This is a genomic window from Micromonospora sp. NPDC004704 (assembly GCF_053601675.1).
This window is the reverse complement of the sequence record NZ_JBSGCD010000044.1, coordinates 1-53,373: the sequence shown is the minus strand read 5'-3', so window position 1 is coordinate 53,373 and position 53,373 is coordinate 1. Positions and strand designations below refer to the sequence as shown.

41 protein-coding genes are annotated in these 53,373 nt (G+C 70.5%); 18 read left to right on the top strand and 23 right to left on the bottom strand.

What is annotated here, in order from left to right:
* Positions 1 to 126: 126 nt before the first annotated feature.
* Complete coding sequence (locus tag ACWEFB_RS34270; protein WP_452292153.1) at positions 127 to 3,522, bottom strand: S8 family serine peptidase; 3,396 nt, start codon at positions 3,520 to 3,522, stop codon at positions 127 to 129.
* 214 nt (positions 3,523 to 3,736) lie between these two features.
* Here ACWEFB_RS34270 and ACWEFB_RS34265 point away from each other — a divergent pair, with 214 nt between their 5' ends.
* A complete protein-coding gene (locus ACWEFB_RS34265) occupies positions 3,737 to 4,294 on the top strand; it encodes a sugar O-acetyltransferase (RefSeq protein WP_452292151.1) in 558 nt (185 codons plus the stop codon).
* A gap of 90 nt (positions 4,295 to 4,384) precedes the next feature.
* Here the strand turns inward: ACWEFB_RS34265 and ACWEFB_RS34260 are convergent, their stop codons facing one another.
* From ACWEFB_RS34260 to fdxA, 8 genes are all read right to left on the bottom strand, one after another.
* Positions 4,385 to 5,302 (bottom strand): DUF559 domain-containing protein, encoded by a 918-nt coding sequence (locus tag ACWEFB_RS34260; protein ID WP_452292149.1) that lies wholly within the window; start codon positions 5,300 to 5,302, stop codon positions 4,385 to 4,387.
* Between the two features lie 118 nt (positions 5,303 to 5,420).
* The gene (locus tag ACWEFB_RS34255; protein WP_452292147.1) at positions 5,421 to 8,519 is read right to left on the bottom strand and encodes a putative bifunctional diguanylate cyclase/phosphodiesterase; all 3,099 of its coding nucleotides are present in this window, start codon (positions 8,517 to 8,519) and stop codon (positions 5,421 to 5,423) included.
* 203 nt (positions 8,520 to 8,722) lie between these two features.
* The gene (locus ACWEFB_RS34250) at positions 8,723 to 9,361 is read right to left on the bottom strand and encodes a nucleoside/nucleotide kinase family protein (protein WP_452292145.1); all 639 of its coding nucleotides are present in this window, start codon (positions 9,359 to 9,361) and stop codon (positions 8,723 to 8,725) included.
* 10 nt (positions 9,362 to 9,371) lie between these two features.
* Positions 9,372 to 10,043, bottom strand: coding sequence for an SIMPL domain-containing protein (locus ACWEFB_RS34245; protein WP_452292143.1), 672 nt, complete (start codon positions 10,041 to 10,043; stop codon positions 9,372 to 9,374).
* A gap of 53 nt (positions 10,044 to 10,096) precedes the next feature.
* Entirely contained in the window at positions 10,097 to 11,248 is a 1,152-nt protein-coding gene (locus tag ACWEFB_RS34240; RefSeq protein WP_452292140.1) for an acyl-CoA dehydrogenase family protein, read from the bottom strand.
* A 144-nt stretch (positions 11,249 to 11,392) separates the two neighbouring features.
* Positions 11,393 to 15,340: a ThuA domain-containing protein gene (locus ACWEFB_RS34235; protein WP_452292138.1), complete on the bottom strand. Its 3,948-nt coding sequence runs from the start codon at positions 15,338 to 15,340 to the stop codon at positions 11,393 to 11,395.
* A gap of 297 nt (positions 15,341 to 15,637) precedes the next feature.
* Entirely contained in the window at positions 15,638 to 16,723 is a 1,086-nt protein-coding gene (dapC, locus tag ACWEFB_RS34230; protein WP_452292157.1) for a succinyldiaminopimelate transaminase, read from the bottom strand.
* Between the two features lie 77 nt (positions 16,724 to 16,800).
* Positions 16,801 to 17,127, bottom strand: a complete 327-nt coding sequence (fdxA, locus tag ACWEFB_RS34225) for a ferredoxin (protein ID WP_326562642.1) — start codon at positions 17,125 to 17,127, stop codon at positions 16,801 to 16,803.
* 79 nt (positions 17,128 to 17,206) lie between these two features.
* On the opposite strand from fdxA, the gene ACWEFB_RS34220 reads away from it, so the two are divergent.
* Positions 17,207 to 18,211: a GNAT family N-acetyltransferase gene (locus ACWEFB_RS34220; protein ID WP_452292136.1), complete on the top strand. Its 1,005-nt coding sequence runs from the start codon at positions 17,207 to 17,209 to the stop codon at positions 18,209 to 18,211.
* A 16-nt stretch (positions 18,212 to 18,227) separates the two neighbouring features.
* On the opposite strand, the gene ACWEFB_RS34215 is transcribed toward ACWEFB_RS34220, so the two are convergent.
* From ACWEFB_RS34215 to mshB, 3 genes are all read right to left on the bottom strand, one after another.
* A complete protein-coding gene (locus ACWEFB_RS34215; RefSeq protein WP_452292134.1) occupies positions 18,228 to 18,692 on the bottom strand; it encodes a hypothetical protein in 465 nt (154 codons plus the stop codon).
* Positions 18,693 to 18,763: 71 nt separating this feature from the next.
* The gene (locus ACWEFB_RS34210; protein WP_452292132.1) at positions 18,764 to 19,228 is read right to left on the bottom strand and encodes a hypothetical protein; all 465 of its coding nucleotides are present in this window, start codon (positions 19,226 to 19,228) and stop codon (positions 18,764 to 18,766) included.
* 17 nt (positions 19,229 to 19,245) lie between these two features.
* A complete protein-coding gene (gene mshB / locus ACWEFB_RS34205; RefSeq protein ID WP_452292130.1) occupies positions 19,246 to 20,193 on the bottom strand; it encodes an N-acetyl-1-D-myo-inositol-2-amino-2-deoxy-alpha-D-glucopyranoside deacetylase in 948 nt (315 codons plus the stop codon).
* Between the two features lie 96 nt (positions 20,194 to 20,289).
* Here mshB and ACWEFB_RS34200 point away from each other — a divergent pair, with 96 nt between their 5' ends.
* Positions 20,290 to 22,488 (top strand): prolyl oligopeptidase family serine peptidase, encoded by a 2,199-nt coding sequence (locus ACWEFB_RS34200; RefSeq protein ID WP_452292128.1) that lies wholly within the window; start codon positions 20,290 to 20,292, stop codon positions 22,486 to 22,488.
* A gap of 42 nt (positions 22,489 to 22,530) precedes the next feature.
* Here ACWEFB_RS34200 and ACWEFB_RS34195 read toward each other — a convergent pair whose 3' ends face one another.
* The 5 genes from ACWEFB_RS34195 to ACWEFB_RS34175 all read right to left on the bottom strand — a co-directional run bounded on the left by ACWEFB_RS34195 (position 22,531) and on the right by ACWEFB_RS34175 (position 28,460).
* Positions 22,531 to 24,288, bottom strand: a complete 1,758-nt coding sequence (locus ACWEFB_RS34195) for an ABC transporter substrate-binding protein (RefSeq protein WP_452292126.1) — start codon at positions 24,286 to 24,288, stop codon at positions 22,531 to 22,533.
* A 112-nt stretch (positions 24,289 to 24,400) separates the two neighbouring features.
* Positions 24,401 to 25,396 carry an ABC transporter permease gene (locus ACWEFB_RS34190; RefSeq protein WP_452292124.1) on the bottom strand — a complete coding sequence of 332 codons (996 nt, stop codon included), beginning with the start codon at positions 25,394 to 25,396 and terminating at the stop codon, positions 24,401 to 24,403.
* Between the two features lie 12 nt (positions 25,397 to 25,408).
* Positions 25,409 to 26,422 (bottom strand): ABC transporter permease, encoded by a 1,014-nt coding sequence (locus ACWEFB_RS34185; RefSeq protein ID WP_452292122.1) that lies wholly within the window; start codon positions 26,420 to 26,422, stop codon positions 25,409 to 25,411.
* Positions 26,419 to 27,399, bottom strand: coding sequence for an ABC transporter ATP-binding protein (locus ACWEFB_RS34180; RefSeq protein WP_452292120.1), 981 nt, complete (start codon positions 27,397 to 27,399; stop codon positions 26,419 to 26,421). Before ACWEFB_RS34180 ends, ACWEFB_RS34185 begins: the two co-directional genes overlap by 4 nt.
* The gene (locus ACWEFB_RS34175; RefSeq protein ID WP_452292118.1) at positions 27,396 to 28,460 is read right to left on the bottom strand and encodes an ABC transporter ATP-binding protein; all 1,065 of its coding nucleotides are present in this window, start codon (positions 28,458 to 28,460) and stop codon (positions 27,396 to 27,398) included. The genes ACWEFB_RS34180 and ACWEFB_RS34175 overlap by 4 nt, the downstream gene beginning before the upstream one ends.
* 464 nt (positions 28,461 to 28,924) lie before the next feature.
* Between ACWEFB_RS34175 and ACWEFB_RS34170 the strand changes: the two genes are divergently transcribed.
* From ACWEFB_RS34170 to ACWEFB_RS34145, 6 genes are all read left to right on the top strand, one after another.
* Positions 28,925 to 29,479: a Uma2 family endonuclease gene (locus ACWEFB_RS34170; protein ID WP_452292116.1), complete on the top strand. Its 555-nt coding sequence runs from the start codon at positions 28,925 to 28,927 to the stop codon at positions 29,477 to 29,479.
* Positions 29,480 to 29,505: 26 nt separating this feature from the next.
* Entirely contained in the window at positions 29,506 to 30,942 is a 1,437-nt protein-coding gene (locus ACWEFB_RS34165; protein ID WP_452292114.1) for a TldD/PmbA family protein, read from the top strand.
* Between the two features lie 49 nt (positions 30,943 to 30,991).
* The gene (locus tag ACWEFB_RS34160) at positions 30,992 to 32,380 is read left to right on the top strand and encodes a TldD/PmbA family protein (RefSeq protein ID WP_452292112.1); all 1,389 of its coding nucleotides are present in this window, start codon (positions 30,992 to 30,994) and stop codon (positions 32,378 to 32,380) included.
* Between the two features lie 288 nt (positions 32,381 to 32,668).
* Complete coding sequence (locus tag ACWEFB_RS34155) at positions 32,669 to 33,475, top strand: hypothetical protein (RefSeq protein WP_452292110.1); 807 nt, start codon at positions 32,669 to 32,671, stop codon at positions 33,473 to 33,475.
* 9 nt (positions 33,476 to 33,484) lie between these two features.
* On the top strand, positions 33,485 to 35,440 hold the full coding sequence (locus ACWEFB_RS34150; protein WP_363603155.1) for a fumarate reductase/succinate dehydrogenase flavoprotein subunit: 1,956 nt from the start codon (positions 33,485 to 33,487) through the stop codon (positions 35,438 to 35,440).
* On the top strand, positions 35,440 to 36,480 hold the full coding sequence (locus ACWEFB_RS34145; protein WP_452292107.1) for a succinate dehydrogenase/fumarate reductase iron-sulfur subunit: 1,041 nt from the start codon (positions 35,440 to 35,442) through the stop codon (positions 36,478 to 36,480). Before ACWEFB_RS34150 ends, ACWEFB_RS34145 begins: the two co-directional genes overlap by 1 nt.
* A 231-nt stretch (positions 36,481 to 36,711) precedes the next feature.
* On the opposite strand, the gene ACWEFB_RS34140 is transcribed toward ACWEFB_RS34145, so the two are convergent.
* Positions 36,712 to 37,107 carry a (deoxy)nucleoside triphosphate pyrophosphohydrolase gene (locus tag ACWEFB_RS34140; RefSeq protein WP_452292105.1) on the bottom strand — a complete coding sequence of 132 codons (396 nt, stop codon included), beginning with the start codon at positions 37,105 to 37,107 and terminating at the stop codon, positions 36,712 to 36,714.
* A 256-nt stretch (positions 37,108 to 37,363) separates the two neighbouring features.
* Between ACWEFB_RS34140 and ACWEFB_RS34135 the strand changes: the two genes are divergently transcribed.
* Positions 37,364 to 37,678 carry a 4a-hydroxytetrahydrobiopterin dehydratase gene (locus ACWEFB_RS34135; protein ID WP_326562625.1) on the top strand — a complete coding sequence of 105 codons (315 nt, stop codon included), beginning with the start codon at positions 37,364 to 37,366 and terminating at the stop codon, positions 37,676 to 37,678.
* 17 nt (positions 37,679 to 37,695) lie between these two features.
* Here ACWEFB_RS34135 and ACWEFB_RS34130 read toward each other — a convergent pair whose 3' ends face one another.
* Positions 37,696 to 38,889, bottom strand: coding sequence for an FUSC family protein (locus ACWEFB_RS34130; protein WP_452292103.1), 1,194 nt, complete (start codon positions 38,887 to 38,889; stop codon positions 37,696 to 37,698).
* Between the two features lie 93 nt (positions 38,890 to 38,982).
* Between ACWEFB_RS34130 and ACWEFB_RS34125 the strand changes: the two genes are divergently transcribed.
* Positions 38,983 to 39,348, top strand: coding sequence for a PH domain-containing protein (locus tag ACWEFB_RS34125; RefSeq protein ID WP_363603163.1), 366 nt, complete (start codon positions 38,983 to 38,985; stop codon positions 39,346 to 39,348).
* 20 nt (positions 39,349 to 39,368) lie between these two features.
* Here the strand turns inward: ACWEFB_RS34125 and ACWEFB_RS34120 are convergent, their stop codons facing one another.
* Together ACWEFB_RS34120 and ACWEFB_RS34115 are read right to left on the bottom strand one after the other, a co-directional pair.
* Positions 39,369 to 40,412, bottom strand: a complete 1,044-nt coding sequence (locus ACWEFB_RS34120; protein ID WP_452292101.1) for a peptidoglycan-binding protein — start codon at positions 40,410 to 40,412, stop codon at positions 39,369 to 39,371.
* A 365-nt stretch (positions 40,413 to 40,777) separates the two neighbouring features.
* Positions 40,778 to 41,614: a class I SAM-dependent methyltransferase gene (locus ACWEFB_RS34115; RefSeq protein WP_452292099.1), complete on the bottom strand. Its 837-nt coding sequence runs from the start codon at positions 41,612 to 41,614 to the stop codon at positions 40,778 to 40,780.
* A gap of 103 nt (positions 41,615 to 41,717) precedes the next feature.
* Between ACWEFB_RS34115 and ACWEFB_RS34110 the strand changes: the two genes are divergently transcribed.
* Both ACWEFB_RS34110 and ACWEFB_RS34105 read left to right on the top strand, forming a co-directional pair.
* Positions 41,718 to 42,299, top strand: coding sequence for a Uma2 family endonuclease (locus tag ACWEFB_RS34110; RefSeq protein ID WP_452292097.1), 582 nt, complete (start codon positions 41,718 to 41,720; stop codon positions 42,297 to 42,299).
* Positions 42,300 to 42,422: 123 nt separating this feature from the next.
* The gene (locus tag ACWEFB_RS34105) at positions 42,423 to 42,809 is read left to right on the top strand and encodes a squamosa promoter-binding protein 15 (protein ID WP_452292095.1); all 387 of its coding nucleotides are present in this window, start codon (positions 42,423 to 42,425) and stop codon (positions 42,807 to 42,809) included.
* A 28-nt stretch (positions 42,810 to 42,837) separates the two neighbouring features.
* Here ACWEFB_RS34105 and ychF read toward each other — a convergent pair whose 3' ends face one another.
* The gene (ychF, locus tag ACWEFB_RS34100) at positions 42,838 to 43,923 is read right to left on the bottom strand and encodes a redox-regulated ATPase YchF (RefSeq protein WP_326562619.1); all 1,086 of its coding nucleotides are present in this window, start codon (positions 43,921 to 43,923) and stop codon (positions 42,838 to 42,840) included.
* Positions 43,924 to 44,029: 106 nt separating this feature from the next.
* On the opposite strand from ychF, the gene ACWEFB_RS34095 reads away from it, so the two are divergent.
* The 5 genes from ACWEFB_RS34095 (at position 44,030) to valS (ending at position 52,495) form a co-directional block, all read left to right on the top strand.
* A complete protein-coding gene (locus ACWEFB_RS34095; protein WP_452292093.1) occupies positions 44,030 to 45,535 on the top strand; it encodes a DNA-3-methyladenine glycosylase 2 family protein in 1,506 nt (501 codons plus the stop codon).
* The gene (locus ACWEFB_RS34090) at positions 45,532 to 46,044 is read left to right on the top strand and encodes a methylated-DNA--[protein]-cysteine S-methyltransferase (RefSeq protein ID WP_452292091.1); all 513 of its coding nucleotides are present in this window, start codon (positions 45,532 to 45,534) and stop codon (positions 46,042 to 46,044) included. The genes ACWEFB_RS34095 and ACWEFB_RS34090 overlap by 4 nt, the downstream gene beginning before the upstream one ends.
* A gap of 37 nt (positions 46,045 to 46,081) precedes the next feature.
* A complete protein-coding gene (locus ACWEFB_RS34085; protein WP_452292089.1) occupies positions 46,082 to 47,890 on the top strand; it encodes an ABC transporter ATP-binding protein in 1,809 nt (602 codons plus the stop codon).
* 53 nt (positions 47,891 to 47,943) lie between these two features.
* Positions 47,944 to 49,794, top strand: coding sequence for an ABC transporter ATP-binding protein (locus tag ACWEFB_RS34080; protein ID WP_452292155.1), 1,851 nt, complete (start codon positions 47,944 to 47,946; stop codon positions 49,792 to 49,794).
* A gap of 121 nt (positions 49,795 to 49,915) precedes the next feature.
* Positions 49,916 to 52,495 carry a valine--tRNA ligase gene (gene valS / locus ACWEFB_RS34075; protein ID WP_452292087.1) on the top strand — a complete coding sequence of 860 codons (2,580 nt, stop codon included), beginning with the start codon at positions 49,916 to 49,918 and terminating at the stop codon, positions 52,493 to 52,495.
* Between the two features lie 76 nt (positions 52,496 to 52,571).
* Here valS and ACWEFB_RS34070 read toward each other — a convergent pair whose 3' ends face one another.
* Positions 52,572 to 53,222: a hypothetical protein gene (locus ACWEFB_RS34070; RefSeq protein WP_452292085.1), complete on the bottom strand. Its 651-nt coding sequence runs from the start codon at positions 53,220 to 53,222 to the stop codon at positions 52,572 to 52,574.
* Between the last annotated feature and the right edge of the window lie 151 nt (positions 53,223 to 53,373).

Here is a 53,373-nt window from a genome sequence, read left to right as displayed (position 1 = left end):
GCCGTGTAGGCCGCGCCCCGCTGCGGACTCGGAATGTTGTTAACCCCCGCCTTGCTGGCTACGTTTGCCCCGTTTCTATTCGGGGGTGCCGGCTCGACCGAGCCGGCACCCCGTTTCCCGTTCCTGCTACTTCAGCCTGTACGCGCGGATCACCTGCTGGGTGACGGTGTCACCGGCCGAGTCGGTCGCCTTGGCGCGCAGCGAGACGTACTTCGCCCCGCCGGGGTGCCGTACGCTCGCCACCCAACCGGACTTCGTCGACCGGACCTCCGCGTCCCGCCAGGTACGCCCGTCGTCGTACGAGACCTCCACGGTCAGCCGCCGCACCTGGGCACCGGGCGCGCCGGGCTGCCGCTGCACGTTGACCGGGATGTCGAACGCCCTGCCCGCCGGGGCGGCGTTGGTCACGTCGAGCTTCGGCGTGTACCTGATCGCCGTCGCCGGCAGCTTGGCGAACTCGTCGCCCGGCACGTGCCCGGACCGGAACGTCCACGCCGCCTCCGTCGAGGTCGCCAGATCCGAGACGTCCCGGGTCGCCGACACCACCACCCGGTAGTCGGCCCGACCGGCCGGCACCTCGAACACGCCGAAACCGGGTTCCGGGGTCTCACCCACCAGCTTGCCGTTGCGGTAGAGAGCGGTACGGGCGGTCGTTGTGAGCGAGCCACCCCCGTGCCCGGCCGCGTCGCTGTAGATCGGCAGGGCGACCACGATCGTGTTCCCCTGCCGGGTGATGCCCGACTCCGGCCAACGCGACTCGGGGAAGGACGGACCGTACGGCGCCTCGTTCCAGACGTCCTGGTACTCCCGCCCGGCCTTGTACGCCGTCGGCGGCGTCTCCAGGACGGCCTGGAGCACCGGCCAGCCGTCGTCGCCCGGCACGCTCAACTCCAGCGCGGACTCCCAGCGCACCCCGCCGTTGGTGCCGAGGTGTTCGACCCGCTGCCCCGGCAGCGTCACCGGCAGGACGACCGCCCAGCCACCCATGTCCTCGGGGAAGACCGGGAACAGCAGCCGGTGCGCGTCCTGACCGGCCGCGGCGCCCCGGAATTCGTTGCTGACCGTGGCGAGGTCCCGGTCCCGGTAGTGGCGCACGTACCCGTTCGGGAACCGGCCGGGGAACTGTTCGGCGACGGCGTAGAAGTAGGGGCTGTTGGCGAAGCCGCCCTCGGAATCCCGCTCGGCCCACTGGCTGCCGATCTGGCCGACGAAGCCTTCCATCGCCCCGCCGGTACCGAGCTGGCCGGCGTACAGGCCCTCGAACGTGTCGGCCAGCACGCTGGTGCCGTACCCGAACTCGTCCGTCGACCAGTTGGCCGTGACGTCGATCAGCGCCGGAGTGGCGGAACGGTGGGGCACCGTCACCTCGACCGGCCGGGCCTTGCGTGCGTCGACCGTGATGCTGGTGTTCCTGTCGATGATCAGCTCGGGCTGGACCAGCATGGTGGAGTCGTACTCCTCCTCGGCCCGCTCGCGGAAGATCATGGTGCTCAGGCCGTAGGTGCCCTTGGGTAGCCGTACGGTCGCGGTCCCGTCCTCGTCGTACACGCTGGCGAAGAGGAACCGGTCGAGCCCGACCAGCAGGCTGCTGTACTCGACGGGCACCGCGCCGGTCTGGTCGAGGTGGGTGAGCGTGAGGTCGTAGCTCTCGACCTCCTTGTTCACCCCGACCGGGGTGGTCACCACGGTTGTCCCGGCGGTGGCGGTGAGCCGGCCGGACCAGTAGCCGTCGGCGCTGGCCACGCTGGTGTCGGCGGTCACGGTGACCGCCGCCTGACCACCGGCCGGCACGGTCACCCGGGCCGCGCTGGTGGTGAACAGACCGGCCGGTGCGGCCACGCCCTCGGGGCCGGTCACCTGGAGGGCCAGGTCCAGGGTCAGCTCGGTGGTGCCGGGGTTGCGGTAGGTGACGGTCCGGGTGACGACCGCATCGTCCGCGTGCGGCCAGATGGTGCGACCGAACGAGAGACTGGCCGGGTCGGTGGTCACCGGTTGGGTGATGGCGCGGGCCACGTCGACCCGGCCGGCTCCCTGCTGGTACGCGGTGAGCGTCGAGTCGGGCTTCGCCGAGGCCATCAGGGTCGCCTTGAACTGTGCCGCGGTCCAGTCGGGGTGCTGCTGTCCGAGCAGTGCGACCGCGCCGACCACGTGCGGGGTTGCCATCGAGGTGCCGGAGAGGGTCACGTAGTGCTCGCCGACCGGCGCGCCGAGTTCGGTGCCGGCGCCCTTGGCCGCGACGATCTCGACACCGGGCGCGGTGATGTCGGGCTTCACGGCGTCGTCGCCGGTCCGGGGGCCGCGGCTGGAGAAGTCGGCCAGCTTGTCGTCGCGGTCCACCGCACCGACGGTCAGGGCGGCATCCGCGCTGCCCGGCGAGCCGACCGAGGCGTCCGAGCCGTCGTTGCCGGCGGCGATGACAAAAAGCGTGCCGGTCTGCGCGGTGAGGGTGTTGACGGCTTCCTCGATCGGGTCGATCTCCGGGCCGTCGTAGCCGCCGAGGCTGATGTTGACAACGTCCGCCTGCTTGTCCACGGCCGCCCACTGGAGCCCGGCGAGGATCGCCGACTCGGTGCAGCCGTACTCCTCGCAGACCTTGCCGGAGACCAGGGTGGCGTCGGGCGCGACGCCCCGGTACTTGCCGCCGGAGGCGGCGCCACTGCCGGCGATGATCGAGGCGACGTGGGTACCGTGTCCGACGATGTCGCCGGGTTCGGCCTCCTCGCTGAAGTTCTGCGCGTCGGCGACCTTGCCGACCAGGTCGGGATGGTTCACGTCGACCCCGGAGTCGAGGACCGCGACGATGACTCCACTGCCGGTGAATCCGGCCTGGTACGCGGCCGGCGCACCGATCTGGGGAACGCTGTGGTCCAGGGTCAGTTGCCGCTTGCCGTCCAGCCAGATCTTCTCGATCCCGGCGGCGGTGGCGGTACGGGCACCGCCCTGGCCCGTGGTGACACCGGCCCAGAAGGCACCGGCACCGGCCTTGGTGGCCGCGACCGCGGCCCCGCCGATGGCCGGTAGTTCCCGGGTGACCTGCGCACCCGCGACCCGCAGCGTGCCTGCGGCCGAGGCCCGGGCTCCGGCGCCGTACGTCACGATCAGCGGCAGGTTGTCGCGCGCGGAATCGTGGTATCCGGCCTGCACCAGCCCGGTGACGTTGAACAGTCGCCGGTCGAGTTGGCCCGACCGGATCAGCGCGGACGCATCCCGTGGGATCACGTACAGGCCGTCGGGCTCCCGGTTGACGATGAACTGGATCTTCTCGCGTCCCTTGCCCGGCTGGACCGCGCCGGCCCGGGCGTCGGGCGAGGCGAGCGTGATCCGGTCACCGGTCAGCAGGGTCACCGTCACCGGCTGGGCCTTGGCCCCTGCGGTCGGTGCCGCGGTCGACGGCTTCGCCGCCGTCGGTACGGGTGCGGCCAGGCCGGCCGAGCCGGTGCCCAGCACCAACCCGACCCCTAGTACGACTGCGGTCAATCTCCTGGGCAACTGCAACGCAAACCTCCCCGGTCGACATCTCATGGATGCCAGGTCCTGCATGGACACCGGTCAGCATTGCATACTGGGTATGCATCGGATAGCCCCAAGGCTATCTAGAATTAGACCATTCAATCGCTTGTGATCATTTCCGACGCTCCCCCCCACATTCGACGCAATGATCATCGCGGGGACGGATCGCGGCAGGCAGGGCCAGCTCCGGCGCGCCTACGGTGGTCGCACAATCCGGAGGAAAGCGATGGCCTCGCACAAGGAACGAATGCTCGCGGGCGAGCTGTACCTCGCCGACGATCCGGAGATCATCGCCGACGCCCAACGGGCGGCACTGCTGATGGAACGCTTCAACGCAAGCAGTGTCGGCACTCCGGAACTGCGTCGACAACTCCTCGTCGAACTGCTCGGATCGGTCGGCGACGGGGTCGGCGTACGCCCACCGTTCTACTGCGATTTCGGTTACCGGATCAGCATCGGCTCCGGCACCTTCGTCAACTACGGTGCGGTCATGCTCGACGTGGCACCGATCACGATCGGCGCGGACGTACAGATCGGTCCGAACGTCCAACTGCTGACGCCCACCCACCCGACCGAGCCCGAGCCACGCCGGGCCAAGTGGGAGGCTGCCAAACCGATCGTCATCGGCGACAACGTCTGGCTCGGCGGCGGCGCCATCGTCCTCGCCGGTGTCACCGTCGGCGAGAACACGGTGGTGGGCGCCGGCGCCGTCGTCCCCCGAGACCTACCCCCCAACGTCATCGCCCTGGGCAACCCCGCCCGAATCCACCGCCACCTCCCCTAGCCTGCCGCCCGCCGGGTCGCACTGGATTCATGATCATTGCGCTCTGAGCTGTTGGCCGGGGGCATTCAGGAACAGCTGAGAGCGCGTGGATCAACAGAGACGCGAGTTGCGGGCGGCGAGGATGGCCAGGATCTCGCGGCGGATTTCGGACGGCTCGTGGGTCAGTCGGCGGTGGGTGAAGCGGACCACCAGGATGCCGAGCGTGGCGAGCAGCGCGTCCCGGCGTACGTCAGCCTCCCGCTGCCGTCGGTCGCCGTGCCAGGCCGCCCCGTCCAACTCGAAGTCGACCCGTTCCCGTTCGGCGTAGACGTCCAGGTCGAAGGCCCGCCCGGCAACCCGTACCCGCTCCTGACGGAGGAAGGTCGGCATGCCCGGCCCGCTGAAGACCCGCTCGTGACCCCAGATCTCCAGCGGGCTGCGGCAGCCGATCGCCAGCCGCTCCAGCAGTACCCGGAACTCCCGGCGACCAGCCAACCTGGGTGCGCCCGCGAGGGCATCGCCCAGACGCGCCACAGTGGTCATCCGCCCGTTGACCGCCTCGATGACCACTGCCCTGCGCTCGTCCACCGGCAGCAGCGGCCACGAGTCGACCAGGGACCGCTCCAGCCGCGTCACCGGCCGGCCCTGCCGACGCACCGCGTACGGCGGCTCCGGCTCGAACCCGTCGACCCGGTGCAGTACGAGGCCGGGAAAGGAACGCAGCCGTACCGCCGCGGGCACGGTCACGTGCACCTCGGCGTCGGGCACCCACTCGCGACATCCCCAGAGCGAGAGCGCGGTGGTGTGGCTCAGCGCACCCCGGTCACCGACGTACGCGAGCGCCGCCCGGCACCGGAGGTCCGGCTCGCTCTCCCGATCCGGGTCCAGGTACACCCCGGGCAGCACCCGCCGCAGCGCCCCGGACCGGTGGGCGTTGTCGATCGCCCATCCCGGCACCGCCCGCTTGCTGGCCGCTCGGGTGACCAGGCCGCCGCCCGCCACCAGCAGCGTACGCAGTTCCGGGTCCACCCGGCCGAGGGTGCCCGAGCCCTGCTACGCCGGCAATCGGCGCGAAGCTGCCCTGTGGACAACCTCGACGGCTGTGGAAAACAACCCGATCAAGCGCCGCTGTGGTAAGCGGGATGCGTCAGCCGCGCTGGATCGGGGCGGGGGTACGGCGTTGCGGGCCCCACCGGCTGGCGTCCTCCTCGCCGAGCGGGCGGGAGAAGAGGTAGCCCTGGCCGGAGGCGCAGCCCATGTCCATCAGCAGCATCCGTACCTCCTCGGTCTCCACCCCCTCGGCGACGATGTCCAGGCTCAGGGTTCCGGCCAGCCGGATGATGCCCTCCAGGAGCAGCAGTTGCCGGCGGGACGAGGCGACGGTAGCGGTGAACGACCGATCGATCTTGATCACGTCGGCCGGCATCTGCTGGAGGTAGCTCAGCGACGAGAACCCGGTCCCGAAATCGTCGATCGCCACCCGTACGCCGAGGGTCCGCAGTTCGGTCAGCTCGGCCCACACCCGGTCGTCGTCGCGGAGCAGGAGGCTCTCGGTGATCTCCAGCATGAGCAGGGTCGGCGGTACGTCGGCCGTGGACAGCGCGTCGCGTACCCGGTCGACGAAACCACCGGCGCGCAGTTGCCGGGCCGAGACGTTGACGCTGACGTACGGCGTGGCGGTCGGTGGCCGGTCCTGCCGCCACCGGCCGGCGGCGGCGACCGCCTGGCGCAGCACCCAGTCGCCGATCTGCTCGATCAGGCCGGTCTCCTCGGCCAACGCGATGAACTGGTCCGGCGGGACCAGCCCACGTCCGGGGTGGTGCCAGCGGACCAGTGCCTCGAATCCGGCGGCGGCACCGCTGCGGAGTTCGACGATCGGCTGGTACTCGACCACGAAGCTGCGCCGCTCGACCGCCTCCGCCAGGGCGGTACGCAGTTCGAGCCGCTGCACGATCGCGGTGTGCAGCTCCGACTGGTAGCGGCACCACCGGCCCTTGCCGGCACCCTTCGCCACGTACAGGGCCAGGTCGCCGTGTTTGAGCAGTTCGCCCGCGTCGGTGGCGTCGGCGCTGGTCGCCACGCCGACGCTGACCGAACCGTTGACCAGGGTGTCGCCGACGGCGAGCGGCTCGGCGAGGGCACGGATGATCTCGTCGGCGAGCTGCTCGGCCTGCTCCGGGTTCTCCGCGTCCGGCACCAGGACGGCGAACTCGTCACCGCCGAGCCGGGCCACCAGACCGGTGACGCCCACCAGCTCCCGCAGCCGCTGCCCGACCGCGATCAGCAGTCCGTCGCCGACGGCGTGACCGTGGGCGTCGTTGACCGAGCTGAACTCGTCCAGGTCGACGCAGAGCACCCCGACCGTACGGCCGCTGCGCCGGGAGTGGCCGACGGCGGCGTACACCTGGTCCTGGAAGGACGCGCGGTTGGCCAGTCCGGTCAGTACGTCGTGCATCGACCGGTGGGTCAGCTCCTGTTCGAGCCGGCGCCGCTCGGTGATGTCCCGCATCGTCACCACCAGCCCCCGGACGGTCCGGTCCCGGCGCAGGTCCCGGCAGCTCACCTCCAGGTGGATCCGTTCCCCGTCGGGGCGCCGTACGGTCCAGTCGGCCCACTCCCCGGCCGCGTGCACCGGTTCCAGCAGATCGTCCAGCATCTCCTGGTCGTCGGGGTGCACCACCGAGGTCAGTTCGGTGCAGTCGGTCGGCTCGATGCCGATCACGGTCCGGACCGACGGGCTCGCGTACCGGATCGACCGGTCGTCGTCGACGACCAGGATGACGTCGGTGGCGTTCTGCACCACGCTGCGGAAGTACGCCTCGCTGTCCCGGCGGCTGATCTCCTGGCTCAGCCCGATCCGTTCCAGGGCCAGCGCCACCTGTGCGGCCAGCACCTCCAGCGAGTCGCGCAGCCCGGCGAGCACCTCGGGATCGGCGGCGACGAGCAGCGCGCCGACGCGGGGCAGTCCGGTGGCCCGTTCGTCGAGCACCAGCGGGCAGAGCACGGCGGTCCTGAACTGTCCCAACTGCTCGGCCAGCGCCGGCTGGAGCGCGCCCACCCGGAGCACCCGGGTCCGGCGGGCGGTCGCCACGCTCGGCGCCGGGTAGTACGCGGACGGTTCGTTGACGGTGGGGCCCCAGATGCTGGTCGCCACCGCCGGCACCCCGTCGGCCCGGTTGACGGTGAACACCACCCGGTGCGCGGCGTGCTTGGGCACCAGCCGGGCGATCGCGGCGCGTACCGCCCGGTCGACCTCGCGGGCGGCGGTCGCCGAGACCAGGTCGGCGGCGGCCTTGCGGAGGCTGCGCTCCCGGGTCACGGCGAGCCGGTGCGCGTCGGCGGCGTCGGCGAGCCGGCTGAGGACCAGCACGAACATCACCCCGGAGACCACCGCGATCACGGTGCCGTCGCGTACGTCACCGGTCACGGCCTGCAGGAGCAGAACCGCCGGGGCGAGTACGGCGGCCATCCCGAGCAGCACGAGTCGCAGCCGGCCGACCTCGATCTGCCGTGGTTGCGCCGGTTCGGTGAGCCGGGTCATGTCCGGGTACAGGGCGGCGGCGCCCCAGCAGACGGAGAAGGCGAACCAGCCCAGCTCGAACGGCCCACCCGGCTGCCAGCCGTCGTCGAGCAGGGCGATGCCGTAGCCCAGGTCGGCGGCGAGCATGCCGGCGGCACCGATCACCAGCAGTACGGCGGCAGGGTTGATCCGAGTGCTGGTCAGCAGCCGGACGGTGGTCGCCAGCACCAGCAGGTCGGCCAGGGCGAACGCGGCCAGGGTCGACCTGCTGAACGGGCTCACTCCGGGCTCGGTCAGGTAGGGAGCGAGGACGAAGATCCATAGCAGGAATCCGGCGGCGGTGCTGAAGATCAGAAAGTCGAAGAACTGGGAGCGGTCACGGGTGACAATGTTTGATCTCGTGAGTCCGAGTAGTCCCGCGCCGATCAGCGGAAACATCAACAGGTAGGAAACGTCCGCCGCCGAGGCCGGCGCATCGCTCGGCAACCCGGCGTCGAAGCTGTAGAGCAGGTCGCCGACGGCCAGCAGCGCCATGCCGGCGGAAAGCAGCCACCAGGTGTATCCGCGGCGGGGGCGGTGCCACCGTACGCCGGCCACGACGGCTGCCGCGCCACCCAGGCCCACCAGCCCGGACAGGACGGTACGCAGCGCCGGCACGGCGAAGAAACAGCCGACCAGTACGCCCATTCCAACGGCGTACCAGGTCAATACCTTCCGTGCGGACACGGGCCTCCTGTCGATGTTCGAAAGTCAACGTCCCGATCCCACCGAAACGACGTTGTCCGCCCGGTTTACCAGTCCTCGATGCGCTTCGCTATCACCCCGCCGGGTAGTGGTTCACTCCGATGGGCGCCCGCGTCGGGTACACGACTCTCGGCGAGGGATATTCACCTGGTTGGCACCGGTTGCCGGCAACCCCGGCCGATGTGTCATTCGGAAAGTCGTACGACCACATCGGAGCGGATCGCGGTGGTCTCGATCAGGTCGGCGTTGACCTGGTCGGTGCCACGGGCCCGGGCCGCCGCCTCGACCGCCGCCCGACCGAAGCCGATGTGCCGTTCGGTGAGCCGCCGCAACCGCTCGGGCGCGTCGAGGTCGAGGAACCACACCTCGTCGAGCAGCCCGCGCAGCTCACCCCAGGGCAGGGTCGGCACCAGCAGGTAGTTGCCCTCGGTGACCACCAGCCGTACCTGCGGCGGCACGGCGATCGCCCCGGCGATCGACTCCTCCAGGTCCCGGCGGAACTCCGGCGCGTACACGGTGGTGTCGACGACCGTACGCAGCCGGTGCATCAGGGCGACGAAACCGGCGCCGTCGAAGGTGTCGACGGCACCCTTGCGGGCGTGCCGGCCGAGCCGGTGCAGTTCCATTTCGGCGAGGTGGAAACCGTCCATCGGGACCAGTGCCGCCGTCGGACCGAGGGCGTCGACCAACCGACCGGCCAGGGTGGACTTGCCGGCGCCGGGTGCGCCGGTGATGCCGAGCATTCGACGGGGGCCGGCTCCGGCGAGGGCGCGGGCCCGCGCGACAAGCTGGTCGAAGGTGTACGGCTGCGCCGGTACGGGCACGACTGCCGGCTCAGTCGCGTGGCTCGGCGAGCACCGTCGGCTCGCTGATGGTGAACCGCGCCTCGACGCTCGCCTGGATGCTCTGCGGCTGTGGATCGAGGTCGAGTTCGGGCACGCTGTCCATCGCGCCCTTGGCCCGGTAGCTCTGCGCCGAGCCGACCATCATCATCGGCCGGGGCTGGTCGGTGCCGGCGTCGGCGAGCTGGACCAGGGCGGTCACCCGGGCGCCGAGCGCGTCGGCGTACTCCCGGGCCCGGTCGACGGCCTCGCCGATAGCGGCCCGGCGCGCCTCCCGGTGGACCGGGCTGCCCGGCCGAAGTTCCCACCACGGGCCGGCGATCTGCGTCTGGTCCCGGTCGGCCAGTCGCAGCATCAGTTCACCGAGCACGGTGAAGTCGGTGACGGTCACCGTCGTGCTCACACTGCCGTGGTACGCGACCACCCGTTCGGAGGCGCGTTTGACCTCGGGGTACACCTGCAACTGGCCGCTCTCCCGGCGCTCGATCGCGGCGCCGTACGAGTCGATCAGTGTGCGTACGGCCTCGGCCCGTTCGGCGAGCCGGGCCAGGGTGGCCTGCCGATCCTTGTCCCGCGCGGTCGCGGTGACCTGGAAACGCGCCAGTTCGGGCGGCACCTCACGAAACGCCTCGCCCCGTACCACCACCACCGGACCATCGACCATGTCCCCAACCCTAGGGGTCGGCGGTCGATCGGGCGAGCGATCCGGTCGCGGGATCACAGCCGTACGGTGGACACCGGTTGGTCGAGGAGCACCCCGCCGACCGTTTCGAGTACGTCCAGGTTGACCATGGCGTGCTGGGTCGCCACGTGTACGTCCCGGAAGCAGCGTTGCAGCGGGCTCGCCAGCCGGACCGAGTTCCCACCACCGGCGTGGTAGACGAGGGCGACGGCCCGGGCGGCGCTCCCGGCCGCGTGGGCGACGGCCAGTCGCAGCCGTGCCCGGCGGTCGACCGGCACCACCTCGCCGGCCGACACCAGCCGCCAGCACTCGGCGATCTCGCTGACCAGGTACGCCCGGCCGGAGCCGAGGATCCCCTCGGCCTCGGCGAGCACGACCCGGCTCATCGGCTTGCCCGCCATCGGTTGCCCGGTCAACGCGTCGCGCTTCTCCCCCATCAACCGCGCGAACTCGTCGAGCGCGGCACGGCCGATGCCGAGTGCCACCGCGCCGATCCCGAACGAGAGCAGGCCGAACACCGGGAACCGGTAGAGCGGCCGGTCCTCCCGCGCCGGCCCGAAGATCGAGAACGTGTACGCCGACGGGACGAACACGTCGAGCGCCTCGATGTCGTGGCTGCCGGTGCCGGAGAGGCCGACGACGTCCCAGTTGTCGTGGACGGTCACCTCGGCGGCTGGCATGATCACGTGCCGGATCTGCGGCACCCCGCCCGGCCCGGTGACGAGTTCGTCCCCGTCGTACACGAGACAACCACCGACGAGGTGGGTGGCCTGGCTGCTGCCGCTGGCGAACGACCAGCGGCCACGTACCCGGTATCCGTCGGGCACGGTGGTCGCCCGGCCCGACGGCGCCGCGACGCCGGTGACCAGGAACCGCGGGTCGGTGAGCAGCTCCGTCGCGGTCGACTCGTCCAGGTGGCCGAGGGTGAACCCGGTCGCGCCGGCGATCATGGTGCACCAGCCGACCGAGCCGTCTGCCCGGCCCAACTCCTCGAAGATCTCGAACATGGTCAGCGGGTCTGCCTCGATGCCGCCCACGTTCTGCGGCGCGGCGAGCCGGAACAGTCCCAGCCCGGCCAGCTCGGAGACGAGTTCCTCCGGCATCGCCCGGTCGTGTTCGATCTGCGGCGCGAGCGCCGCGATCCGGGCGGAGAGAGCACGAACCTCGTCGATCAACGCCTGCGCCATGGCCGCCAGCGTAGGACGTAACACCCCGGAGGCATCGAAGAGGGTCAAGATCCGGACAGCTCACTCCGCGGGATCAGCCGAGCGGCGCACGTAGCGATGTGGCCGGTACGGGAGATCCCGTACCGGCCACATCTGTGGTGGTGGTTAGCTGGCGTACGCCTCGAACTCCCAGAGGGAGTGGCCGTAGGCCGTACCCCGGGCGGTGCCGTTGACCCGGATGTAGCGGCCGTTGGCGCCGAGGCCGGTCAGTTCGTCCACCCCGCCGTTGGCACCGGTCACCGAGCGCACGGTGGTCCAGGTGGTGCCGTCGTTCGAGGTCTGGATCTGGTACGCGCTGCTGTAGGCCGCCTCCCAGGTCAGCTTGACCCGGCCGATCGCGGTCGGCGTGCCGAGGTCGACACGGAGCGACTGCGGGTCGGCGAAGAGAGACGACCAGCGGGTGGTGAGGCTGCCGTCGACCGCCTGGGCACCGGACATGCCGGCCCCCTCACTGCTGGAGACGAGGGTCGGCTTGTTCAGCAGCAGGTTGGCGCCGGGCTGCGGGTTGTTCGGACCGCTGCCGCCGTACACCTCGAACTCGAACAGCGAGTAGCCCCAGGCGGTGCCTCGGGTGGTGCCGTTGAGGCGTACGTACCGGCCGGTGCCGGTCAGGCCGGTGAGGTCGTCGACCCCGCCGTCGCCGCCGGTCACGCTCCGGATGGTGGTCCAGGTGACCCCGTCCGGCGAGGTCTGGATCTGGTACGCGCTGCCGTACGCCGCCTCCCAGGTCAGCTTGACCCGGTTGATCGCGTACGAGGCGCCGAGGTCGACGTCGATCCACTGCGGATCGCTGAACGCACTGGCCCAGCGGGTGCCGATCGCCCCGTCGAAGGCGTTCCCGGCGACGAACGCGCCCTCGATGCTGGAGGTGCGGGCGGGCTTGTTCAGGGCCAGGTTGCCGGTTGGTTCGGGATCCGGATCGGGATCCGGTCCGGGGCCGCCGCCGGGCTGGGTGGAGAGGGTGAACTCGTCCACGTCGAAGTACGGGCCGGTGCCCTTGAACACCAGGTAGAGCGTGCGGGTGCCGGTCGGTGCGGTGACCGCGCCGGTGACGGTGGCCCAGGTGTTGTATCCGCCGGTCGGCACCACCGTGGCCGAGCCGACCAGTTGTCCGGTGGGTGAGTCGACCCGCAGTTCGAGGGTGCCGCCACCGCCGGCCGGTGCGCCGACCCGGGCACTGAACGACTGGATGCCGGTCAGGTTGTACGGGGTGTACGAGATCCAGTCGTTGTTGTCGACGTACCCGATCGCTCCGCCGCCCGCGGCGTTGCCGGGGGCGGTGACCTGGATGCCGCTGGAGTCGCCGAAGTGCTCGGCCTGGCGGGTACGCGGTTGCAGCACGGCCTGGGTGTGCGTGGTCAGTGGCGCCTGGCCGCCGCCGCCCAGGTCGGTGTATTCGGCGTCGATGATGCCGAAGATGTTCGCCGCGGTGTCGTGCTCGCCGTCGGCCGAGGTCTGGATGACCCCGGTGCAGCCCTGCACGCTGCCGAGCTGGTGACCGTGCGAGTCGTGGCCGAGTACGTAGTTGACCTTGACTCGGGCACAGTTGATCGCCCCGTCCTGGGCGTCGGTGACGGTCACGGTGAACGGGACCGCGTCGCCGAAGTTGAACGTCGACCCGTTGAGCGGGGTGTTCACGGTGACCACCGGCGCACTGTTGCCGACGGTCACCACCACGCTCGCGGTGGCCGTCTTGCCGGTGCTGTCCCGTACCGTCAGCGTCGGGCTGCGTACGCCGTTGGTGGTGTACGTGAAGCTCGGGTTCGCGGCGGTGGAGTCGGTGGTGCCGTTGTTGTCGAAGTCCCAGGCGTACGTGAACGGGTCGCCGTCCGGGTCGAGGGTGCCGGCCGAGGAGAACGCCACGGTCAGCGGTGCCACCCCGCTGGTCGGGGTCGCGGTGACCTTCGGCAGCGGCGCCCGGCCCTCGCGGGCGTACTCGATCCGGTAGAGGGCGGAGTTCGCGTCGCCGTTGAACCACCCGGTGCCGTAGTCGAGCACGTAGAGGGCTCCGTCGGGGCCGAACTCCATGTCCATGATCTGGGTGCCGGTCCACGGGAACGAGTTGATCTTCAGCGGCTCACCGGCCGAGTCGATCTTCACGTTCTTGATCCAGCGGCGGCCGAACTCACCGGCGAAGAAGGTGCCGTCGTAGTACTGCGGGAACGCCACGTCCGAGGTGGAGGCCGCGTTGTACCGGTAGACCGGGCCACCCATCGGCGACAGGCCGCCACCGGTGAACTCCGGCGGGCTGCCCGAGCCACCGTACGGCAGCCAGGCCGGGACGGCCGGCGGGAGCTGGGTGAGGCCGGTGTTGTTCGGCGAGTTGTTGATCGCACCGCCGGCACAGTTGTACTTCGCACCCGACGGGCCGCTCGGGAACGTGTACTCGTTGTACGCGTCGTTGCGCGCCGTGCAGTACGGCCAGCCGTAGAAGCCGGGCTGGGCGATCCGGGCGAACTCCACGTTGCCCGCCGGTCCCCGGTTCGGGTCGGCGGTGCCCGCGTCCGGCCCGTAGTCACCGAGGTAGACCACGCCGGTGGCCTTGTCGACGCTCATCCGGAACGGGTTGCGGAAGCCCATCGCGTAGATCTCGGGACGGGTCCGGGCGGTGCCAGGCGCGAACATGTTGCCGGTCGGGATGGTGTAACCGCCGGCCGCGCTCGGCTTGATCCGCAGCACCTTGCCACGCAGGTCGTTCGTGTTCGCCGAGGTCCGCTGGGCGTCGAAGGCCGGGTTGCGGTCGGCCCGCTCGTCGATCGGGCTGAAGCCGGCCGAGTCGAACGGGTTGGTGTCGTCGCCGGTGGACAGGTAGAGGTTGCCGGCCGCGTCGAAGTCCATGTCACCACCGACGTGGCAGCACATGCCCCGGCTGGTCGGCACCTCCAGGACCAGCACCTCGCTGGCCAGGTTCAGGGTGTTGTCGGCGTTCAGGGTGACCCGGGTGAGCCGGTTGACGCCGTTCCACGGGGCGAACTGGGCCGGCGTGCCGGTGGCCGGCGCACCGCCGCCGGGGGTGCTCAGCGGTGGGGCGTAGTAGAGGTAGACCCAGCGGTTGGTGGCGAAGTTGGGGTCGGCCTTGATCCCCTGCAGCCCCTCCTCGTCACCGGTGTAGACGGCCAGCGTGCCGGCGACCTTGGTGTTGCCGGCGGCGTCGGTGTGCCGGACCACGCCGTTGCGCGAGGTATGCAGTACGCCCCGGTCGGGGAGCACGGTGAGGGTCATCGGCTCACCGGTCTCGGCCACCCCCTTGGCCAGCTCGACCTGCTGGAAGTTGCTGTTGACGGTGCCGCCGCAGTCGGTGGCCACGGTGCCGGAGGCGCCGAGGATGCCGCCGAGCAGGTGCTTGCGGAAGTTCGCGTCGGCGTACGACGCGTCGGTGTGTCCCATCCCGGTGTACCAGGACCGGCCGCCGCCGTAGTTCTGGCACCAGCTGATCGGGTGGTCGGCGCCGTTGCTGCCGCCGGTGTACGTGGTCTCGTCCAGGGTGGCGAGCACGTGCACGGTGCCCCGGGGGTTGGTCCGGTAGTTGTACCACTCGTCGAACCGGGACCAGCGCTGCGGCAGGCCGACGGTTGACGTGTGCACCTGGTCGGCCACCTTGACCGTCGCGGTCTGCTCGGCCGGGTGCGAGGCGAAGTACGCCCCGACGAGCCCGCCGTACCAGGGCCAGTCGTACTCGGTGTCGGAGGCGGCGTGTACGCCCACGTAACCGCCGCCGGCCGCGATGTACCGCTCGAACGAGGCCTGCTGCGCCGCGTTGAGTACGTCCCCGGTGGTGGAGAGCCAGATGACCGCCTTGAACCGGGCCAGGTTCGCGTCGGTGAACTGGGCGGCGTCCTCGGTGGCCTCGACGGTGAAGTCGTTGGCCGAGCCGAGCGCCTGGATGGCGGCGATGCCGGGGGTGATCGAGCCGTGCCGGAAGCCGGCGGTCTTGGAGAAGACGAGAACACTGAACGCGGCGGCACTGGCCGCCGGTGGTATGGCGACGATGCCGCCCACCACGAGGACCGCACTCAGCACAGCGCCGAGCCACGATCGCAGTGATCTACGCACGGGGAGTCCTTTCCTGGTGCGATGGAGGACGGCGTGCGCCGATCACGCCCTTGCGGTGTGTGGTGACGAGAGCGCTCTCCCGCCCATGACCGACACGCCGACGGTCGATGGCTGAGCGAGGTATGCGCATACATCGTTACGGCTGGATTGCAGGCGCGTCAAGGATTGTTTCGGCAATCCTGAGAGCGCTCTCCCAAAAGCCCGAGTGGACCGGAAAGCCCTTGATCGATTACAGAATTTCCGCGCTGGGATTACCGGGCCCCGCCGGCGGGTGATCAGCCGGCGAGGCGCAGCCGATCAGCCCGCGAGGCGCTCCGCCGCGGCGGCGATCCGCTCGTCGGTCGCGGTGACCGCGAACCGGACGTGTCGTTGACCGGCCGGACCGTAGAAGGTGCCCGGAGCGACCAGGATGCCGCGCTCGGCCAGCCAGTCGACCGTGGTCCAGCAGTCCTCGTCCCGGCTGGCCCAGAAGTAGAGCCCGGCCACCGAGTGGCTGAGCGTGAAGCCCGCCTTCAGCAGCGCCGGCCGCAGCACCTCGCGCCGGGCCGCGTATCGGTCGCGCTGCACCGCCACGTGCTCCTCGTCGCCGAGCGCGGCGACCATGGCCGCCTGCACCGGCTCCGGCACGATCATGCCGGCGTGCTTGCGTACCGCCAGCAGGTTGCTCACCAGCGCCGGGTCACCGGCCACGAACCCGGCCCGGTAGCCGGCGAGGTTGGACCGCTTGGAGAGCGAGTGCACCGCCAGCAGCCCGTCGTACGAGCCACCGGAGACCTCCGGGGAGAGCACCGAGACCGGCTCGGACTCCCAGCCCAGGGTCAGGTAACACTCGTCGCTGGCCACCACCGCACCGCGCTCACGGGCCCAGTCGACCACCTTGCGCAGGTGCGCCTGCGGCAGCACCTGGCCGGTCGGGTTGGACGGGGAGTTGACCCAGACCAGGCGTACCCGGGAGGTCGGACCGACCGCGGTCATCGAGTCGGCCCGGACCACGGTGGCCCCGGCGAGCCGGGCGCCGACCTCGTAGGTCGGGTAGCAGACCTGGGGAATGACCACCACGTCACCCGGCCCGATGCCGAGCAGGGTGGGCAGCCAGGCGACCAGCTCCTTGGAGCCGAGCGTGGGCAGTACGCCGATCCCGGCCGGATCGGCGCCGCAGTTACGCCCGGCCCAGGCGGCGATCGCCGCCCGCAGCGCGGGTGTGCCCGCCGTGAGCGGGTAGCCCGGCGCGTCCGAACCGGCCGCCAGCGCGTCCCGGATCAGCTCCGGTACGGGGTCGACCGGCGTGCCGATGGAGAGGTCGACGATCCCGTCGGGGTGCCCGCCGGCGACGACCTTCGCCGGCGCCAGCAGGTCCCAGGGAAAGTCCGGCAGGCCGTCGATCCGGCTCCGCGCCGGACCCGACGACCCACTCCCGTTCCCACCACCGGGGGCGACGCCCCCACCGGTCGGTACGCCGCTCAGTGTCCCTCTCCGCGCCGCTCCTGTGCCGCGACGAAGGTGGCGTCCTTCTCCACCTTGCCGACCTTGGACGCGCCCCCGGGCGAGCCGAGGTCCTCGAAGAACTCGTAGTTCGCCGAGGTGTAGTCCTTCCACTGCTCCGGCACGTCGTCCTCGTAGAAGATGGCCTCCACCGGACAGACCGGCTCACAGGCCCCACAGTCGACGCACTCATCGGGGTGGATGTAGAGCATCCGGTTGCCCTCGTAGATGCAGTCGACCGGGCACTCCTCGATACATGCCTTGTCGAGCACATCGACGCACGGCTCGGCGATGATGTAGGTCACCGATCTCTCCTCCGCAAGCTACGCCGCGATCAACCGCGACGGGTAAGAGCCTAGTATCTCGCCGAGGAGGGGGGCGATCGTGCTCCGACGGCAGGATGTGGGACACCGGGTGGTAGTCCGTCGAATTGTAGGGGTTCGTGACGACCGGCAGGTCTTCACCGATGCTCTGGGTGAGCTGGTCGACCTCACCGAGACCCATCTCACCCTCGCCACCGACCGGGGGAAGCTACAGGTGCCGCTGGCCGAGGTGCACCGGGCCAAACGGGTGCCGCCGGCCCGACGCCCGAACGCGACGGCGGTCGTCGACCTCGAACTCGCCGCCAACGAGGCCTGGCCGGCGCCCGTACAGGACCGACTCGGCGGCTGGCTGCTGCGCTCCGCCGACGGGTGGACCGGGCGGGGCAACTCCGCCCTGCCGATCGGCGACCCGGACCGGCCCCTGGAGGCCGCGCTCGACGCCGTCGAACGCTGGTACGCCGACCGCGGCCAACCCGCGATCATCAACACGCCGCTACCGCTCGCCGCACCGGTCGGCGTGGCGCTCGACGAGCGCGGCTGGACCACCCGTCCGCCGACCCTGATGCAGACCGCCCCGCTCGCCACGGTCCGCGGCCGTACGCCGGACCGGACCGACCTGCCCCCGGTGGAACTGGCCGCGACCCCGTCGGACGGCTGGCTCGCCCTGGCCGCCGCCCGCAAGGCCGCCCACGCCGGGCGCACCGTCGGCGCGGACCCGCTGGACAGCCTCCCGGCCGCCGCCCGACACCTGCTCACCGCCGTGGACCAGGTCCGCTTCGCCCACCTGTACGGACCCAGCGGCGCGTTGCTCGCCGCCGGTCGGGGCACGGTCACCGGTGCCGGAAGGTGGCTGGGCCTGATGAGCATCGAGGTGGTGCCCGAAGCGCGCCGGCAGGGCCTCGCCCAGCACGTGGTGCGGGCGCTGGTCGACTGGGCCGCAGCACTCGGCACCACCGACGTGTTCCTCCAGGTCGAGGAGCGGAACACGGCCGCGGTGGCGCTCTACCGGCGGCTCGGCTTCACCACCCACCACACCTACCTCACCCGGGTGCAACCCACCGGATGAGCCGGTACGGCGCGGCTCAGCGCCGTACCACCCGGCGGGGCTTGGCGAGCTTGGTCTCGGCGTACCGCTTGAGGGACTGGGAGCGGTGGTCCAGCCCGAGCGCGGTCAGCACCAGGAACCCGAGCAGCGTGCCGGCACCGGCGAACCCGGCATAGAGCCAGATCTGGGAGAAGAACTCCCCCGCGCCGTTGGCGAATGGGTAGCTACCGCTGACGAACGGCCCGACGATGACGGTCAGGGCTATCGCGATCAGCACCGCGACCGCCACGTCCCCGCCCCACCGGGCGACCGGCTGGCGCCGTCCCCGTACGAACGCGATCGTCGCCAGGATCAGCCCGATCAGCGCGAACATGCCCAGCGAGAGCCGGTCGGAGGTCTCGGCATCGTTGTCGAACCCGATCCGGATGACCAGCCGGGCGACCACGTTGATCAGGAAAAGCACTGCCGCGAGCACCCCGACCGGCAGCCAACGGTCCTTCATCGCACGCCTCCAGAAGCAGCCGAACCCCGTAACGCTCCCAGATACTTACCATCCCGACCTGGGAGGTTCCATCAGCCAGCCAGGCGGGTCGGCGGCGGGGGCGTACCGGGGCGGGGGGCGAGCATCAGCCGGAACGCCATCACGGCGAAGGCCATCGACCCGGCGAAGATCATGACGATGCCGACCCAGTTGTCCCCGGCCAGCAGGACGTCGCCCTCGCTGGTCTTGCCGGCAGCCACCACCATCAGCCCGAACCACGGGACGGCGGGCAGCGCCACCGCCCAGCGCCGCCCCACCGTTCGGTACGCGAACCAGCTCAACACCAGGTTCGCCAGCACCGCGACCAGCACCGACGCGCCGATCAGGTGCCCGCCGACCCGGAGCGTGGACAGCAGGAGTTCCAGCGTGGCGGTCACCACGGCGGCGACCACCGCCACCGCGCCACCGGCGATCCGGAGCAGCCGGTCGATGATCCCGGCGAGCGCCGCCCGGCGCGGTGGCTGCGGATCGGGCGACAACTGCGGGGACTCGGACACCGGTGGACTGGACAGGGTCACCGCGCTCCGCTCTCCGCCAGCCGGTCGGTGCCCGTACCGGCCGGTCCGGTCGGGCCCTCGGCTTCGAGTGCCAGGCCGGCGAAGAGGTCGTCCTCCCAGCCGAACGGGCCGTTGCCGGGTCCGCGCTCGCCCACCGCCAGGGTGTAGTACTCCACCCCCATGAACTCGCTGCCGAAGTTGCCGGCGATCGTGTAGAGCCACGAGTTGTCCGGGATCTGGGTGGCGTGGGCCCGCATCGCCGCCTCCTTGGCCGCGTGCGCGTCGGTTCCGTCGATCCGGGCCGCGACCTCGTCGTCCGGGGTGCCGAAGGGCAGGTCCTCGAACTGGTCGATGCCGGCGAACGGGTTGTCCGAGGATTCCCCGAAGGCGGCCATGCCCGCCTCCAGCACGCTCTTCGGCATCGCCGTCCAGTAGATCTTGGACGGGCCGAAGCCCTCCTCGGTGGCCAGTTCGGCGGCGCGCATGGCGACCCGGTGGGCCTGGATGTGGTCCGGATGTCCGTAGAAGCCGTTCGCGTCGTACGTGATCACGACCTGCGGGCGTACCTCCCGCATGATCTCGACCAGGTGCCCGGCGGCCTCGTCCAGGTCCGCCTGCCAGAACGCGCGCGGGTGGTCGTTGGTGGAAAGCCCCATCATCCCGGAGTCCCGGTAGCGACCGGCGGCGCCGAGGAACCGGTGGTCGGTCACGCCGAGTGCCGCGCAGGCGGCGTCGAGTTCGGCGATCCGGTACCCGCCGAGCTGGTCGGCGGCGTCCGCGGCCAGTCCGGCCAGCGCCGGCACGTGGATCTCGCCCTCTTCGCCGAGTGTGCAGGTCACCAGGGTCACCCCGGCTCCGGCGGCGGCGTAGCGAGCCATCGTCGCGCCGGTCCCGATCGCCTCGTCGTCGGGGTGTGCGTGGACCAGGAGAAGCCGCCGCGCGGCCGGGTTCGTCACGCCAGTCACTCTACGCGTCCACCCCATCGGGCCAACCGGGTCGCGGACCGGACACGATAACCAGCTCAGCCCCATCATCGATCGCGCCACTCTACGATCGGCGATGTGGAGTATCCGGAACTGGCCGCCCGTACCCGCCGGTTCAGTCACGGCGCGCCACGGTCGCTGACGGTGGCCGGGGACGGCTCCCGGGTGGTTTTCCTCCGGTCCGCGGGCCCCGAGGACCCGGCCGACGCGCTCTGGCTGTTCGACGTCGCCTCGGCGACGGAACGGCTGGTCGCCGACCCGGCCATGCTGCTGGAGACCGACCCGGCGAACCCGGCCGGGATCGTGCCGCTGCCCGCCGCCGAGCAGGCCCTGCGGGAACGGCAGCGGCTGCAGGCCGGCGGCATCGGCGGGTACGCCACCGACCCGGCCGCCCGGGTGGCGGTCTTCGCCCTGGCCGGTCGCCTCTTCCGGGCCGACCTGGTGCACGGCGACGTGGTGGAGGTGGCGGTCACCGGTCCGGTGATCGACCCGCGCCCCGACCCGACCGGGGAACGGCTGGCGTACGTCACCGAGGGCCCCGGCGTCCCCGGCCGCACGCTCGGCCCGAACAGCGGCAACGGCAACGGCGGCCAGTGCGGCGGGCAGTTGCGGGTGATCGAGGCCGACGGGACCGACAACCTCCTCGCCGGGGAGGAAGCCGGGGTGAGCTGGGGGTTGGCCGAGTTCATCGCGGCCGAGGAGTTCTCCCGCTTCCGGGGCTACTGGTGGGCGCCGGACGGACGGTCGATCCTCGCCGCCCGGGTCGACGAGTCCCGGCTGCCCCGGTGGCACCTGCACGATCCCGGTGACCCGGCCAGCCTGCCGCGCAGTGTCGCGTACCCCAGGGCCGGGGGGCCGAACGCCGAGGTGAGCCTGCACCTGCTCGACCTGGACGGCGGCTGGGTCGACGTGCACTGGGACCGGGAGACCTACCCGTACCTGGTGTCGGTGCGGTGGGCCGACACCGGGCCGCTGATCACGGTCCTGCGCCGGCTGCAACAGCACGGTCTGGTGCTCGCGGTCGACCCGCGTACCGGGGAGACCCAGGTGCACGCCGAACTGGCCGATCCGCGCTGGGTGGAGCCGGTCGCCGGCACCCCGAGGCACCTGCCCGACGGCCGGGTCCTGGTCGGCGGTGAACTGGCCCACGACGGTTACGACGCCCGGTGCCTGTTCGCCGACGGGACCCTGCTCACCCCGCCGTCGCTCTACGTACGCCGGGTGGTCGGCCCGCTGCCGGCCGGGTCCGGCGCGGCCGACCTGCTGGTCGAGGCGAGCGACGGCGAGCCCAGCCAGCAGCACCTGTTCCGGGTCCGGACCGCGATCGGCGGCGGGGTCGAGTCGCGCCGGCTGACCGCCGATCCGGGCTGGCACACCGGGGTGGTCGGCGGGGACGTGCTGGTGGTCGGCGCCGCGTCGCTGGACCACGCGGGGATCCGGTGGACCGTCTGGCAGGGCGACCGGGAGCTGGGCACGCTGGCCTCGCTGGCCGCGAACCCGCCGTACGCGCCGCGTCCGGTGCTGGAACGGGTCACCGACCGCCGGTTGCCCTCGGCCGTGCTCTACCCGCGCAGCCACGTCGCCGGCCGGCGGCTGCCGGTGCTGGTCGACATCTACGGCGGGCCGGGAGTCCAGGAGGTGCGGGCCGCCCGGTCCCGGTGGCTGGAGCGGCAGTGGTGGGCCGATGCCGGGTTCGCCGTGGTCACGATCGACAACCGGGGTACGCCGGGCGTGGCGCCCTCGTTCGAGAAGGTGATCCACCGGCGGCTCGCCGACGTGATCATGCTCGACCAGGTGGACGCGTTGACCGCGCTCGCCGGCAAGCACCCGGACCTGGATCTGGGCCGGGTGGCGATCCGTGGCTGGTCGTTCGGGGGTTGGCTGGCGGGGCTGGCCGCGCTCTGCCGGCCCGACCTGTTCCGGTGCGCCATCGTCGGGGCGCCGGTGACCGACTGGAGCCTCTACGACACCGCGTACGCCGAGCGTTATCTCGGCCTGCCGGACGACAGCCCGGAGGTGTACGCCCACCACAGCCTGCTGGAGATCGCCGGTGAGCCGCCGGTCACCCCGGACGACGCCCGGCCGATGCTGCTGGTGCACGGGATGGTCGACGACAACGTGGTGGCCGCGCACACCCTGCGCCTGTCGGCGGCGATGCTGTCCACCGGCCGCCCGCACGCGATGATCCCGTTGACCGGTGCCACCCACATGGCCGCAGGCGGCACGGCCGAGCGCCTGCTCCGCCTCGAACTCGACTTCCTCCGCCGCCACCTGTGAGGGGTCGGGGAGGAGCACGCGGCCCCTCCCCGACCGGTGCGCCTACTTGGCGTACGCGTTGTAGAGCACGTGGGTGCCGATGACGTCGGAGAAGAAGACCCCGCCGACCTTCGAGCCCACCACGCCGGTGAAGTACGCCTGGAACAGCGGCACCACCGGGACGTACTTCTCGTTGATCAACTGATCGATCTCGGCCCACTTCGGTCCGGCCTCACCGGCCGGCAGGGCACTCACCTCATCGATGCGCTGGTTGACCTCGTCGGAGTTGAAGTACGACACGTTCGAGTTGCCCTTCGGGCCGAGGCTGCGACCGTCCCAGAGGACCGGGATGGTGGAGGCCGCGCTGGGCCAGTCGGCGGCCCAGTTCGAGATGTAGATGTCGTACTCGTTGCCCCGGGTCCGGGCGGTCGGGTTGTGCTGCGGGGTCTCGACGGTCTTCACCACGACCTCGAAGCCGGCCTTTTCCAGGCTCTCCTTGACCACCGGCGCGGTGACCTGGCCGAACGCGTTGCTCCGGGCCATGAAGACCAGCTTGATCTTCTGTCCGCCGAGCAGTTCCCTCGCCTTCTCCGGGTTGCCGTTCGGGCCGCCGTCCCACGGGTTGGGGTAGTTCTTCCACCCGATCGTGCTGTCGGCGAGCAGGGTGTTGGTGACCTTGCCACCGGCGTCGCCGCCCTGGGTGAGCACGATGCCCTGCTTGTCGATCGCGTACGCGATCGCCTTGCGGACGTTGATGTCCTTGATCCGCTCGTTGTTGATGCTCAGGTAGTGCACGAACGGCTGCGGCGCCGAGATCGTCCGCTCCTTCAGCGACGGGTTGTTCAGCACCTGGTTGACCAGTGCCTGCGGGGCGCCGTCGGTGCTGATCGCGTACGCGTCGTCACCGGCGTCGGCGATGATCCGCTCGGTCTGGGCGGTGTCGTCCGGGCCGAGTTCCCAGACGAAGCTGTCCGGGTAGTCGTGGCGCAGCGGGTCGGTCTCCGCCTTCCAGTGCGGGTTGCGCTCCAGCACCAGCCGGGTGTCCTTGAGGTACTCCTTGATCTTGTACGGGCCGGAGGAGAAGATCCTGCGGTCGTACTCGGTCTTGGTGTCCTTGGCCTGCGGCACCGGCGCCGTGGTGGGCAGGGAGGCCGCGAACGGCAGGTCGCAGTGCGGCTTGGCGAACGTGAAGACCAGCGTACGGTCGTCCGGCGTGGTCAGCCCCGGCACGGTGGTGCTGCCGGAGGTGTACGGGCCCTTGTAGTTCGCGTTGTACGCCTGGTTGTCGGCCAGCCACTCCTGGATGTACGTCGGGCCGCCGTCGATCGACTCCTCGAACGAGCGGGCGATGCCGTACGCGACGTCGGCCGCCTTGACGTCGGTGCCGTCCTCGTACCTGACGCCCTGCTTGATCTTGTACTCCCAGACCTTGCAGTCGCCGTTGACGTCCTTGCCGGGCGTCTCGCCGAGGTCACCGACGAGGGTGAGTTTGCCCTTGCCGTCCTCGCGGAACTGGGTCAGCGTCCGGACCAGCAGGTGCTCGGCGGCCATCGCCCCCACCAGGTACGTGCGCTGCGGGTCGAGGTGCTCGAAGTCCTGCTGGACGATGGTCCGGATGGTGCCGCCCCGCTTGGCCCCGGCGATCTCCGGTGCCGGTCCCTGCGATTCCTTCGGGTCGGTGGCGATCGCGCTGGTCTGCTGCTGGATGTTGCCGTCGTCGGGCCCTGCGTCGGTGTCCCCGGTGTTCTCCGAGCATGCCGCCAGCGCCGAGGCCAGCAGCAGCGCGACGCCCGTCACGGCTACCGCACGTCCTGTTCGCATCAGTCGGTCCTCCCGTTCGACTCCGATGAAGGAAAGGTGCGCCTCCACCGTTGGTTGACAGAACTTTCCTTCGGTTACCGGGCAGCGGGCGGCGCCGACGACGCCGGCCGGGTCAGCCCAGTCGTACTCGGGGGTCGATCACCGCGTAGAGGGCGTCGACCACCACGTTCGCGGCCACGATGAAAACCGCGGCGAGCAGGACGGTGGCCATCACCACCGGCATGTCGAGGTTGATCGCCGCGTTCAGCGACGCCTTGCCCAGGCCGGTGAAGCCGAAGATGGTCTCGGTGATCACCGTGCCGCCGAGGTACGTGCCGAGGTCCAGCCCGGCGATGGTGACGATCGGGGTGATCGCCGCGCGGAGCGCGTGCCGGCCGTACACGGTGGCCTTGGGCAGGCCCTTGGCCCTGGCCGTACGGACGAAGTCCTCGGTGAGCGTCTCCAGCATCTGGGCCCGGGACAGCCGGGCGTACGAGGCCGAGTTGAGGAAGCCCAGCGCCAGCCAGGGCAGGATCATCGCGCTCGCCCAGGCCAACGGGTTCTCGGTGAGCGGCACGTAACGCGGATAGCTCAGCCAACCGGTCTCGTAGACGAAGACGATCAGCAGCAGCGGCCCGAAGAGCAGGATCGGCATGGACGCACCGAGCAGCGAGAAGCCGACCGCCAGCCGGTCGAACACGGTCCCCCGGCGCAGCGCCGAGATCATGCCGACCGAGACCCCGATCAGCAGCCAGACCACCGCCGCCCCGGCGACCAGGCTCAGCGTCACCGGCAGGGTCCGCCCGACGATCCGCGACACCGGTTCGTCGTTGCGGAAGGAGAACCCCAGGCAGGGGCGCGGGCACTCGCGGGCCGCGTCACCCTCGCCGATCGTACGACCGGCGAAGATCCCCTTCATGAAGGCGCCGTACTGCTGCGGCACCGGCACGTCCAGGCCCATCCGGCGCTCGATCATCTCCAGCCGTTCCGGGCTGCACACCTTGCCGTTGCCGCACATCAGCTCGGCCGGATTGTTCGGTACGGCGAAGAAGAGTCCGAACGTCAGCACGCTGACCGCGAACAGCGTGCTCACCGCGAGCAGCAGCTTCCGGACGAAGAAGCGGAGCATCGTCGCCGCCCCCTATCGGGTCGACTTCGGGTCCAGCGCATCCCGCAGCGCGTCACCGAAGAGGTTGAAGGAGAGCACGAGCAGGAAGAGCGTGGTGCCGCCGACGATGGTGAAGGTCGGCACCTCCCGGATGAAGTCGACGCTGTCGCTGATCAGCCGGCCCAGGTCCGGGGTGGGTTCGAGGATCCCGATGCCGAGGAACGACAGCGCCGCCTCGGCGGTGATCAACGCCGGTACGTTCAGCGAGAAGGTGACCAGGATCGGCGCCCACAGGTTCGGCAGCAGCTGCCGGAACAGGATGTGCCCGAGTCCCGCCCCGGCGGCGCGGGCCGCGTCGACGAACTCACGCTCCCGCAGCGACAGCACCTGTCCCCGGACCAGCCGGGCGGTGTAGGTCCAGTTGAACAGAACGAAGATGGCGATCAGCAGCATCGGCCGGAACCAGGACGCCTCGGCGTCGCGTACGCCGTAGAACTGGTTGACCGCGACCGGGATGAACGCGAAGCAGAAGATGAAGAACGGGAACGCCATGGTCAGGTCGATGAACCAGGTCAGTACGGCGTCGATCCGGCCGCCCAGGTAACCGGCGACCACCCCGACCAGGATGCCGAGCCCGATGGTGAGCAGGGCCGCGGTGAACGCCACCAGCAGCGACGTACGCAACCCGTAGACGAGTTGGATGAACACGTCCCGCCCCAGGTTGGGTTGGATGCCGAGCCAGTGTTCGGCGTCCACCCCGGCGTAACCGAGCGGGAAACCGTTGCGGTCCAGCCGTTCCGGGAACCGCTCCAGCGGGCCCTTGCCGTACAGCCGCTCGACCAGCGGCGCGGCGAGGGCCAGCAGGATGAAAAAGACCAGTGCCCCGCCGCTGGCCAGACCGACCCGGTCGCGGCGCAGCCGCAGCCAGGCGAGCTGCCCCGGCGACCGGCCGACGAACTCCCCGCCACCCGCCGGTACGGCACCCGGCTCCAGCCCGCCGGCGCCGTCGACCACCGCCGCCTGCGCGACCACCTGTTGCTCGCTCATGCCAGGTCCCCCTTCTCCGGGAAGTGGCAGGCGGTGAGCTGCCGACCGCCGTCGCGCGAAACGAGTTCGGGTTCGGTCGAGGCGCAGATCTCCTGCGCCTTCCAGCACCGGGTCCGGAACCGGCACCCGGACGGCGGATCCAGCGGCGTCGGCACGTCACCGGTGAGCCGGATCCGCCCGGTCGGGCCGAGCCGGGTGACGTCCGGGATGGCCGAGAGCAGCGCCCGGGTGTACGGATGCTGTGGCCGGGAGTAGATGTCGGCCCGGTCTCCCACCTCGACGATCTTGCCGAGGTACATCACCGCCACTCGCTGGCAGAAGTGCCGGACCACGGCGAGGTCGTGGGCGATGAAGACAAAACCGAGGTCCAGTTCCCGCTGCAACTGCCGGAGCAGGTTGATCACCTGCGCCTGGATCGACACGTCCAGCGCGGAGACCGGCTCGTCGGCGACGATCAGCTTCGGCTGCAGGGCCAGCGCCCGGGCGATCCCGATCCGCTGCCGTTGCCCGCCGGAGAACTCGTGCGGGTAGCGGTTGTAGTGCTCCGGGTTCAGCCCGACCAGTTCCAGCAGTTCGCGTACCCGCGCCCGGACGCCGCCGGCCGGCTTGATCCCGTTGACCTGCAACGGCATCGCCACGATCCGGCCGACCGTGTGTCGCGGGTTCAGCGAGGCGAACGGATCCTGGAAGATGATCTGGAGGTCCTGGCGGAGCGGGCGCAGCTCACCACGCCGGGCGTGGGTGATGTCCCGCCCCTCGAAGGTGATCCGTCCCCCGCTCGGTTCGAGCAGCCGGACCAGCATCCGACCGGTGGTGGTCTTGCCGCACCCGGACTCACCGACCAGGCCGAGCGTCTCGCCGGCGCGTACCTCGAAGTCGACGCCGTCGACCGCGCGGACCAGCGCCGGGGAGCGCCAGCTGCCGCGTACCGGGAAGTGTTTGACGAGTCCCTCGACCCGCAGCAACGCCTCGGTCATCGGTCGGCCCCCGCTGCGGCGATCTCCTCGGCGTAGAGCCGTTTGCGCTCGGGCTCCGCCAGGTGGCAGGCGACCAGGTGGCCGCGTTCCTGCACCTGCCGCAGTTCCGGGACGTCGGTGCGGGACCGGTCGCCGTTGCGGTCGGCGTACCGGCACCGGGGGTGGAACGCGCAGCCCGGCGGCAGGTTGATCAGACTCGGCGGGTTGCCACCGATCGGCACCAGGTCCGCGTCCGGCGCACCGCGCAACGACGGCACGCTTGCCAGCAGACCCCAGGTGTACGGGTGCTGCGGCCGGCGGAGCACCTGCTCGACGCTGCCGTGCTCGACCGCCCGCCCGCCGTACATCACCAGGACCTCGTGTGCCACCTGGCTGACCACCCCGAGGTCGTGCGTGATCAGGATGATCGCGGAGTTGAACTCGGCCTGGAGATCGGCCAGCAGGTCGAGAATCTGGGCCTGCACGGTGACGTCGAGGGCGGTGGTGGGTTCGTCGGCGATCAGCAGGTCCGGGTCATTGACCAGCGCCATCGCGATCATCGCCCGTTGACGCATGCCGCCGGAGAACTCGTGTGGATACTGGTCGATCCGTTTGTTCGGCTGTGGAATACCGACCCGGTCCAGCAGATCGATCGACCGCTGGCGGGCCTGCCGCCGACTCGCGTCCGGATGATGGATCCGGTACGCCTCACCGATCTGCCGCCCGACCGAATAGTACGGATGGAGTGCGGACAGCGGATCCTGGAAGATCATTGCCATGTCCCGCCCGCGCAGCCGGCGGATCTCCTCCTCCGGTCGGCCGACGATGTCCCGCCCACCCACCCGGATCTCGCCGCTGACCCGAGTCCGCCTCGGGTCGTGCAACCCGAGTACGGCCAGGCTGGTCACGCTCTTGCCGGAGCCCGACTCGCCGACGATGCCGAGCGTGCGACCACGGTCGACGGCGAACGAGACGCCGTCCACGGCACGGACCGAACCGTCCGGGGTATCGAAGCGCACCTTGAGGTCATCGACCCGCAGGTATGGACCGTCGTCCACCCGCTGACGCGGTAATCCGGGCATGCTCCTCGACCGCCTTTCTCCACTCCCGCCGGAACTGGATCTCCGTTCGTCACAGCCGGTGAGCCCGGTGCGTGTCGCCGGAAAACGCCTACGACGGGGGTAGAGGGCGAAACTAAGCTACAAAATCGGGCGTGTCAGCGGGCAAACAGTAACGACTCCGCATCGAGGACGGTCTCAGCCCACTTCCTAATTCCACCGCGATTGAACCGTTAACATAACTGGCTGACGCGTTGACAACCCCCGACCGAACCGGCCACCGGACAACCCGTAAACCGGATCGCGCAACCCCCGCCGTACCCGCTCCCACCGCGCCCCGCAAGATCTGATCGACCATTACCGTGCGTGACCCATAGCCGCCGAATCCTCGCGGCTTCGCGGACCTCGTAAATCGTGCGTCTGTGCGAGACTGAGCAGCGGAAAGTCGCCATGCGACGCTGTTCGCCGGGAAAAAATCGGAGGTGACCATGACCTCGGCGCTGTTCGGGCACGCCGGGCCGTGGACCGAAGCGGAGTACCTGGCGCTCGACGAAACTCCGGAACGCGTGGAACTGTTCGACGGGAGCCTTTACGTGACCCCGGCACCCACCCCCCGCCACCAGCACCTCTCGCGGCGGCTGGCAGGCGCCCTCGACCCGGGCGCGGAGACCGCCGGCCTGCACGTGCTGGAGGCGGTGAACGTCCGGCTCCGACCGGGCCGGATGCCCATCCCGGACCTGGTCATCACCGGGGAGATCGACTTCGACCAGCCGGTCGTCGAGGCCGCCGACGTACACCTGGTCTGCGAGATCATCTCGCCGAGCAACGCGTCCGCCGACAAGGTGCTGAAGATGCACTACTACGCCGCCGCCGGCATCCCCTGGTACCTCCTGGTCGAGCAGGACACCGGGGCACTGCACCTCTACCGACTCCAGGGCAGCCACTACGTCGAGCAGTCGGTGACCAAGCCCGGCGACACCCTGCACCTCACCGAACCGGTGACCGCCGAGATCAACCCGACCGCCCTGCTGCCCCGCCGCTGAGCGGCGATCTCGTTTAGGGTCGGGTCATGACCCACTTCGACGTGGCCACGGCCGCGGTGCAGGCAGCGCTGGATGCGGGCGCGCGCTACGCCGACGCGCGGGTGATGCACCGGCGCTACGAGTCGATGTCCGCCCGCAACGGCGAGATCGAGGAACTGTCCCAGGACGAGGACGCCGGCATCGGCGTACGGGCGCTGGTCGGATCGAGTTGGGGCTTCTTCGCCGTACCCGATCTCTCCGACGCCGCCGCCCGGACGGCCGGCACCCGCGCCGCGCGGATCGCCAAGGCCAGTGCCCGCGTGCCCGGTCCCGCCGTCGACCTGGTCCCGACCGGCGGGCAGAGCGGATCCTGGGCCTCGGCCTGCGCGGTCGACCCGCTGTCGGTCGCCCTGTCCGACAAGGGCGACCTGCTGGTGCACGCGACCAAGATCTCGCACGAGAACGGTGCCGACGTCGCCGAGGGGCTCTACCAGATCTGGGACACCAGCAAGTGGTTCGTCTCCAGTGAGGGACACCGGATCGACCAGCACGTACGCGAGTGTGGGGCGGGCATCTCGGCCACCGTGATCGGCGACGGGGAGACTCAGCGCCGCTCCTACCCCAGCTACCGCGGCCAGTACGGCACCAGCGGGTGGGAGCTGGTCGACTCGCTCGACCTCGGCGCACACGCGGCCCGGATCGCCCAGGAGGCCCGCGAGCTGCTCACCGCACCGATGTGCCCCTCCGGCGAGACCACCCTGATCCTCGGCGGCGAGCAGCTCGCGTTGCAGATCCACGAGTCGGTCGGGCACGCCATCGAGCTGGACCGGATCCTCGGCTGGGAGGCCGCCTTCGCCGGCACCTCCTGGCTCGACCTCAGCCAGCTCGGCCAGCTCCGGTACGGCTCCGAGCTGATGAACATCACCATCGACCCGACCATCCCCGGCGCGCTGGGCAGCTTCGGGTTCGACGACGAGGGCACCCCGGCGACCAAACGCGACGCGGTCCGCGAGGGCCGCTGGGTGGGCGTCCTGGCCGGACGCGACTCGGCCGCCGTCGCCGGGCTCGACTACGCCGGCAGCGTGCGCTCCGACGGCTGGTCGCGGCTGCCGATGGTACGGATGACAAACGTCGGCCTGGAACCGGGACCGCACACCCTCGACGAGATCATCGACGCCACCGACGACGGCATCCTGATGGACATCAACCGGTCCTGGTCGATCGACGACAAGCGGCTCAACTTCCAGTTCGGCTGCGAGGTCGGCTGGGAGATCAAGAACGGTCGGCGGGGTCGGATGCTGCGCAACCCTACGTACACCGGGATCGGGCCGCAGTTCTGGCGTTCGATGGACATGCTCTCCGGCGAGACGGTCGCCTGGGGCACCCCCAACTGTGGCAAGGGCCAGCCCGGCCAGGTCGGGCACACCGGCCACCCGGCCGCACCGGCCCGCTTCACCAACGTCCGGGTGGGGGTACGCGGATGACCGGCACGGCAACCATGGCGGTACGCGACAAGCGAAGGGAACTGTCTCGATGAGCCGGGAACTCGATCTCGCCGGTCGGGTGGTGGAACTGGTCCGGGAGATCGCCGGCCCGGACGCCGAAGCGGAAGCCGCCGCCACGTACACCGACCGGGCGTTGACCCGGTTCGCGAACTCGTCCATCCACCAGAACGTGGCCGACGAGACCACCGGCCTGCGGCTGCGGCTGCACGTCGACGGTCGGACCGCCGCCGGCTCCAGCACCGTCGTCACCGACGAGGGACTGCGCGGCCTGGTCGAGCGGACCGTCGCCGCCGCCCGGCTCTGCCCGCCCGACCAGGCGTGGCCGGGGCTGACCCAGACGTCCCCGGTGGCCGGACCGGGCAACTGGGACGAGGCGACCGCGAACGCGTCCCCGGACGACCGGGCCGATCGGGTACGGGCGTTCGTCGAGGCGGCCGGCGGGCTGGAGACGGCCGGCTACTGCCGTACGGTGAGCTGGGCCGGCGCGTTCGCGAACAGCGCCGGGCAGGCGGTGACCGGCCGGTCGGCCGAGGCCGCGATGGACGGGGTGGCCCGCACCGGGGGCATCGACGGGGTGGCCCGGCGCAACACCGGCCGGCTCTCCGATCTGGACGGGGCGGTGCTCGGCGCGCGGGCGGCGGCCAAGGCACGCGCCGCGGCGGCACCGGTCGAACTCGCACCGGGGCGCTACGAGGTGGTGCTCGAACCGACCGCGGTGGTCGACATCCTGCAGAACTTCGCCCTCTTCGGCTTCAACGGCAAGGCGTACAACGAGCGGCGGTCCTTCGCCGAACCGGGCGCGGCGCAGTTCGACCCGGCGATCACGCTGGTCGACGACGCGCTCGGCACGCTCGGCCTGCCGTTCGACGCCGAGGGCACGCCCAAGCGCCGGATCGCGCTGGTTGAGCAGGGCGTCACCCGTACCGTCGCGCACGACCGCCGGACTGCGGCCGAGGCGGGCGCGACCTCGACCGGGCACGCGATCGCCGGTGGTGCGTCCTTCGGCGCGGTACCGACCAACCTGCGCCTGCTGCCGGACGACTCGGCCGGGGACGGCACCGCGCCGACCGAGGTCGACGGGCCGGTCGTCGACTCCGACACCGCCGCCCTGATCGCCGGTGTACGACGTGGACTGCTGGTCACCGACTTCTGGTACACCCGGGTCCTGGACCCGAAGTCCCTGGTCATCACCGGTCTTACCCGCAACGGGGTGTGGCTGGTCGAGGATGGCCAGGTGACCACGGCGGTGCAGAACTTCCGCTTCACCCAGTCGTACCCGCAGGCCCTCGCCCCCGGCGGGGTCCTCGGCGTCGGCCGGTACGCGTCACTGCTGCCGGACAGTTGGGACGCGTCCTGGTGGTCGGCACCGGCGCTGCGACTCGCGTCGTGGAACTTCACCGGCGGTGCCTCCGGCTGATCACCGGCGTCATCCGCGCTCACGATCATGAGTGAAGTTCTGCACAACCACGCCCGGAATACGGGCTGGGACTTTCGTAATCGGTAGGACACACGCGAGACTCCCTTGCGCATCGTACGCCCGGCGTGCGGCGTAACGTGTACGCCGAACTGCGCCGGAAGGCATAGGTCCTGGTGTACTACGCGCGGGTGGCGCGGCTGTGGGTTTGCATCGCTGCCTCCGTGCACCCCCGCCGGAAGACCATCCGTGCCCGTCAGCCAGACAGGGCCCTGTCAGGGAGACATAGGAATGACTACGACGGCAACGAGGCCGAGGGGTGCGCGACCGCGCGCCGCCATTGCGGCGAGGACGTTGCGTACCGACCGTTGGTGGCTCGCCCCGCTGATCACGGTCATCGGGCTCGGCGCCTGGGTCACCTACGCCACGGTCCGGGTGTTCATGCACGACTTCTACTGGGTCGAGGATTATCACTATCTGACCCCGTTCTACTCGCCCTGCGTGACCCAGACCTGTGTCCCCGAGGCCGCGCACTTCGGCCGGATCCTGCCGGGCTGGTGGATCATCCCGGACGCCGCGCTGACCCTGCCGTTCCTGCTGCTCTTCCGGCTCACCTGCTACTACTACCGCAAGGCCTACTACCGGGCCTTCTGGCTCTCCCCGCCGGCCTGCGCCGTCCCGGACGGACACAAGACCTACAGTGGCGAGACGCGCTTCCCGCTCATTTTCCAGAACGCGCACCGGTACGCGTTTTACGCCGCCGGGATCATCTCGCTGATCAACACCTGGGACGCCGTTCTCGCCTTCCGCAGCCCCGAAGGCTTCGGCTTCGGGCTGGGCAACGTGATCCTCCTGGTCAACGTGATCGCACTGTGGGCGTACACGCTTTCCTGCCACTCCTGCCGACACATCGCCGGTGGCCGGCTGAAGCACTTCTCCAAGCACCCGGTGCGCTACCGCTTCTGGACCTTCGTGTCCAAACTCAACACCCGGCACATGCAACTCGCCTGGATCACGCTGGGCACGCTGGCGTTCACCGACTTCTACATCATGGCGCTGGATGCCGGCTGGTTCGGCGACCTGCGGTTCATCAACTGAGGGCCTGACATGACTACGCGAATCGAACGGCACCACTACGATGTCGTCGTGATCGGGGCCGGCGGCGCCGGCCTGCGGGCGGCGATCGAGGCCCGGATGGCCGGCAAGCGCACCGCGATCATCTCCAAGTCGCTGTTCGGCAAGGCCCACACGGTGATGGCCGAGGGCGGCGCCGCGGCGGCCATGGGGAACGTGAACAGCCGGGACAACTGGCAGGTCCATTTCCGGGACACCATGCGCGGCGGCAAGTTCCTGAACAACTTCCGGATGGCCGAGCTGCACGCGAAGGAGTCGCCGCAGCGGATCTGGGAGCTGGAGACGTACGGTGCGCTCTTCGACCGCACCAAGGACGGCAAGATCTCGCAGCGCAACTTCGGTGGCCACGAGTACCCGCGTCTGGCGCACGTCGGTGACCGGACCGGGCTGGAACTGATCCGTACCCTCCAGCAGAAGATCGTCTCGCTGCAGCAGGAGGACAAGCGGGAGTTCGGCGACTACGACGCCCGGATCAAGGTGTTCGCCGAGACCACCATCACCGAGTTGCTGCTCGACTCGTCCGGCCCGGACGGCCCCCGGATCGCCGGGGCGTTCGGCTACTACCGGGAGTCCGGCGAGTTCGTCCTGTTCGAGGCGCCGTCCGTCGTCCTCGCCACCGGCGGGGTCGGCAAGTCGTACAAGGTCACCTCGAACTCCTGGGAGTACACCGGGGACGGGCACGCGCTGGCCCTGCGTGCCGGCGCCACCCTGATCAACATGGAGTTCCTCCAGTTCCACCCGACCGGCATGGTCTGGCCGCCCTCGGTGAAGGGCATCCTGGTCACCGAGTCGGTCCGGGGTGACGGCGGCGTCCTGAAGAACTCCGACGGCAAGCGGTTCATGTTCGACTACGTCCCCGACGTCTTCCGCAAGCAGTACGCGGAGACCGAGGAGGAGGCGGACCGCTGGTACTCCGACCCGGACAACAACCGGCGCCCGCCCGAGCTGCTCCCCCGCGACGAGGTCGCCCGCGCGATCAACAGCGAGGTGAAGGCGGGTCGCGGCACCCCGGCCGGTGGTGTCTACCTGGACATCGCCAGCCGGCTGCCGGCCGAGGAGGTCAAGCGGCGACTTCCGTCGATGTACCACCAGTTCAAGGAGCTGGCCGACGTCGACATCACCAAGCAGCCGATGGAGGTCGGTCCGACCTGCCACTACGTGATGGGCGGGGTCGAGGTCGACCCGGACACCGCGGCGGCACACGGTCACATCCACGGGCTGTTCGCCGCCGGTGAGGTCTCCGGCGGGATGCACGGCTCCAACCGGCTCGGCGGCAACTCGCTGTCCGACCTGCTGGTCTTCGGCCGGCGCGCGGGCGGCCACGCCGCCTCGTACGCCGACGGGCTGACCTCGCGCCCGAAGGTGTCGGCGACCGACGTCGCGGCCTCGGTGGACCGGGCACTGGCTCCGCTGGAGCGGCCGGACGGCGAGAACCCGTACAAGCTGCAGCAGGACCTCCAGGCGGTGATGGGCGACCTGGTCGGCATCATCCGGCGCAAGGGCGAGCTGGAGGACGCCCTGGTCCGCCTGGCCGACCTGCGGGAGCGGGTGGCGAAGGTGGGCGCGACCGGCGGCCGGCGGTACAACCCGGGCTGGCACCTGGCGCTCGACCTGCGCAACATGCTGATCGTCTCGGAGTGCACCGCGAAGGCGGCGCTGGAGCGCGAGGAGTCGCGCGGCGGGCACACCCGGGAGGACTTCCCGAAGATGGCGCCGGACTGGCGCATGGTCAACCTGGTCTGCTCGCTCGACGGCGACAAGGTACGGCTGGAGCACAAGCCCCTGCCGAAGATGCGGGCGGAGCTGATCCAGCTCTTCGACCGCACCGAGCTGTCCAAGTACCTGACCGAAGACGAGCTGGCCGACTTCGATGCCCTCAGCGAGGGCGTACGCACCGGCGGCGTGCACGCTGAGGAGGCGGGCAAGTAATGGGCACCAAGCGCCACTTCAAGGTCTGGCGGGGCGACGAGACCGGCGGCGACCTGCAGGACTACCAGATCGAGGTGAACGAGGGCGAGGTTGTCCTCGACGTCATCCACCGGCTCCAGGCCACCGAGGCGCCCGACCTGGCCTGCCGCTGGAACTGCAAGGCCGGCAAGTGCGGCTCCTGCTCGATGGAGATCAACGGCATGCCCCGGCTGGGCTGCATGACCCGGATGTCGACCTTCGAGGAGACCGACACGGTCACGGTCACCCCGCTGCGTACGTTCCCGGTGATCCGGGACCTGGTCACGGACGTCTCGTTCAACTACGAGAAGGCCCGTGAGACGCCCGCGTTCGCCCCGCCGACGGACGTCGCCCCCGGCGACTACCGGATGAAGCAGGTCGACGTCGAGCGGTCGCAGGAGTTCCGCAAGTGCATCGAGTGCTTCCTGTGCCAGAACACCTGCCACGTGGTACGTGACCACGAGGAGAACAAGGTCGCGTTCTCCGGCCCGCGTTACTTCATCCGCGCGGCCGAGCTGGACATGCACCCGCTGGACACCAAGACCGACCGCAAGGAGTACGCCCAGGCGTCCCAGGGCCTCGGCTACTGCAACATCACCAAGTGCTGCTCGGAGGTTTGCCCCGAGCACATCAAGATCACAGACAACGCGATCATCCCGATGAAGGAACGCGTGGTCGATCGCAGGTACGATCCTCTTGTGTGGCTTGGTAGCAAGATATTCCGACGGGGTCAGACGGACGGCAACGAGAGCGGTGCACGCACCGATCCGGCCGTCCCCGAGGCGCATTCCCACGGGGGCGCGTCCGGTGACGTGGCCGCCGAGGAGCAGGGGCAGCGCGGGGTGAACTGGCACCGGCAGGTGCCACACCCGACCACCCCCCTGGTGGACGAGCGGGGCAAGATGCCGCTCAGCGAGTTCACCTTCGACCGGCCGGCCGCGCCGTCGCCCTTCGGTGACGACGTCAGCTTCCCGTTGCCGGCCGACCACCTGAACTACGCCCACCCGGACCAGAAGGACTGATTCGGCGCATTCAGCCGTACGTCAACGAGGGATCGGCGGTTGCCCGCCGATCCCTCGTCGTATTCGGGTCACAACACCCATTGGGGAACGACAGCCCCTTCCGTGCCTTCTGGTACGACACCCCGCTCATCCGCCGATCAACGCATTCCCCGGTGCATTTCTCCACGGCCGATGGATACCGTCCGGGACCACTCCCGCCCGGTACGCGGTCGCCGACGTGCCTCCGTACCGCTAGTCGGTGGTGGTCAGCAGTGGGCGGAGGGCGTCCACGATCGGCTCGTCCGCGGGCAGCCAGGGCACCTGGTCGAGCTCGTCGGCAGCGAGCCACCGCAGCTCGGCGTGCTCCAGGCGTTGCGGCTGGTCCCCGCCGAGGAGCCGGGCCCGGTAGATCCGGAGGACCGCCCGGCCGTGGGCGAGCGGGACGTCCGTACCGACCCGGTCGCCGACCTCGATCCGTACGGCCAGTTCCTCGACACACTCCCGGACCAGCGCGGCGACCTCGGTTTCACCGGGTTCGACTTTCCCGCCGGGAAACTCCCATTTTCCAGCTACCTCCGGCGGTTTCGCCCGAGCACAGCCGAGTACGCGTCCGCCCTCGATGATGGCGGCCCCGACAATAACCCTCATTCTTCGCGTTGCGTGATCAGATGAATCGCTGCTGTAACCGCCACTGTCGTCCCCACTCGCCCGTTCGGTCTGCACGGGCATCAACGGTGCCAGATCAATCGGCGGTTCGGGTGCCTTGGGTAGACCGTAGGGCAAAAGAACACGGAACTGTGGACGTGGACACACCAGCCGGCCGGCGACAGACTAGGGGGCACCGACTAGGACACGGGATAGCGACGATTTGGCCACAAGCCGGCAACGACGCTTGGGAGGCATCGTGAAGCGTGCGCTCTGGCGCAATCGATCCCAGCGTGACTACCTGACAGACGCGCTCACCCTACTGCCCGGCTGGCTTCGCGAGGGGCGCCAACTCAAGCGCACCCTCATTCTCGACGATACCCAGCACGCGGCGCTGACCGAACGTATCAAGATCGTGGCAGACGCGGTGCACATCCGCCCCGAGATCCGCCGACTCGACGGCCACACCCAGATCAAGATCGGTGCGCCGGACGAGGACACGATCACCGAGAACGTGGTCACCCTCGCCGCCCGGATCGAGGACGTCTACCGCGGCGTCACCAGCAGCGACTGATCCCGCCGGGCGTCCCCTCACGACCCGACGGCGGACTCGGCCGCCTCGTGGATCAGGCGGTTGGCATCGTCGTTGTCGATCCCGGTCGCCCGCAACAGGTCGGTGGCCGCGGATCTGATCTGCGCCACGACCGCCGCGCCCGACAGTTCGACCCCGTCCTCGTACGCGAGGGTGGCCTCGTGGACCGCACGGAGCACCCGTCTGCGCGCCTCCTCCGGAACCCGGCCGTGACGGAACTCGTCGTGCAGCATGAGCACCGCCTCGGAGAGCCGGTCGACCGCGATGGGCAGACCCGCCGGCAGTGGCTCGTTGTCCTCGATCAGTCCGACCGCACGCCGGGCCAGGCCGCGACTGCTCCACACCGCGTGGTCCATGTGCTCGGCCCCCTGGGCGAACAGCGCCAGCGTCTGCCGCCGGTGCCACCGTGCGGGCGAGAGCTGGACCACCTCCTTCGCGCCCTCCACCGCCGTCTTCAGGTTCTCCAGATCCGACTCGATCGCCCCGAGCCCCTCCACCGCCTGACCGAGCCGGGCCTCGTTCCGGTCGCTCAGTGCCTGCGCGGTCACCTTCAACTGCCGGGCCAGCTCCTCGATCGGATAGCTGGCCGCCCGCTGCACCACCCGGCGCGGGTTCAGCGGCAGGAGCAGGAGAACCACCACCAACCCGACCCCGCCACCGATCAGGGCGTCCACGAACCGCGGATACTCGAGCTCGCCCACCTCGGGGGAGAGGGCCGCGATCAGCACCGCCGTACCGCCCGCCTGTGCCACCAGCACACCCCGGCCACTGAGCAGGAGCGCGCCGATCACGGCGAGCCCGACGATCACCCCCAACTGCCACGGACCATTGCCGGCGAGCAGCATCAACAGGTCGCCGAACCCGATGCCCACGGCTACCCCGAGGATCAGCGCGATGGTCCGGGGCAGGCGCTGGCCCACGGACGAGGCGATCGTGCCCACCGCGGCCGCGGGCGCGAACACCGGTTGCGGGGTGTTCAGGACCTCGTGTGCGATGCCCCAGGCCAGCGCCGCCGCGACACCGGCCTGGACCGCGACCATGATGTTGATCTCGAGCTGACGGAACCGGTCGCGCAGTTTGGTCCTGCTCGCCTCCGCCCAGCCGGCGAGGATCCCGTCGATGCGTTTCGTGATCGAGTCGGCCGGCAGCGCGGGGGCGCGCTGACGGACGGAGCCGATCCGGACCGAAATCACGGCGGGGGTTACCCGCTCAGGGTGAGCTGAACCATCGCGACGGGCTGCCGCAGGAGGCGAGGCGGGTGGCGGGCCGCTCCTACCCTCGGCCGTATGGCAAACAACGTCACGTACGACCGGCGCGAACAGTTCCAGCAGATCCAGAGCGGGCTGCTCGACGGTGAGCAGATCATCGCGGTCTACGACGCGATCGGCACCGGCACCGGCTTCATCGGCCTGACCAACCGCCGGGTGATCATCCAGGACAAGTCGTTCGTCGGCAAGAAGTTCGCCATCACCAGCATCCCGTACTCGAAGATCACGAGTGTCAGCGTGGTGAGCAACAAGTCCTGGGGCGGGTCCTTCTTTTCCACCGGCGCGATCGCCATCCACGTCGGTACGCACACGTACGAGGTCGAGTTCCGCGGTGACCAGAAGAGCCACCACGTACACAACGTGATCCTCCAGTTCATCTCGTGAGATCCCCGGAGCGGGCCGGCTCAGATCGGGGCGGCACACTTCCAGTGCCGGAAGTCCCCGGTACGGCTCCACACGGTCCGGGCCGCCTGCACGTTCCACCGCAGGTCCAGCGCCACCCGGGGCTCGACCCCGAGCGCGATCAGCTCCCGGTCGGAGAACTGGAAGAGCCCCCACCGCCGCGACCCGTCCGGAGCACCCTGGATCCAGTACGGGTCGAGCTGTGACAGGCAGGTGGCAAGCTGCACCGCAGCGGTCGGGTCCTCCGGGAACGCCTCCCGCAGAGTGCGCTTGATCTCGCTCCTCGGCCAGGAGGGGGCGTTGATCGGCTCGGCGTACAGGGCGCGTTTCACCCGCTCGTCCACGATCGCCGTCGACGGCAGCCCGGACATGACCTGGAACGCCATCACCCGGGTCCCGGTGTACGGCCCGAACCAGCCATCCGCCGGCAGGCCGAAGCCGTGGGCCTGCAACCGCTCCTGCAACTCCTGTACGCAGCGACTGTTCGCCCCCATCTCCAGAGCGGCCGGGCAGGAACCCGACAGCAGCAGCGGAACCTCCGTACGCCGAGCGTTGGCGGACGGCCCGACCGCCACCACAAAAACAGCCGCCAGGGCGGTGAGCAGCACACACGTCATGAGGATCGCCGCCCGCCGACCACGCAGCCGCCAGCGCCGCCTCCCAAGCTCCGCCGGGGTCGGGGCCGGCGGGGTCGGGGCCGCCGAGGGCGAGCCTGTCGAGGGCGGATCCGCCGAGGCGGCGGTTGCCCGCTCGACCTGGCCGACCGCGATCCGCTCCCGGACCGACAGCCAGCGCTGCACCTCCCCCGGCTTTCGGCCGCAGGCGGTCAGCAGCGCGACCACCAGGTCCTCACGGGGCAGGGTGGCGCGACCGAGCGAGTTCGCCAGCGTGCTCCGTGGCAACCAGTGGCCGGCAGCCGCGGAGCGGCGCTCGATCTCCCGATAGGTCAGTCCGGACTCTTCCCGGATGCCTCGCAGCAGTGCGACGTAGTCGCCGGCCGTGGCCACCGACGCGACATCGGTCCGGTCGGCGTCGTTGCGCGACACGCGTTCCCCCCGAGGTACTGGTCACCGTCAGACACCCTTCCGCACCAGTACACGTCGATGCCCGCCACCCGCGCAAGCCGGAGCGCCGGCCCGCACACCCCCTCCGGTCGTCCCGGACAGATCGTTTACACCCGTCCTGAGCAGGCCGGACAGCCGCCGACATGTCCGGGACAGGGTCAACCCATTCCGGATTCCGACCGAGTTGGTCAAGCTGGTTCCAGTACCGACGAGCGCTGTCGGGGGCGAAGGGCCGGCACCATCCTCCTGGTGCCGGGGGTGTGGTGTCGGGGGGCCGGCACCGGCCGCGAGGGTGATGGTTCCGGCAACTAACGGGGGCGTCGGAACCGTCACCCCGCCCGTACCGGCTAGCGATCCGACGTACGCCAGACGAACAGTTCACTGTCGGGCACCCGCTGCGCGAACCTGCCGTGGTCCGCCGCCCGATGCAGCAGGCTCCGGAGGTCGTCCTCGAAACGTTCCCGGCGCTCCCCGAAGAGGTGGGGCGCGGAGAAGGAGAGTGAGTAGACCGTGGCGACCACGTCGTTCACCGACCGCTCCAACACGGCGCCGGCCGGCACCCGCAACCGCAGTGGAGCGGCAAAGCCCGCCCGGCTCAGCACGGCCGCCTCGTCGCCGGGTGTTCCGCTGCGCAGCACGCCCTGACCGGCTCGGCGTACCGGTCCCAGGTAGTCGCGTACGAGTTCGGCGATGGCTGCGTACGGGGGCGCCGGGAACGGGAGGTCGGTTGTCGACACCGGCTCCTTGACGTCGCTGAGCTGGACGAAGGCACCGCCCGGTGCCAGCATCCCGCGAATCGTCGTGGCCACCCGGTCACGCGCCATCCAGTGGAAGGACTGCGCGAACATCGCCACCCGGAAGGTGCCGAGACCGGCGGGCAGGTCCTCGGCGCGGGCGCGTACCCATCGGACGTTGCCGGCACCGTCGCGGACGCTGCGCCGCCCGGCCTCGGCCAGCATGTCCTCGTCCGGGTCCACCCCCACGGCCTCGGCGAACGACCCGGCCAGCAGCAGGGTGACGGTGCCTGGCCCGCAGCCCACGTCCAGGAGGCGGCCGGTGCCGTCGAGCGAGAGGGCGTCGGTCAGCGCGTCGACCACACCGGGGGCGTACGGCAGCCGGCCCGCCTCGTAGTAGCGGGCACTGCCCTGGAACAGGGTCTCGTCCCACTCCCAGCCGTCGGGCATGCGGGACTCCTCAGACGTCGAAACGGAGATTCACCAGCATGCGACATCGGGACGGCTGAGTGCAGCAGGCCATGCCGACGTTACCGAATGCTACGGTGACCGCATGGCCGCGGTGCCCGAGTGGATGCGCCCGCCTCGCCTTGAGGGGTGGTACGCCGACGACCTCGACCACCTTCCCGAAGCACCGCGTCACACCGAGCTGATCGATGGAGCGCTGGTCTTCGTGGGGTCGCCTCAGCGGGCCTGGCATGCTCGGCTCGTCACCGCGCTGGTGCTCTCCCTGAGCGAGCAGGCACCGGCGGGCATCGAGGTCGAGCGGGAGATGACGATCCGACTCGACGAGCGGAATCGCCCCGAACCGGACCTTCTCGTCACAACGGCGCCCTACGCCCCGAACCGCACCTTCTACACGCCTGACCAGGTCCTTCTGGTCGTCGAGGTGGTCTCGCCGGAGTCCGCGCACCGTGATCGGACGGTGAAGCTGCGCAAGTATGCAGAAGCCACTATCGCGAACTACTGGCGCGTCGAGGAAGAGGACGGGGCGCCGGTCGTCCACGCCTACGAACTCGCCGGGCCAACCCGGTCGTACGCACCGACCGGAATCCATCGCCACGAACTGCGCAGTTCCACGCCGTTCACGATCAAACTCGACCTGGACAGGCTGGTGCCCGGCCGCAGGAGCTGAGCCGGGAGCACCCCCACCGGCGGTCGAACCGGGACGTCACCAGACGTTGAACCCTGGATCGACCAAGTCGCGTAACTGATAAACGGCTGGGCCGAACACACGGGCTTGTTGAAGGATGACGCCGTGAGCTGGGTTACCAACGTTCTGCTGTCGGTAGACATCACCGAGGACAGCGCACTGGTCGACGAGTTCGATCGATGGCTCCAGACCCTCGCCCCACGACAAGGGCAACCCGAGGGCAAGGGCGTCGGTTCTCTTCGCACCCTGCACGGCAGCCCGGAGGCATGGGGCGGCGTGAAGCATCCCGAGGCATTGCTATGGGCCGGCGTGTTGAACAAGGCCGACGTTACGGCTGTCGTTGGACGATTCGGCGCCACCGGCTGGCGCGTGCCCCACCTCGTCCAACTCCTCGTCCAGGACCAGGAACAAGGTGCGTTCCGGTTATGGATGATCCGCGACGGAGGGGCCCGTCAGTACGCACCCCTCCCGGACTTCGACGCGGACGAGTGAGTCTCACGCCGGAGACGTCGAACCGGAACTAGACGTTGAAGCGGAACTCGACCACGTCGCCGTCCTGCATGACGTAGTCCTTGCCCTCCAGCCGGACCCGGCCGGCCGCCTTCGCCGCCGCCATCGACCCGGCGGTGACCAGATCCTCGTACGAGACGATCTCGGCCTTGATGAAGCCGCGCTGGAAGTCGGTGTGGATCACTCCGGCCGCCTCGGGCGCGGTCGCGCCGACCGGGATGGTCCAGGCGCGTGCCTCCTTGGGACCCGCGGTCAGGTACGTCTGGAGCCCGAGCGTACGGAAACCGATCCGGATCAACTGGTCCAGCCCCGGCTCCGACTGCCCGATCGACTCCAGCAGCTCGCGGGCTTCCTCCGCCGGCAGGTCGATCAGCTCCGACTCGACCTTGGCGTCCATGAACACCGCCTCGGCCGGTGCGACCAGCAGGCGCAGCTCGTCGAGGAACTCGGCGTTGCCGAGCTCGGCCTCGTCGACGTTGAAGACGTACAGGAAGGGCTTGGTGGTGAGCAGGTGCAGCTCGCGCAGGTGCTCCACCTCGATCCCGGCGCGGGCCGCGCCGGAGTAGAGGGTCACGCCGGTGTTGAGCAGCTCGGACGCCTTCTTGGCCGCCTCCACCGCCGCCGCCCGGTCCTTGCGCATCCGGGCTTCCTTCTCCAGCCGGGGCAGCGCCTTCTCGAGCGTCTGCAGGTCGGCGAGAATCAGCTCGGTGTTGATCGTCTCGATGTCGTCGGCCGGCGACACCTTGCCGTCGACGTGCACCACGTTCGGGTCGGAGAAGGCGCGGACCACCTGGCAGATCGCGGCCGCCTCGCGGATGTTGGCGAGGAACGCGTTGCCCCGGCCCTGACCCTTGGACGCGCCCCGGACCAGCCCGGCGATGTCGACGAACGTCACCGGCGCGGGGAGGATCTTCTGCGACCCGTGGATCTCGGCGAGCTTGTCCAGCCGCTCGTCCGGCAGTCCGACCACGCCCGTGTTGGGCTCGATCGTCGCGAACGGGTAGTTCGCGGCCAGCACGTCGTTCTTGGTGAGGGCGTTGAAGAGCGTGCTCTTGCCGACGTTGGGCAGGCCGACGATGCCAAGCGAGATAGCCACGACAGACCAGCATACGCAAGGGTCCCGGCACCCCCGCCGGGACGGCCGCACGGTGACGTCCGAATCCCGCTAGCAGGGGACCGGATCACGGGGCACGATCGGTGACATGGAGTTGGACTTCGAGCGGTGCTACCGGGCGGTCGACAGCCGTGACCAGCGGTTCGACGGCTGGTTCTACACCGGCGTACGGACCACCGGGATCTACTGCCGGCCGTCCTGCCCCGCTGTCACGCCCAAGCGGGAGAACGTCGACTTCTACCCGTCGGCGGCTGCCGCGCAGCGGGGCGGGCTCCGGGCCTGCCGCCGGTGCCGGCCGGACGCGGCACCCGGCTCACCGGACTGGGACGTCCGCGCCGACGTGGTCGGCCGGGCCATGCGACTGATCGCGGACGGGGTGGTCGACCGGGACGGGGTGCCGGGACTCGCCACCCGGCTCGGTTACACCGAACGGCACCTGCACCGGATGCTCACCGCCCAGGTCGGCGCCGGACCGCTGGCACTGGCCCGGGCCCAGCGCGCGCAGACCGCCCGGATCCTGATCGAGACGACCGACCTCGGCCTGGCCGAGATCGCGTTCGCCGCCGGTTTCGGCAGCGTACGGCAGTTCAACGACACCATCCGGGAGGTGTACGCGGCGGTCCCGTCGCAACTGCGGGCGACCGCCCGGCACCGGCCGTCCGGTACCGGGGCGGGCACGGTCTCGCTGCGGCTCGCGTACCGGGCGCCGTTGCACGTCGACGCGCTGCTCGACTTCTTCGCCCTGCGGGCGCTGCCGGGGGTGGAACGGGTCGGCGAGGGGTCGTACACCCGGGCGCTGCGGCTCCCGCACGGTCCGGCCGAGGTGACGCTCACCCCGCTGCCCGGATACGTGGCGGCGACGCTGCGCCTGAGCGACGTACGCGACCTGGCCCCGGCGGTGGCCCGCTGCCGGCGGCTGCTGGACCTGGACGCCGACCCGGAGGCGGTGGACGGCACGCTGGCCGCCGACCCCGCACTCACTGCCCCGGTCGCGAAGGAACCCGGGGTACGGGTACCGCGCGCGGTCGACGGCTTCGAGATGGCGGTACGGGCGATCGTCGGCCAGCAGGTCTCCGTCGCCGGTGCCCGAACCGTCCTGACCCGGCTGGTCGACGCCAACCCGGTCGACCGGGAGCAGCACCCCGGACAGACGGAGCAGTCTGAGCAGACTGAGCCGACGGAGCCGACGGAGCCCGCCGGAACGGGCGAGCGGGTGCTGCGGGCGTTCCCGTCGGCGGCGGACCTGCTGGCACTGCCCGATACGGCGTTCGCCATGCCGGCCGCCCGTCGGGAGACGATCCGTACGGTGGCCCGAGCGGTCGCCGACGGCAGCCTCGACCTCGATCCGGGTGCGGACCGGGAACAGCTCACCGCCCAACTCACCGGGTTGCCGGGCATCGGCCCGTGGACCGCCGCGTACGTCCTGCTGCGCGCGGTCGGCGACCCGGACGCGTTCCTCCCCACCGACCTCGGCGTACGCCACGGCGCGACCGCGCTCGGCCTACCCGACACCCCGGCGGCCCTCGCCGAGCACGCCACCGGATGGCGCCCCTGGCGCTCCTACGCCACGATCCGACTCTGGAGAGCAGCATGAACGAGCTGAACAGCAGCACCCTGGTCACGCCGGCCGGTCCGCTGACCATCCTCACCGGCCCCGACGGGCGGGTACGCGCCGCCGGCTTCACCGCCGACGTCGAGCCGCTGCTGGCGGTCGTACACCCGAGTCTGCGCGCCCCGGTCCGGGCCCGCGCCGACCTGGGTGCGGTGACCGTCGCGGCCCGCTCCTATCTCGACGGTGAGCTGACCGCGATCGACGAGGTGCCGGTCGAGCAGTACACCGGCGGCGAGTTCATGACCCACGCCTGGCAGACGCTGCGGGAGGTGAAGCCGGGTGAGCCGGTGACGTACACCGGTTTTGCCGAACTGGCCGGCCGGCCGCTCGCGGTCCGGGCCGCGGCGGCGGCCTGCGCCCGCAACGCCGCCGCACTCTTCGTCCCCTGTCACCGGGTGCTGCGCACCGACGGCACCCTCGGCGGGTTCCGGTGGGGGCTGGAGGTGAAGCGGTGGCTGCTCGGTCATGAGCGCCAGTTGACGGGAAGCTGACCTCCACCGGATCGGCAGTTACCGATACCGTTCAGTAGTGCCTCCGGACAGTGACAAAGACACCACTTCCCGAGCGGGCACCGGTCCGCACCTCCTGCACAACCTCTGGCGCCTGCGACGCTACGTCCGCCCGTACGCCGGACGGCTCGGCTGGCTGCTGATCGCCGCGTTCACGGCCACCGGGGCGAGCATCTCCGTACCGCTGGTCATCCGGGAGGTGGTCGACGGTCCGATCGCGGAGCACGACTCGGACGGCCTGTTCCGGCTCGGCGCCCTGGCCCTGCTGTTCGGGCTGGCCGAGGCCGCGCTGATCTTCGTACGGCGCTGGGTGCAGTCGTCCACCGCGCTCGGCATCGAGTCCTCCATCCGCGACGACATCTACGCCCACCTGCAACAACTGCACGTGGGGTTCCACGACCGGTGGCAGTCGGGTCAGCTCCTCTCCCGGATCACCACCGACCTCTCGGTGATCCGCCGGTTCCTCTCCTTCGGACTGCTCTTCCTGATCGTCAACACCGTCACCTACCTCGCCGTGGTGGTGCTCCTGACCCATCTCTACTGGCCCCTCGGGCTGCTGGTCGCGGCGAGCGCGGTGCCGTTGTTCGTGGTCAGCCGCCGGTTCACCCGGTCCTACCTGGCCGCCTCCCGGCAGATGCAGGACGAGCAGGGTGATCTGGCCACCCTGGTCGAGGAGTCGACCCAGGGACTGCGCACGATCAAGTCGTTCGGTCGGCAACCGGAGATGGCGCGGCGGTTCGCCGTACGGGCCCGGCAGTTGCACGACACCGCGACCGGCAAGGGCCGGCTGCTCGCCCGTTCGTCGGCCGAGTTCGACCTGGTGCCGAACCTGACCCTGGCGGTGGTCCTGGTCGCCGGGACGGTCGCGGTGGCACGGAACGCGTTGACCATCGGTGAACTGGTCGCCTTCGTCACCCTCCAACTGATGCTGATCTGGCCGATCGAGTCCCTCGGCTGGATCATCGCCAACGGGCAGGAGGCGATCACCGCCGCCGACCGGATCCACGAGGTGCTCGACACCGAGCCGACCATCGTGGACCGCCCGCACGCGGTCACCCTGCACCCGCCGATGGTCCGCGGCCGGCTCCGGTTCGAACGGGTCGGCTTCGGTTACCCGGGAGTCGCCCGACCGGTGCTCCGGGACGTCACCCTGGAGGTCGAACCGGGCGAGACGATGGCGATCGTCGGCGCGACCGGCTCCGGCAAGACCACCCTGCTGTCCCTCGTACCGAGGCTCTACGACGTCACCTCGGGGCGGGTCACCCTCGACGGGCGGGACATCCGCGACATCCGGCTCACCGGGCTGCGCCGGGTCGTCGGAGTGGCCTTCGAGGAACCGACGCTGTTCTCCATGTCGGTCTGGGAGAACCTCACCCTGGGCCGGCCCGACGCCACCGAGGACGAGGTCCGCGACGCGCTCGCCGTGGTCCAGGCCGATTTTGTGTACGACCTGCCGTGGGGCCTCGCCACCCGGGTCGGCGAGCAGGGGCTCTCCCTCTCCGGCGGGCAGCGGCAACGGATCGCCCTGGCCCGCGCGATTCTCGGCCGACCGGGGGTACTGGTGCTCGACGATCCGCTCTCCGCGCTCGACGTACACACCGAGGCGCTGGTGGAGGCGGCGCTGGCCCGGATGCTGCGGGACACCACCGCGCTGCTGGTGGTGCACCGACCGTCGACCGTGGCCCTCGCCGACCGGGTGGCGTTGCTCGCCGACGGCCGGATCGTCGCCGTCGGCACCCACTCGGAACTGCTCGCCACGGTGCCGGACTACCGGGCGGTCCTCTCCGCCGCCGGGGAGCCCGACGACTCCGGCCTGATCCGCTCGTGACCGCCACTGTGCCGGAGGGCGGCCGAGACCGTGAGGCAGCCGCCGCCGGATCGATCGCGGACCCGGACGGTGGGCGTACCGGTTGGCGGGGCATCGCGACCGACCCGGACGCCGAGCGGACCGCCGCCGAGCAGAGCGGCTCCCGGGCGCTCGCCCGGCTCCGGTCCCGCAGCCGGGCGTTGCTCGGCTCCCTGCTCCGGCCGCACCGCCGGCTGATCGGGGCGGCGGTGCTGCTGCTCCTGCTCCAGAACGCCGCCGGGATGGCCGGCCCGTACCTGGTGATGCTCGGCATCGACCGGGCCATCGAGCCGCTGCGCGAGGGTGACCCGCGGATCCTCATCGCGGTCGGGATCGCGTTCGCCGCCGCCACGGCCGGCGAGTACGTGGGCAAGCGCGGCTTCCTCACCCTCTCCTCGCGGATCGGCCAGGCCGTCCTGATCGACCTGCGCCAGCGGGTGTACGCCCATTTCCTGCGCCTGTCGGTCGGCTTCCACGAGCGGTACACCTCGGGAAGGGTGATCGCCCGGCTGACCAGCGACATGGACTCGATCGCCGAACTGGTCGACGGCGGCATCGACGATCTGGTGCTGGCCGGGTTGTCCATCGTCTCGGTCGCCGGCATCCTGCTCTGGCTCGACGCCCCGCTCGCGGCGGTGACCCTGCTCGCCTTCCCGTTCCTGCTGTTGATCTCCCGGTGGTTCGCCCGCGCGTCCGGACTCGCCTACCGCCGTACGCGGGAGGCGGTCGCCCTGGTGATCGTGCACTTCGTGGAGTCGCTGGGCGGGATCCGGGCGGTCCAGGCGTTCCGCCGCGAGCCCCGCAACCAGCACATCTTCGCCGAGGTCAACGACGAGTACCGGCGGGCGAACCTGCGCGCCTTCCGGCTCATCGCCACCTACTCCCCGGGCATCACCGTGATCGGGAACGTGACCGTGGCGGTGGGACTCACGTACGGCGGGTGGCGGGTGATGGGCGGGCACGCCGAGATCGGCGTACTGGCGGCGTTCCTGCTCTACCTGCGCCGGTTCTTCGAGCCGATGCAGGAGCTGAGCCAGTTCTACAACGCGCTCCAGTCGGCCACGGCCGCGCTGGAGAAGCTGTCCGGGGTGCTCGACGAGAAACCGGGCGTACCCGAACCGGAAACCCCGGCGGCGCTGCCGGCCACCGGCGGCGGCGCGATCGAGTTCCGGGGGGTGACGTTCGGCTACCGGGACGGGACCCCGGTCCTGCCGGAGCTGACTCTGCGGATTCCGGCGGGGCAGCTCGTGGCGCTGGTCGGTGCGACCGGGGCGGGCAAGTCCACCGTGGCCAAGCTGGTCGCCCGTTTCTACGACCCGACCGGCGGTACGGTCAGCCTGGACGGGGTCGACCTGCGCCAGATCGACGACGACCGGTTGCGCCGGGCGGTGGTGATGGTGACCCAGGAGAACCACCTGTTCGCCGGCTCGATCGCCGACAACATCCGGTTCGGGCGTCCCGGCGCCGCCCGGCGGGACGTCGAGGCGGCGGCCCGGGCGATCGGCGCGCACGACTTCATCACCGCCCTGCCCGACGGCTACGACACCGACGTGCACCGGCGCGGCGGGCGGCTCTCCGCCGGGCAGCGCCAGCTCGTCGCGTTCGCCCGGGCCTTCCTCGCCGACCCGACCGTGCTGATCCTGGACGAGGCGACCTCGTCGCTGGACGTACCGAGCGAGCGGCTGGTGCAGCGGGCGCTGCGGACCATCCTGCGGGGGCGGACCGCGCTGGTGATCGCGCACCGGCTCTCCACCGTCGAGATCGCCGACCGGGTGCTGGTGGTCGACGCCGGCCGGATCGTCGAGGACGGCCCGCCGGCCGGACTGGTCCGGACCGGTGGCCGGTACGCGGTACTGCACCGCCAGTGGCGGGACTCCCTCGTCTGAACCCGGCTCCTCCCCACCCGGCGAGTTACGGCCCGGTGGTTACCTCCGGTGACCGTACGCCGTCCCGGATGTCGGTATTGGCGGCCACGATCCGGTCCGCCGGCTCGGTAGCATTCGGGTCATGACGGATACGGCGAAGAACCAGCGCGCCGGTGTCCCCGAGCGTCCCACCCTGGACGGACTCGAGGAGACCTGGTCGCGCCGTTGGCAGGAGGAGGGCACGTACGCGTTCGACCGCTCAAAGGAGCGGACGAGCGTATACGCCATCGACACTCCGCCACCGACCGTATCCGGCGAACTGCACATGGGTCACGTGTTCTCGTACACCCACACGGACACGGTGGCCCGGTTCCAGCGGATGCGTGGCCGTACGGTCTTCTACCCGATGGGCTGGGACGACAACGGCCTGCCCACCGAACGCCGGGTGCAGAACGTGTACGGCGTCCGCTGCGAGCCGTCGCTGCCGTACGACCCGGACTGGCAACCGCCGCAGCCGCCGATCACCGCCGACGCGCGGAAGAACCCGATCCCGATCTCCCGGCGCAACTTCGTCGAGTTGTGCACCCGGCTCACCGGTGAGGACGAGCAGGTCTTCGAGGCGCTGTGGCGGCGACTCGGCCTGTCGGTGGACTGGTCGTTGACGTACACCACGATCGGCGCGCACGCCCAGGCGACCTCGCAGCGGGCGTTCCTGCGCAACCTGGCCCGGGGTGAGGCGTACCAGGCCGAGGCGCCGACGCTCTGGGACGTCGGCTTCGCCACCGCGGTCGCCCAGGCGGAGTTGGAGGACCGGGAGCGGTCGGGTGCGTACCACCGGCTCCGCTTCGCGGTCGCGGCCGACGGCACCGGGCCCGCCGACGGGTACGTGGAGATCGACACCACCCGACCGGAGCTGCTGCCGGCCTGTGTGGCGCTGGTCTGCCACCCGGACGACGAGCGGTACGCCCACCTGGTCGGCGGCACCGTACGGACACCGGTCTTCGGGGTCGAGGTGCCGGTGCACGCGCACTCGCTGGCCGACCCGGCCAAGGGCACCGGTCTGGTGATGGTCTGCACCTTCGGCGACCTGACCGACGTGACCTGGTGGCGGGATCTGCAACTGGACACCCGGGTGGTGATCGGGCGGACCGGTCGGCTGCTGCCCGAGCCGCCGGCCGGGGTGGACCCGGTGGCCTACCTGCCGCTCGCCGGCAAGAGCGTGAACGCGGCCCGACGGGAGCTGGTGGCCCTGCTGACCGCCTCCGGTGACCTGGTCGGCGAACCGAAGCCGATCACCCACCCGGTGAAGTTCTACGAGCGGGGCGAGAGCCCGCTCGAGATCATCTCCAGCCGGCAGTGGTACCTGCGCAACGGTGGCAGGGAGCCCGAGCTGCGGGCCGACCTGATGTCCAGGGGCGAGGAGCTGAACTGGGTGCCGGCACACATGCGGCACCGCTACGAGCACTGGGTGGGCGGTCTCACCGGCGACTGGCTGGTCAGCCGGCAGCGCTTCTTCGGGGTGCCGATCCCGGTCTGGTACCGGCTCGACGACGCTGGCGAGCCGGACTACCGCCACCCTCTCACGCCGGACGAGTCCGCGCTCCCGATCGACCCATCCAGCGACGTGCCGGCCGGCTATGACGAGGCACAGCGCGGTAAACCGGGCGGTTTCACCGCTGATCCGGACGTGATGGACACCTGGGCCACCTCCTCGCTCACCCCGCAGATCGTCGGCGGTTGGGAGACCGATCCCGACCTGTTCGACCGGGTTTTCCCGATGGACCTGCGGCCACAGGGGCAGGAAATCATCCGTACCTGGTTGTTCTCCTCGATGGTCCGCGCGCACCTGGAACACGGGGTGCTGCCCTGGCGGGACGCGGTCCTCTCCGGCTGGATCCTCGACCCGGACCGGAAGAAGATGTCGAAGTCGAAGGGGAACGTGGTCACCCCGATGGCGCTGCTGGAGTCCAGCGGCGCCGACGCGGTGCGGTACTGGGCGGCGAACGGGCGTCCCGGCACCGACCTCGCGTTCGATCCGGCCCAGATCAAGGTCGGCCGGCGGCTCGCCACCAAACTGCTCAACGCGTCCAAGTTCGCACTCGGGCTGGGCGCCGCCGACTCGCTGCGGGCCGAGGTCACCGAGCCGCTGGACCGGGCCATGCTGGCCGGGCTCGGCACGGTGGTCGCCACCGCCACCTCCGCCTTCGACGCGTACGACCACACGGCCGCTCTCCAGGCCACCGAGTCCTTCTTCTGGACCTTCTGCGACGACTACATCGAGTTGGTGAAGGAACGGGCGTACGGGTCCGGTCCGGCCGCCGATTCGGCACGGGCCGCCCTGGCCACCGCGCTGTCGGTCCAGTTGCGCCTCTTCGCCCCGTTCCTGCCGTACGTCACCGAGGAGGTCTGGTCCTGGTGGCGGTACGGCTCGGTGCACCAGGCGCCGTGGCCGACGACGTACGAGCTGGATTCGGTGGCGGCGGACGGCGACCCGGAGTTGCTCCGGCTCGCCGGCGCGGCGCTGACCCAGGTCCGCCGGGCCAAGTCGGACCGCAAGCTCTCCATGCGGACCGATGTCCCGCTGGCCGAGGCGCTCGGTCCGGCCGAGGTGCTGGAGCGGTTGGCCCTGGTCGGCGATGACCTGCGGGCCGCGGGCCGGATCGCCAAGCTCGACTTCCTGCCCGACCGCGCCCCCGACCTCGTGATCGCCTGCACCTTCTGAATTGGGAAAGGGCCGCTTCCGTGTCTGCACGGAAGCGGCCCTTTCCTTATGGCGCGGGGCGGCGGGACAGGTCGGCTCAGTACGGCCAGTCGCCGCGCAGGAAACGCAGGCCGAGCAGGAAGGTGATCACCGCCGGCCCGAGCAGCAGGGTGATGGCCTGCAACCGGTACGGGATCCGGTGCCGGGTCAGCTCCACCGCGTTCAGGAAGACGATCACACCGGCGAGCATCATGAACCCGCCCCACCAGTCGGTACCGCCGAAGTCGACCCGGCCGGCATGGATCAGCAGGAAGGTGGCCCCGAGCGCCACCCCGCCGAGCGCCAGCATGGCGACCGTACGGTGGGCGGCGCGGGCCAGCGGGTGCACCGCGTGCCAGCCGTACGTACCGGCGACGGCGAACGACGGCAGGATGATCATGAGTGGCCAGCCCTGGCCCATCGCGCCGAACATGAGCAGGGCGCCCACGGTGAAGACCAGCGTGCCGATGCAGGCGACCAGGTATCCACCGAAGGCCCTCCCCCCACCGCGCATCAGCAGCGGGCCACCGGTGGCGGCGATCAGCGCTCCGGGCACCAGGATGAAACCGGCCCACCAGTGGAACCGGTCGATCGACTGTGCGGTCACGGTCACCGCCGCGACCGCCAGGGCCGCCACGGCCACACTCCCCAGCCAGCTCGCCGCCGCTCCCGGCCGACCCAATCCCACGGTACGGATGTCTGTGCTCACCCCGCCGACTCTGCCCCCTCAAACGCCCCCATACCATCCCGCCAGCCCTACCATCCCCAGACGGGCTAACCCGAACCCACCCCGTTGATCATGAAGTTAGCGACGCTCCGGGGCCCTTGGAGCGTCGCTAACTTCATGATCAACGAGCGGG

Excerpts from the sequence above, each read along its gene's own strand:
- ACWEFB_RS34270 (WP_452292153.1), bottom strand. The coding sequence starts at position 3,522 with ATGAGATGTCGACCGGGGAGGTTTGCGTTGCAGTTGCCCAGGAGATTG.
- ACWEFB_RS34265 (WP_452292151.1), top strand. The coding sequence starts at position 3,737 with ATGGCCTCGCACAAGGAACGAATGCTCGCGGGCGAGCTGTACCTCGCC.
- ACWEFB_RS34245 (WP_452292143.1), bottom strand. The coding sequence starts at position 10,043 with ATGGTCGATGGTCCGGTGGTGGTGGTACGGGGCGAGGCGTTTCGTGAG.
- ACWEFB_RS34240 (WP_452292140.1), bottom strand. The coding sequence starts at position 11,248 with ATGGCGCAGGCGTTGATCGACGAGGTTCGTGCTCTCTCCGCCCGGATC.
- ACWEFB_RS34215 (WP_452292134.1), bottom strand. The coding sequence starts at position 18,692 with ATGAAGGACCGTTGGCTGCCGGTCGGGGTGCTCGCGGCAGTGCTTTTC.
- ACWEFB_RS34195 (WP_452292126.1), bottom strand. The coding sequence starts at position 24,288 with ATGCGAACAGGACGTGCGGTAGCCGTGACGGGCGTCGCGCTGCTGCTG.
- ACWEFB_RS34190 (WP_452292124.1), bottom strand. The coding sequence starts at position 25,396 with ATGCTCCGCTTCTTCGTCCGGAAGCTGCTGCTCGCGGTGAGCACGCTG.
- ACWEFB_RS34185 (WP_452292122.1), bottom strand. The coding sequence starts at position 26,422 with ATGAGCGAGCAACAGGTGGTCGCGCAGGCGGCGGTGGTCGACGGCGCC.
- ACWEFB_RS34180 (WP_452292120.1), bottom strand. The coding sequence starts at position 27,399 with ATGACCGAGGCGTTGCTGCGGGTCGAGGGACTCGTCAAACACTTCCCG.
- ACWEFB_RS34175 (WP_452292118.1), bottom strand. The coding sequence starts at position 28,460 with ATGCCCGGATTACCGCGTCAGCGGGTGGACGACGGTCCATACCTGCGG.
- ACWEFB_RS34170 (WP_452292116.1), top strand. The coding sequence starts at position 28,925 with ATGACCTCGGCGCTGTTCGGGCACGCCGGGCCGTGGACCGAAGCGGAG.
- ACWEFB_RS34165 (WP_452292114.1), top strand. The coding sequence starts at position 29,506 with ATGACCCACTTCGACGTGGCCACGGCCGCGGTGCAGGCAGCGCTGGAT.
- ACWEFB_RS34160 (WP_452292112.1), top strand. The coding sequence starts at position 30,992 with ATGAGCCGGGAACTCGATCTCGCCGGTCGGGTGGTGGAACTGGTCCGG.
- ACWEFB_RS34155 (WP_452292110.1), top strand. The coding sequence starts at position 32,669 with ATGACTACGACGGCAACGAGGCCGAGGGGTGCGCGACCGCGCGCCGCC.
- ACWEFB_RS34150 (WP_363603155.1), top strand. The coding sequence starts at position 33,485 with ATGACTACGCGAATCGAACGGCACCACTACGATGTCGTCGTGATCGGG.
- ACWEFB_RS34145 (WP_452292107.1), top strand. The coding sequence starts at position 35,440 with ATGGGCACCAAGCGCCACTTCAAGGTCTGGCGGGGCGACGAGACCGGC.
- ACWEFB_RS34140 (WP_452292105.1), bottom strand. The coding sequence starts at position 37,107 with ATGAGGGTTATTGTCGGGGCCGCCATCATCGAGGGCGGACGCGTACTC.
- ACWEFB_RS34125 (WP_363603163.1), top strand. The coding sequence starts at position 38,983 with ATGGCAAACAACGTCACGTACGACCGGCGCGAACAGTTCCAGCAGATC.
- ACWEFB_RS34115 (WP_452292099.1), bottom strand. The coding sequence starts at position 41,614 with ATGCCCGACGGCTGGGAGTGGGACGAGACCCTGTTCCAGGGCAGTGCC.
- ACWEFB_RS34110 (WP_452292097.1), top strand. The coding sequence starts at position 41,718 with ATGGCCGCGGTGCCCGAGTGGATGCGCCCGCCTCGCCTTGAGGGGTGG.
- ACWEFB_RS34095 (WP_452292093.1), top strand. The coding sequence starts at position 44,030 with ATGGAGTTGGACTTCGAGCGGTGCTACCGGGCGGTCGACAGCCGTGAC.
- ACWEFB_RS34090 (WP_452292091.1), top strand. The coding sequence starts at position 45,532 with ATGAACGAGCTGAACAGCAGCACCCTGGTCACGCCGGCCGGTCCGCTG.
- valS (WP_452292087.1), top strand. The coding sequence starts at position 49,916 with ATGACGGATACGGCGAAGAACCAGCGCGCCGGTGTCCCCGAGCGTCCC.